Source organism: Mucilaginibacter galii (assembly GCF_014635825.1).
Lineage (GTDB): Bacteria > Bacteroidota > Bacteroidia > Sphingobacteriales > Sphingobacteriaceae > Mucilaginibacter > Mucilaginibacter galii.
Map to the genome: position 1 here is coordinate 230687 of NZ_BMDO01000008.1, position 48375 is coordinate 279061.

Sequence of the window (48375 nt, forward strand, 5' to 3'; positions counted from 1 at the left end):
TCTGAGTTGAAGCCGTATATTATAATCAAAATTCTTGCAATTTGTAACGCCAAGCACCGATGTCTAGCGGTCGCTAATGACTCTGCGTTGATATAATAACTTTTAATTTTCTATATATTCTATTAATGGATTCATACATAAGTATCTGCTAATTAGATTATTGATGGTTATTTAGGTAGGCTATCTTTAATATCGCTCTTCATACTATTTGCCGCAACCCACCTGGCTCTCCTACATTTGGGCATGGCTATGATCTAAACGTGGCCGAAAGTTTTTTACCAATTAAACCATTTTTAATGAAGAAGATTTACTTGTATAAGTATGGCCTTGCCATGCTGTTCCTGATGTGTGCAATACACTCTTTTGCACAAAACACTTTTACCGGAAAGGTGCTTGACGAAACTAAACAGCCCTTAGTGGGAGCAACGGTGCGTTCTAAAGAAGGTAGCCAGTCAACGGTTACTGATGTAAACGGGGTTTTCAAGCTCGTTAATGCTGCGGCAGGCCAGATAACTGTCACTATTACCTTTGTGGGGTATGATGTTACTGAACAGGTGTTGAGTCCGGGTATTAATGCCACCATTCAACTTAAGCCAAGTTCCCGTAATCTTAATGATGTGGTTGTCGTTGGATATGGAACAGCCCGTAAATCCGATCTTACCGGTTCAGTCTCTAATGTAACCAGTAAGGATTTAAACCCCGGGCCGATCACCAATCCTTTGCAACAATTAGAAGGCAAGGCCGCCGGCGTAGATATCACGCAGAGTGGCAGTGAACCAGGCACTGCCCCAACGGTACGCATACGTGGTATTACTTCATTGCAAGGTGGAAACGACCCGTTGGTGGTCGTGGATGGCGTTCAAGGCAATATGGATCTATTTAATCAGGTGCCCCCCAGCGAAATAGCGTCGGTAGACATCTTAAAAGATGCATCGGCCACGGCCATTTATGGTTCTCGCGGTGCACCGGGTGTAATCATCGTTACGACTAAGAAGTCCGCCGCAGGTAAAACTTCGGTAGAGTATACTGAAAATTCATCTCTCGATGTAATTGCCAAAAAACTACAGTTTTTAGATGCAGCGCAATGGACGCAAGAAGCCAATTCTTTAGGTGTGGATGTATCGGCTAATCATGGTTCCAATACCGACTGGTATAATTTGCTTACCCGCAATGGTTATACTCAAAACCATACGCTGGCATTTGGCGGCGGTGCCAACGGTTTCAATTATCGTGCATCTTTAACGGCTATTAACCAGAGTGGAACGGTTATCAATTCTAAATTCAGCAACTACATTGGCAGGATTACCGCAACACAAAAAGCGTTGGATGATAAGCTTACACTGACCATGAATTTGAACAGCGGTACGAATTACTATACCTATAGTCCGACCGGGGTAGGAAATGCTGCTTTTACCTCTAACCTGATCACACAGGCTTATGTGGCACGGCCGACCGACCCGGTGTATAATACGAATGGAAATTATTATGTAGACCCGAATGTCTTTCAATATAGTAACCCCTATGCAGTTGCACAAACGGTGAGTAACAACAACCAAATCAATAACCTTTTTGGCAGCCTGAGAGCTGACCTGGAGATCTATAAGGGATTATCCGTCGGTTGGTTTGGCAGTTGGCGTAAAATTGATTCAAATAACGGTTACTATGCACCCGCCGCTTCAACACTAACCAGTGCGGTAAGTTATAACGGCCAGGCACATATTAACAATGCACATACCGATGAGAAGTTAATGGATATCAATCTGGGCTACAAACGCGACTTTGGTGTTAATCACCTGGATGCTGTTTTGGTTTATGAGTGGCAGCAGCAAACCTACAATGGTAGTTATTCAGCAGCACGGGGCTTTATTAATGATATTGCAACTTATAATGCCTTACAGTTGGGCACCTTGGCAAATGCCCAAACAGGCGATGTATCGTCATATAAAAACGACAGGAGCCTGATCTCATTTTTAGGCCGGGTTAATTATAGTTATAACAACCGTTATCTGTTAACTGCCAGTTTCAGGCGCGATGGTTCAACCGTATTTGGCGCAAATAACAAATGGGGAAACTTCCCTTCTGCATCACTGGCCTGGCGGATAGATCAGGAAGATTTCATGAAAAGTCAGCGTCTATTCAGCAACCTTAAGTTTCGGGTGGGTTATGGTGTGACCGGTAATCAGCAAGGCTTATTTCCTCAAAACTCAATACCCTTAGTAGGGCAAAATCCTACCAGTCCAACGGTATATTTTGGAGGAGCACTGATATCCAACTATGCACCCAGCCAAAATGCTAATCCCGATTTAAAATGGGAAACTAAAAAGCAAACTAATATAGGTGTAGATTTCGGTTTTTTCGGCGACAGGTTAACCGGTACCGTGGATGCATTTACATCTAATACGGATAATTTGCTGTATAACTACACGGTTCCTTTAATCGGTCAATTTTTGACCAATAGCATTATTGCTAATGTGGGTAGTTTACAAAATCGCGGATTAGAGCTAACCTTAAGCTACGATGTGATCAGGGGTAAAGACACCAGGTTAACCCTTGCGGGTAACGGAACATTGTTGAAAAATAAAGTATTATCCTTAGGTGGTAATATACAAGGGTTTGATGTGGCTACCGACTACGTAAGCTTAGGCTCTAACGCATATTTACAGGTTGGAAAGCCGGTAGGATCCTATCGTATCCTCCAGCACCTGGGGAAAGATGCCAACAATGCAGAAACCTACGTGACGCAAAATGTAAATGGAGTTCCTGATCTGAGCGACCGTAGTGCAGATAGGGCAGATGCAGGACAATCGTTGCCCAAATATACATATGCATTTACCCCAAGCTTTACCTATAAAAACTTTGATGCCTCAATGGTTTGGCGTGGTTCGGGTGGTAATAAAATTTACAATGGGGTGCGTCAGCAATTTAGCATTCTGCAATACATCGGTAAATCAAACGTGCTGCAAAGTGCTATACCGCTGGGTATCGAATCGGCCCAATACAATTCAGACCTTTGGTTAGAAGATGGTGACTATGTAAGATGGCAAAACCTCTCCATAGGTTATAGGTTCAACCTGACCAAGGTTAAATATGTTAACGCCCTGCGTTTATCAGTGACCGGCCAAAACCTTGCTCTGATTACTAAATACAAAGGTCTTGACCCCGAATTGGTAGGCTCAAACCTATCGGGCGGCGACTACGGTATCTATCCACGTACCCGCACATTCTCCGTAGGGTTAAATGTTATTTTCAAATAATAATGATCATGAAAAAGATATTAACTGTCATTTTTATAGCAAGCCTTGCTGCCGTTAGCTGTACCAAGGTTGACGAAAATGTATACGACAAATACGAATCTAATGCATTTTATGCCACGCCCGCAGGGGCCGATAATGCATTGGCTACCGTTTACGGTAAAATTTCCGGCACATGGGGAAGCAATTTCGCCGGTCGCGACAACTGCTGGTATGATCTGAACAGCTTTGCAGCTGACGACCAGGTAATACCCCACCGCAATACCGGTGACTGGCAACTTGATTTTGCCCAGTTGTATACTCAAACCTACCAGCCAAGCCTCGGTCTCATCAATAACACGTGGAACTGGCTATATTCATCCGTTTACAGTGCTAACGTTGCCGTGGCTCAGCTTACTTCGGCAAATGCCGCCCCCTCTAAAATTGCGGAGGCAAAAGTTTTACGTGCATGGTTCTATTACCTGCTGATAGACGATTTTGGCGATGTGCCCTTTTATACGGATAATAACACTGATGCTTCTAAAATAGCGCAAACTAAGCGGGCAACCATTTATAATTTTATCGTATCGGAACTCAAAGCCAACGTTGACCTGCTCTCTGAAACCAAAGGAGGTGCTTATTACGGACGTTTCAATAAGTGGGCCGGCTATATGTTTATGGCGAAAGTTTACCTTAATGCGGGTGTTTATACCGGTACTCCTGCATGGCAGGAAGCGCTGGATGCTTGCAATAAGGTAGCCTCCGGTGGATTTACCTTGCACGCTGGTGGCGCTAATACAGCCAGCCCGCTGGGGTATTCTTACTTCGATCTCTTTGGTGATGTATGCCCTGATGATGAAACCATCTTTGCATTATACCTAAAAGAAAACATAGTCAGCGGTAATATTTACGGCATCAGAAGTTTAAACAGTGCCAATGGAAATGCGCTTATAGGCTACAATGGCTGGAACGGAACAATTATCCTCAACCAGTTTTACAGTAAATTTAGTGCGAATGATATTAGACGGCAACAGTTTTTGGTTGGACAGCAACCTAAAGGTGGCACGACTTATAACCCTGTTGTTTCGTCACTTATCTCCCCAGGTGCCGCGCCCGATGATGGAATCAGGGATATGAAATTTTTCCCGGCAGCACCGGTTGATGCCAGTGGTGCATCCAACGATTTTCCGATTTACCGCTTTGCAGATTTGCTTTTAATGCAGGCCGAATGTAATGTGCGTTTAGGTAACCCGTCGGCAGCTTTGCCTTTTATTAACCGGGTGAGAGCACGAGCCACACTGGCAGATTTAACTACAGTAACGTTGGATAACGTTTATGACGAGCGGGGATTTGAGCTGGTATTCGAAGGACATCGCCGCCAGGATATGATCAGATTTGGCCATTATCAAGACACACGTGAATTTGTAACTGCACCGATCCCTAAAACGCGCGAATTATTTCCAATTCCAGTAAATGCGCTTAATGCAAATCCTAACCTGAAACAAAACCCTGGCTATTAATCCTGATCATGATGAAAAAATTAATATACAGTTTATTTTTCCTAAGTATTCTTGTTAACACTGCCTGTAAAAAAGATGCGGTGCTAACCACGCTGCAGCCGGTGTCTTTCGGCTCATCGTTAACCGCTTCTGTTGCATCGGTGGCACTTACTACTGCTAACGATACCTCCTCGGTATTAACCATGTCGTGGCCGGCAGTAGTTTACCCGGTTAAAGCATCGGTAACTTACACGCTTCAGGTGGATGTACCGGCCGATACATTAGGCAGCAATGCCTGGGCGGGTGCAACCAGCATTGCTGTAGGCAAGGATGTTTTAAGTAGAGCTTACAAAGGAACCGACCTCAACGAGCTATCGATGAAGCTGGGCCTTACAGCCGGTACACCAGGAAAGTTGGTGTTTCGTGTACAGGCATATCAAGACCGGTATACTTATTCCAAAGCAGTTGTTGTAAATGTAACGCCGCATGCGTTGGTAGTTACCTATCCGCTACTCTACGTTCCTGGCGATTACCAGGGGTGGAACCCGGCAACGGCACCAACAGTGGCAGCAAGCGTGCTTCCCAAAGTTTACGAAGGTTATATCAACATACCTGCCGGTGGTAGCAACGAATTTAAGTTTACCAATGCCCGGGATTGGAACCACATCAATTATGGTTACGGTGGCAACGGAATGCTTACTACCGATGGTTTGGCGGCCGGCGTAAAAGTGCCAGGTGCCGGTTATTATGAGCTTTCGGCTAACTTGAATAACAATACCTGGACATACACTAAAACCACCTGGTCTATATTAGGTGATGCCACACCTGGGGGCTGGACTACTGATACCCAGTTAACCTATAATGTGGCCAACCAAGTTTGGACGGTAACTGCCGATATGTTATCAACCGGCTCATTCAAATTCAGGGCAAATAACGCGTGGGTAATTGATTTTGGTTTAGATGCCAATGGTAAGTTGGCCTACGCTGATAGTCCTGTTTATGGCTTCAATGCAGCTATTAACAATATCACAGTACCAACCAGTGGCAACTATACCATAACGCTTGATTTGCACGACCCAACCAATTATACCTACAAGCTTAAGAAAAACTAACTATCAGGCAGTGGAAGCACTGCCTGATTTACATAGAACAAATATGAAATTTTTAACAAAAAGCCACCTGATCAGGGTGTTGTTATTCTCGGCCATCACTGTTTTTAGCTTCTGCAAAAAAGACAATGATCAGGCTACTGATACATCATACCCACAATACGGTACGCCCTATGCCAGCGTACCTGAAACACAGGATGTTACGATTTACCAGGTGAACCTGAGAGCGTTTAGCAACGACGGCAATCTGAAAGGCGTAACCGCCCGTTTAGATTCTATCAAGGCCCTGGGCGTAAATGTAGTCTACTTATTACCGGTTTATCCGGTGGGTGTGGTAAAGTCGGCCGGTGGTTTGGGCTCGCCTTATTCGGTTAAAGATTTCAAGGCCGTGAATGCTGAATTTGGCAACATGGACGACCTGCGTGCCTTGGTGGATGCCGCTCATGCCAAAGGTATGGCCGTCATGATGGATTGGGTAGCCAATCATACCTCTTGGGACAATGCCTGGATTAATGAGCACAAAGACTGGTACCAGCAGGATGCTAAAGGCAACATCGTATCGCCATCAAACTATACCGATGTGGCGCAACTGAACTTTAACAACCAGGCTATGCGCAACGCTATGATTAATGCCATGAAATACTGGGTTTTTACAGCAAATATTGACGGCTACCGTTGTGATTTTGCAGACAATGTGCCTATGAACTTCTGGAAGCAAGCTATTGATGCACTGCGCGGAATAACCACACATAAATTAATTATGTTAGCCGAAGGCACGCGTACCGATCATTCGAAAGCGGGCTTTAATCTGGTTTACGGCATGAGTTATTACTCAACGCTTCAGAGTAAAGTGTTTGCCAATTCTGGTTCGGTAACCCAGTTGCAGGATGTAAATGTAACTGAGTCTGCCGCCTTGTTACCAGGCACACAACTATTGCGATACATCACCAACCACGATGTATACAGCAGCGATGGAAGCCCTATAAATATCTACGGAGGTAAGACCGGCTCCATGTCTGCATTCCTGGTAACTGCCTACATGAAAGGAGTACCCATGCTTTATACAGGGCAGGAGGTAGGCACCGTACGCGACCTGAATATTTTTTACCGCAATCCAGTGGACTGGGGAACTAACGCAGATATGAAAGCGGAGTATAAACAAATCCTCAATTTCAGGAAAAATAGTGATGCGGTAAAGAGCGGCCAACTCAGCCAATTTAGCAGTGATGATGTTGCTGCTTTCACTAAATATACTAATACACAGAAAGTTTTGGTTTTAGCCAACCTGCGCAACAAGGCGGTAACGTACACTATGCCATCTGCGCTAATGGCATCAGGATGGAAAAACGCGTTTACCAATGTTGCCGTTACGTTAAACACCCAGGTCTACCTGCAACCCTATCAGCACATGGTTTTAACTCGGTAATCAATAATAAACAGAAGAATAATTCAGGCCGATTTTTCAACCGTAATCATGAAAAAGTTTCGCATATGTACAGTTTGCCTTGCGCTTTGCTTAGTAAGCATAACAGGCATTTCTGCGCAAACAGCTATAAACCCACCTGAAACTGAAATCTCAAACGGTATCATCCATGCCCGGCTTTACCTGCCCGATCGGGTCAGTGGCTACAATCGCGGCCCCCGGTTTGATTGGGCAGGTATTATATATGATTTGAAGTACCAGGGTCACAGCTTTTTTGGAAAATGGCAGGATACTTATAGCCCCACCGCACATGATTCTGCCATGGGGCCGGCCGAAGTTTTTGATCCTTTAGGCTTTAATGAAGCGAAAGCAGGCCAGAAGTTTATCAAAATAGGTATAGGTGCGCTGGTTAAAGCCGATGATTCAGCCTATGACTTTATGAAATCGTATGACATTGCCAATTATGGCAAATGGAAAACCAAAGTTCAGGCTGACCATGTTCGGTTTGTTCAGGTGCTGAAAGAAGCTGAACATGCCTACAAATACCAGAAATGTGTGCAGCTCAAAAAAGGCGAGCCGGTGATGCTGATTACACATACCTTAAAAAATACCGGGAAGAAAAGTATTGAAACCGCTGTTTACGATCATAACTTTTTTGTAATTGATGGAAGTACTACAGGGCCCGGCTCGGTGGTTATTTTTCCTTTCAAGTTGAAAGAGAACGTAACTGGTATGAGCGACTATGTTAACCTTACCGGTAACCAGCTGCAGTTTACCAAAGAGTTGAGAAACAAGTTTGTTTCTTTTCCGGATCTAACACATGGCGAGAGATCGGTCTACGCTTTTAATGTCGAAAACCGGACAACCGGGGCAGGAGTAAAAATTACCGGCGATAAACCGATAACAAAGCTGGCCTTCTGGTCGTCCTTAAAAACATTTTGCCCCGAACCTTATATTAACATCAGCATCAAACCCGGACAAGAATTTAGCTGGACGCTTACTTATACTTACTACACTATTCCACATTAAACTGCATTTATACGCATCTTTTTTCTAAAATATTATGTTTAAATATACCCTGATCATAGCGTTTAGTTTTTTAGGTATTATACCACCACTTTATGCAAGTGTGACGTACCGCCACATTGCTGATAAAAGTAAACTGGTAAGCTACCCCTTACCGGCGGGTTTACAAGTCAGTGAAAACTATAAGGTTAAAATAAACAACACAATAGTAGCCACAGAGCAGGTGGGTAGCGGTGGCAGAGAAAACTTACATGCGGTTAATTTTTCGTGTGCCGGGCCGCAGGTTATTATCATTACTGCCTCGGCACCTATAACCAAATATGCCATCCGTCCAAAGAGTCGTAACATTAAGGCGCAAGTGAGGGGTAGAGTGCTTACTTTTACTATATCAGGTCCCCAAAAGTTGTATTTGGAGATAAACGATCTGCCCGATCTAGCCATTTTTGCCAACCCATTGGAAGCCAACGAGCCGGGAAAAGGGGATGAAGGTGTAATATATTACGGTCCCGGTGTGCATAATGAAGGGAAATTGATCCTTAAAAGCAATCAAACACTTTATATAGCGGGCGGCGCGGTGGTTAATGCCGATTTGCGCGGAAAAGACTTAAGCAATGTTAAAATACTGGGTAGAGGTATACTTAACGGAAACGTACGAATTGCAAACAGCGCCAGCATAACCGTAGATGGTGTATTTATCCGCAGTACCAACGGTTGGACCAATACGCTGATTGATTGCCAGCACACCATTTACAACAATGTAAAAGTCTTCAGTTACAAATCGGTGTGGGGGATAGATGGTATTGACCCGGTATCCTGTAAAGATTTTACCATTACCGATTGTTTTATTCGTACAAGAGATGATTGTATTTCCATTAAATCTATGCCTCGCTTTGGAAACGATACGGTGAAGAATATCAATACCGATTCTATCTACATAGCTAATTGTGTACTGGTTGGCTGGGCTCATGCCGATGGCGTTACCCTGGGCTTTGAACTGCAAGGTGGCCTCGTGCAAAACATTTTGGTTAAGAACTGTGATATACTGGCATCCGGCGGACAGGGCAGAACCGGAGGCCACTCCGGGTTTAGCATTGTGTGCGATGGCCCGTCGCTGGTTCAGAATATTCGTTTTGAAGATATCCGGGTAGAAAACAAGATGGAATACAAAAACCTGGAATTGATTGTGACCGAGGGCAGACGTTATGGAACCGCAGGCCCTGGTAATATTAAAGGCGTTTATCTGAAAAATGTCAGCTGGCAGAATGCGAACAAGCCATTTGTGATTGCCGGTGTGCCCGACAATTGGGTAGAGGGCGTTGTGTTTGACCATTGCACTTTAGGAGGAAAGCGGCTTTCCGGCTTCAAGGATGGCGACTTTCAGATGGAGTTTGCAAGAGAGGTAAAGTTCATTTCAGGAGACAGGAAATGATAGCTGCGTGCTGAATAGTGGATCATATAAATTCAATATAATTTTGATTAAGTTTTCAATTAGGTTCTAAATATTATGAAAAAAAGAATAGTGCTGTTGGTATGGTTAGTCATACTAGTTTGCCTTAGGTCACTTTATGTAAGCGGTCAAACCTTAGTCATGACCCAGTATGGAAAACCTTATACTGGCGTTCCGGATAAGCGTGATGTTACCATTTACCAGGTGAACTTGCGTGCGTTTAGCAAAGAGGGAAGTTTCCAAGGGGTTATAGCCCGGTTGGATTCTATCAAGGCATTAGGAATAAATGTAGTTTACTTAATGCCCATTCATCCTGTAGGCGTATTGAAAACGGCAAACTCACCCTATTGCGTAAAGGACTATAATGCGGTTAACAGCGAGTTTGGAACCTTGGATGACCTGCGTAAGCTGGTAAACGGTGCACATCAAAGAAAGATGGCTGTTTTGTTAGACTGGGTAGGTAACCATACCTCCTGGGACCATGCTTGGATTACTGCACATAAAGATTGGTACAAGCAGGATTCGACAGGAAAGATCATTAGCCCCAAGGGATGGAATGATGTGGCTCAGCTTAATTTTGATAATCTGGACATGCGCCAGGAAATGATCAAAGCAATGAAGTATTGGGTTTACGTCGCCAATATTGATGGTTTTAGATGTGATTATGCCGACGGTCCACCAGCAGATTTTTGGAAGCAGACGATTGATACACTAAGAGAAATTCCTGCCCATCATTTATTGATACTGGCCGAAGGTAAACGGCCAGCCAATTACCAGGCCGGTTTTGATTACAACTTTGGATTTACCTTTTTTGAAAATCTTGAAAGGGTTTATAAAAGAGGTAAGACCGTTAAGATAATAGATAGCCTAAACATTAAAAACTATGATGGTGCTACCGGCGACCAGCAAATTGTACGGTATTTGACTAACCATGATGTTAATGGTTCAAACGGATCGGCAGTTGAGATCTTTGGCGGGAAAAAAGGCTCGATGGCTGCCTTTGTGGTAGTGGCCTACATGAAAGGCGTGCCTATGATCTATAACGGACAAGAAGTAGGTTTGCCCTACCGGTTGGTATTCCCCTTTACTTCTGCAAAAGTGGACTGGACCCTTAACCCCGATGTAACCGCCGAATACAAAAAGATCATTGCTTTCCGAAACGCCAGCACAGCCATCAGGAGGGGTAAGTTAACCTCTTATACTACGGACGATGTATGTGCCTTTATTAAAGAAAACAGTGGTAAAAAAGTGTTGGTAATCTCTAATTTGAGAAATAAGAATATTGCTTTTAAGGTACCCGCTACCTTACTTGAAAACAGATGGAAAAATGCCTTTACCAATGCCAAAACCAGTTTAGCCGGCACTATCAATCTCGAACCCTATACTTATATCGTTTTAAAGAATTAGTTCAATCCTTGTGCATTTTCCCTATTTTAATTATATGAAAATCAGTAATTTATGTTTATTTATATTAACTTTAGTTACTATAAGGGTATCTAAAGTCAATGGACAATCAAGCCCTATTGTCAGTTTGGGCAGCATTAAACAAGCCGATATCAAAGGTCAGCAGGTTTTTATACAGACCGAAAACGGATTTGGCGAAATTTCAGTATATGCACCTAATATCATAAGGGTACGCCTGGATAATAGACCATTTGGTAAAGACATTTCGTTTGCCGTAATCGCTAAGCCTCAACAGGTAAAAGTCAGCATTGTACAAACCGGCACTGAAATAAAAATCACCACCGACTCGTTGGAAATGCGTGTTAATAAAAGTCCGTTCGCGGTAGCGGTTTACACACCCGATGGTAAACTGATCAATGAAGATGAAAAAGGCTTGCAAACCTCCTGGGCCGGCGAGGAAGTAACCAGCTATAAAAAAATGCAGGATGGCGAGCGCTTCATTGGTCTGGGCGAAAAAACCGGCAATCTGGACAGGGCGGGTAGCGGTTATACTAACTGGAATTCTGATACCTACGGTTACCATACCGATCAGGATCCTATTTACTCAACCATCCCTTTTTATATAGGCATTCACCATCAACTTAATTACGGTATTTTATTAGATAATACTTTTCAGTCCGACTTTAACTTTGGCGCCAGTAATAACCGATTTTCATCTTTTGGTGCTCGCGGCGGTGAAATGAATTACTATGTTGTTTACAATAAACGGCTGGCCGATATTATTACTTCATACACATGGCTTACCGGTCGTATGACTATGCCGCCACTCTGGAGCCTGGGCTACCAGCAAAACCGTTACAGCTATTATCCGGAAGCTGAAGTAATGCGCATTGCACAAACGCTGCGTGAAAAGCAGATCCCGGCCGACGGTATTACCCTTGATATTCATTATATGGACGCTTATAAACTGTTTACCTGGAATAAGTCACGTTTTCCAGATCCCAAAGGCATGACCGACCGTTTGAAAAAAATGGGGATTCATACCACGGTTATTGTGGATCCGGGTATTAAAGTAGAAAAAGGCTATGGTGCCTACGAGCGTGGTATGAAAGAAGATGTGTTCTTAAAATATGCCGATGGTCAACCTTATACCGGGCAGGTATGGCCGGGCTGGGTCCATTTCCCTGATTTTACAGGCGAAAAGGGACGGGCCTGGTGGCGTAACGAGATACAAACATTTGCTAACGACGGGGTTTCGGGTTTATGGAATGATATGAACGAAATTTCTACCTGGGGACAGAAGATGCCAAACAATATTTTGTATAATTACGACGGTAAAATTACTACGAATCAGGAAGGGCGCAATGTGTTTGGGATGCAAATGGCTCGGTCCAGCTATGAGGGCATGCGTGCTGCCTCAAATAAACGACCTTTTATATTAACCCGTTCGGGTTATGCCGGCTTGCAGCGCTATACAGCAATATGGACAGGTGACAACCGTTCTGAAGATGATCACATGCTTTTAGGTGTGCGTTTGATGAATAGTTTAGGGGTAAGTGGTGTGCCGTTCACAGGTATGGATATTGGTGGTTTTACAGGTGGCGCAAGCACGGCCTTATTTGCCCGGTGGATGCAGATAGGTGCCTTCATTCCATATTATCGTAACCATACCGCAATTAATACCCGTTCGGCCGAACCATGGGCTTATGGAGAAGAGGTGCTTGAAATTTGCCGTAATTACATCAGCTTAAGATACAAGTTACTGCCTTACCTGTATTCCACATTTTACGAAGCCACTCAAAACGGCTTGCCGGTAATGCGTACGATGGCAATTGATTATACACATGATCCCAGAGTGTACGATACGCAGTTTCAAAATCAATATTTTTTCGGTAAATCGTTACTAGTGGCGCCGTTCGAAAGTAATAAGGCAGTGGCCAAGGTTTATTTCCCTAAAGGAACCTGGTACGACATCTATACAGGTAACATTGAAACTGGAGATCAGGATAAGTTCGTCCCCTTATCCTTGAATAAATTACCTGTGTATGTCAAGGAAAGTAGTATCATCCCGATGCAGTCGCTGGTGCAAACAACCATGCAAAAGCCTACTGATACCCTTGTTGTCAATGTTTATAAAGGTAGTGTGAACAATTCATTTGTATATTACGAAGACGACGGTGAAACTTACGATTATGAAAAGGGAAATTACTATAAACGAACGATCAGTTATGAGCCTATTTCCAAAACTATATCTTTTGGAAAATCAGAAGGTACATTTCAATCAAACTTTAAGAAAATTAAACTGGTATTTCATGGTTTCGGTTTAATTAGCAGCGTAAAAATCGATGGGCAGACAACCGCCGTAAAAGACGAGTTCTTATCTTTACTTACGCCTGTTTCGAAGTTTGATCCTCAGGGCCAATCTAATCAAGCTGAAGGCTATTACGTTAAAACGGTGATTATCGAATCTAATAACAGTGTATTAAAAGTAACGTATAAGTAGTATGCGCAAACTTCATAGGATAAAACACGGAACTAATCTTTATTTATAAATCAGGAGCTGGGCAAAGAACAAGAGATGCTTCACTCCGTGGAGGAAAAATGGATTCGTGGCGAAATAGCAAAAGACACTTATGAGCGGTGGTATTCCACTTACAGCAGGAATATAGTAATGTTGAAAGGGTTCATTGAAAAGGCTCAAAAAAGCATGGATAAATCAACCGAGGTGCTGGAGCGCAATCTATCAATTGAAAGACATCAAAGCAATTTATGTTAGTGCCAATACTATTCAGAAGAGGGAATTCGTAAAGCAGGTGTTCGACAGCAATTTATACTATGAAAATGGCATCTATCGAACACCTACGATGATGCCAACCATGGCACGTAACTCATTGATAATGAAGAAAAAAGGTTTGCTTGATTTTCATAAAAAAAGGGATAACTTTTCAGTTATCCCTCACAGCGGAGAGTCAGGGACTACAATCGAACACCTTTTGCCGTTCTTAATGTTCTTGGATAGACTGACGATATAAGGTATGCTATTGATTAGCAATTATTTGCATAATATTTAGTAAGCCACAATATATTGAATTTCAAATGTACAGTGTGTTCTAATTGTTGAATTAATTCTTTGTGGGTCTGTATTTAGGCTTTTCAGTAGAGAGAAATATTGACATTATTTGCCCCCTGTCGAACACCTAAATCTTCGTCGATAGAAGCAGTAAATAAATAGCACGAGACGCCGATAATTTGTAGTTACTCATTATATAAAAAATGCATTAAGTTTTCGAGTTCATTTAGCTTTATTTTCCGTCTTCAAAATGCGCTGTGGGCCTGTTATACCACAAAAGGCTGAAGCTGATCTTTCTTCACGAAATCGATGGCGGCCTGCCCATGCTTTTGCGGATAGCAGCATACAGGCCATAGTAATATAAAAACAAGTGGTCTCCAAATTAAAGCTATCATGGGACATACCAGTTAGTAAGCAATACCAAGTACGGATTAATTATTAGTGCTTGATGATATTCAATAACTTAAAATATGTTTTTACTCATTTTACTGCGTACTCTACTCCTCAGACTTGTAATAGGTTATCGATGCACATACAGAAGAGAGGTATTAATTGCGATTAGGTATAGTTTTTGTCAGCACATTTCGATGCCGCTTTGAAGCGGAAGGAAAAATCATTTGATGTATTATTTATTTTTATCAACTCTTGTTTTAGCTACAGATGTTGCAGCTATCGTGGAAACTTTGTATAATTAACCACCATTTGAGGTGTGGTAAATCCGTTAACCGATCAAAATAGCAATTGGACAAATACCCGCAAAATAGTTTTGTGCAATTAACATTTGAATACCGATGAAAAGATTTTCAACCATTTGCCTATTGACTGTTGCTTTTTTTGGAGTAATTACCCTATTAACTGCGAAGGTTGAAACCCCTTTTGACGGAGACGACACCTATGGCTTTCCATTGACATTTTTTAAAAAGTTTGGAGGGATGACCTTTCCACATCCTTCAGTCGAAAGTGAAACCTACTATTTACCGCTCTTTGTTGATGTTTTAGTTACGTTCGTATTGGCGTTTGTTATTGGAAAAATCTATAGGAGATGCATAAAAATTGCGGACAAAAAAGAAGCTCATCACCATTGACGATATAAAAGAGATAAAGAATGAGGAAGTTAAATACTATAGTTTTATTTACTTTCTTTTTTATTATACAGTCTTGCGATACAAAGACGAAGCAGGGTAAACAAACGACAAAGAACATACCCGAGGATCAGGAATCAAATACTAAATCAAGCTTTACCAACAAGTTAAAAATTCCCATGCCTACCCATGAAATTGTTGACGAATTTTATGAAGCTATTTTTGCGAATGATAATACCAAAGTCCGGGAAATGCTCGAAACAAAATTTCCGGCTAATTATGAGCCAAATAATAAAATTTCGCCCTTAGGCGCTGTGATTGGTACATCCGACAACTTATACCTGGCAAGGTTACTGGTTGAAGGGGGGGCAAATATCAATGGAAAAGAAAACCCACCTGTTGTTTGTTGTTCAGAATACGGAAGGTTAGAGATTTTGAAATATTTAGTGGAGCGTAATGCCGATATCAAAAATAACGAAGCCTTCAATAAAGCGGGATTTCATCAGTTTTATGAATGTGGGAAGTTTCTGCTGCTGAATGGGGCAAATCAGGAAAAAGGAGATATCAGAGGTAAACTTTGGTTCTTTGAACAGGCGGTGACTAAATCAGACTACGATGTACTCCATGCGCTCCTCCTTACAGAAGACGAACTGAATAACAACAATTGTGATGGCGAGACAGCACTAATCATTGCAATAAAACAGAACAACATACAGATGGTCTCTTATCTAATATAGAAGGGTGCCGATAAAAATAAAAAGGAGACGTTTGACTGTGGAGATGATATCTATTACGGTAAAACACCACTCAAAATAGCTATGGAAAACGATTATAAAGACATTGTTCAATTGATCAATGCGTCTTAAGTCAATGATACGGAATACTACTACTGCTCGAAATTGATGATCCTGTTTATTGACTTACTTACATTAATGGTACTGACATCCAGAAGATCGAAATTTATTTTTCCTGTTTTTGTTATTCTGAATTTTGTTTACAGGTGAGTGGTGATTGAAAACTGAATACGGAGAACAGGTACCGATTTTTGGAATAGGAGAGCCCTCATCCGCTTTTATACTGGCGACTTATATTATTGATGAAGAAGCTACGTATGTAAAAACTAAAAATCCAAAAAGCTGTTAAATATCAGTTTATGATTTACATAGGTCTAACTAAATATATTATCTCGTTAGATGTATAAATAATAACCCAACTTAAAAAATGCGTACTTTAATTATACTCTTGGTTTTCGGATTAACATCCAAAACATTTGCACAGACAGGGAAAGTTTTCAAGGGAACTTTAAACAATTCAATTAAAATCACTCTCTATTTGAAGGATTTGGAGAAAGGAACAAATGCCGATCCTGTTATCGGCGCCTATAAATACGATAATCAAAAAGGATACCTTTTACTGAACGGTTATAGAAATACGCGCGGAAATATCATTTTAATCGAGCAATCCACACCAAATTTCTCGGGTATTTTTTTCGGATTATTATCCGTAAATCAGATTTCAGGCAAATGGACAAGTGCTAACCAGATGTTAAGTTATCCATTTAAAATTGTGGCTATAACAGCTGATAAAGCACAAATAAAACAATTTCAAGACGCAATTACTAACAAAGCGAATGAATTTAGAAATTACTAGTAAAAACCATAGACTGGATATTCTGACGCCATTGATCACCCTATTCTGAAATTACGATCAGTTGATTCCAAAACACTTTGACCAGATTAATCTCTTGATAGTCAATTGGATTTTGTTTTACTATCTACACAACCTGATGGTCTAAATCCTTCTTGCAGGTTAGTCATATCTATATTATTTATGCAGTATCCACATCCAAGCAAAGCCCATGAGGGTAAATACCAGCATTCCACTGCCTGCGGCCAATAAGCCTACGCCGATAAGATAGGGGTTATGGTATTGTTCTTTATCTTTTTTCATCATATTTAAAAAGGCACATAATGCCGCTGGTCAAACAAACAAGCAAGCAGTAAAACCGCTATATCCAATATTAGTAGTATCAGGATGGCGATGTCGGGGGTTTGCATCTTTTTTGGTAATAAAAAAACAGGCAGGCTTGCGCACTGCCTGTTTAATTGTTTGTGATAAGGAATTAGATACTATGAGCTAAGCGGATATTTTCGGCAAGCATCGGGTATGCAGGTCGCTCTATCGAAATCTCCTTTTTCAGTTCTTTCAATTTCCGGCTGAGGTACTGCACTTTTACTTGGCTGAATAATGCTTCATAAGCACTGATCTGCCCAGACAGTTCCTCCAGCAAGCGTTCATAGTTGCTGTGCATGTCTTCCAGTTCCCGGCGGTACTCCACAGTTTGCTGTATGCAGGCAAATTCCACTTGTTCCCTGCTTAGAAGTATTTCCATTTGAAGCAGGGCATCTATCAAATGCACATGCTTTGCCTTATTGATGCCCTGCATTGGTTACCTAAGCTTAAAAGCCAAATTCAATTTTATTCAATACGATAGGTGCCTGTAGTTGCCAATCTGGATCTGGCCCTTTACGTGTGCTATAATTTTGAATAAAGAAATTTGGTTTAGCAAGCCAGGCGTTTGCTTTTGCCTCATCAGAACCTGCTGCAATTAATTCTGCCTTTGTTGGTACAGTATAGGTGAAAGTATAGAATTCTCCGACTTTTTTATATTGCTCGGATGTCTTCAACAGCTTTTCTATCACATTTGGGATGGAATACGGATAAGCACCATCTGAGGGACTTCTTGGGAGTATACCAATCTGCAGGTGATCGACGGCCTCATTAAAAACATTAAGATTATAAATATCGTTACTTCCTGTGCCCATATCAGCCTGAACCAGTTTGTCCGCCTTGCTCCCTGCAAACGTAACCTTTATCGTTTTTACGCCTTGCAAGTTGGTATAGTCAGTCACAAATGTGGGGGAAGTAGTGCCTTGCTGTGATGCTTGAAAGATGTATACATAATCCCTGCTCGCGGTAGTGAAATTTCCGTCATATAAATTACCAGGATATTTGAAAATATTGCCCTGTGCCCAGTAGTGCCCAAATGCAGTCGTAAAATCGCCGTCACCTATATACTTTGGCGCGTCTGGATTCCAAGATGCAATGTTTTCAAAATTTTCTGTCAGTATCCGGGTGACAGCACCGATGGTTACATCATTAACTTTACGGATATCGATTCGCACAGTGCTGCCGCTGATGCGAACAATCCCTGTGAGCACACTTACACTTACTGGCAAACTACTACCGGCGAATGTTGCACCCGTTAGCACCTGTGTAGAAAGTTCACCAGATGCGTCCTTAACATTCAGCGTGCCGGTAAACTTTCCGTTTCCACCGGTCATTTCTGTTGCTGCAATTTTAACCAGTGTTCCGTTCAATGCTGCTTTGTTGGCCAGCACATTTGCAATAGTTGTTTCTTTTGCTGTAATGGTTCCGGTACCTGTTTTTTTAGCATTGGCGGCGGGGATGTTTTGTAACACCACTTCGCCGTCAACCTGTGCAAGTGTTTGGTTGGAAATTGTTACTTCTACTTCATCGTTAACTGCGAAGGTCTGTGCCGCATCAAACGTTACGACAATACCCGGCTTGTCGGAAGCTTCCTGCAAGATCACCGTTTTGCTATCGATGTTTTTTGCGCTCACATCCGATATAACGATACCCTTGATCTTTTTTGAATCCGGTACTTTTACAGATGCGCCGGTACTTAAAGCCTTAACTTCGGCAAAGGTCATCGATTTTACTTCTACCGGAGGAGTTGGTTCCGGATTGGTTTTGTCTTTTTTACAAGCTGCCATGCTGCACGTTATCATAAATGCTAGCAGGATGTGTTTAACTGTACTGTTCGTTTTCATTTTTTAGTTGTTTTTATTTTAATGTTGATCTGATTCTTGGGCAAAGGCATAGCCTGACTACCCTGTTTTGATAGTTATTTGTGTGTGAAATTTATTTGATTTTGTTTTAGCCCGGCCTGTTAGTAACTCCTCCTGATTACTGCATGCAGATTGTTATTTATGCTGATGGTTTCGTTTTTAACGCTTCCGTCCGCATTTTTACCGGTGACTACCTGCCGCTGCTGGTCGGTTCGGAAACCCGAGATCACTATGGTGTAATTTCTGCCAGCGTCAAACGGCACCCCGGTATCAAACTTGACACCATTGGCCGTATTACTTAGCGAAAAGCGAATTAAACCACCGGTGGCTAAATCATCTGTACCAAAATATTGGTAAGATGAATACTGCCCAAAGGTTAATTCTCCGGCTTGCGTACCGGCCAAATCTCCGTTGAGTTTTACCAGGTTGCAAGAGAGCGTTCCGGCATCAGCACTAAGGTGTATAAACCGGATGCCCGTTTTTCCGTCAACAGGTTTCCGATCATCCGGGGCCACCACCAGTTTATACTTTACATTGGATCCATCTGCTGCCATTGCATCGGCTACGTAAACTGCATTAAAACTTCTGCCACTGGTCTTTATAATTGTATCGAGCACAATTTTATTGTTTACATCAGTTAACATCAATCGGTGGTCGCCAGCTGCATAACGGGCATAGTTAATTCCCGCATTATTTGGTTGCGGATAGTCAAGGCCATTTAAATAACCAAAAGAGAAAAAAGGAAATGGATTACTTGTTTCTGAAGACACAGGCCTGGATTGTTCCTTAAACTGATCAACATACAATGCTATAGCCATTCGTCCTGGTCCGTATGCGGTTTCCATCACATCTGAGGCACTGTGAAAATTGATCGCAACGTCCTGCTCGTTGCCAGGCAGTACTTCGTTCACCTGTTTTTTACAGGCAGCTAACGATAGCATAATGCACGCACCATAAAGTGTTTTGTTCATTTTGCTGCGGCAACGATTATGTGTATTTTTAATTATTTTCATATCACTACTGTTTATTGTTCCTGAGTTTTAAGCAGGTAAGATTTGCCATTGCTCGTAGCGTATAAATTACCTTCCTCATCATAATTCAACAGTTCATCCCCGTTGCGAAAAGCATAGGTACCACTGCTTTGGTTAAAGGTGCCGGGAGCATAGGCATAAGTACGCTGATCGGCAAAATCAAAAACTACCCATTTTGGAAATCCAAATGTTTGAGCACCAGCCTGAAATAGTAAGACTTGCAAACGCCTGCCTGGTAGTGGCAAATAACCAAAAGTTTGATTAACGTCTCTGCCAGTTCCCATATTGAATTGCAGGCTTGAAAAAGGGCCCAGAACATTAAATTTCGAGCCTGTACCCGCACGGTCACTCGTGGTAAAATCGTTCAGTTTAACCCGTGCATCCAGATCATAAACTTCAATGATCGCAGTAAAATCCACCGATTCTTCCATTACATACAACAGCTTTTCATCTGGGCTGAAGCGAAGTGTTACCCCAGTATTGCTAAAGGGACTGCTTGTTCCTGGCATCCCGGCATAAGAAGTTCCGCCATATATGAGATTTTTGTAAAGGTATTTAATGTTGTCATCGGCTTTACTATAGCGTGCTATAGCATCCGGTAGAGTGCTGCCATTACTGCCATCGTTTATCCCAATGCCCAAATACACATTTCCCTTACTATCAGGATATATTTCGGATATGATCATTTTAACAGCATTCACCGATCCTTCATAAGGAGCAGCGATGGTTTGTGATTGGTTTAAAACCGTCAGTTGTTTACTGTTGAGGTCTATTTTTCCAAACACATAATTAGTCCCTGATGTACGCGCAGAAAAATATAGACTCTGACCCATCGGGTCTACTCCGCCCGCCTGAAACTTGGTTATCGCAGCGCCTCCCGGTATTAATGCACCCGAAAGGTCGTACAGAATAGTTTCCTGTCCGTTTTTATTAATCTGTCTCAAATCTTTATTCACCGCCGAGTAATAGTAAATATCGCCCTTACCATTTTGGCAGTTCAGAAATATGTTTTGACTGCCATTGTTAAAAGTCTTTAGCACCGTGCTTGTCAATTCATTATTAAAACTTCCGGTGCCTCCAGGTGTAAATACATCTATTGCCGCGCCTAAAGTTGTGTTATCACCACTGATGATTTTTACTTCTTTTGCTTTTCCGGTCATTTCATTGGTTATAATGATAAAAACCTGATCGAGAATATTGCCGAAACCATCTTTTATTTTTTCGATTTTCACTATTGGTGCAGGCTTACCGCCAATGGCAATCTGCAGCTTGTTTTCCGGGTAAAGCTTACCTGTAATCGCTAAGGTGTCGCCAACAATATAGGCTGGCTTATAGGTGAAATTTTTAGTGTTGTCAATTTGGGGCAATGCCTGTAATTTGTTATAGAAGTTGTCGGCCTTTTTACAGGCCTGGAAACTTAACATCACCATGGCACATGCCATAATCAGCTTATTCCTTAACTTGCAGTATGGTTTATATTTGTTCATTATTTTTTTATTAAAATCCATAAGTGAAGGTTAGCAGGAAAAAGCGGCCCGGTTTATAGTCACTGGATAGCAGATCACCCTCAAAGCGGGCAACTTTGGCCGTCCCGGGCAGCGGAGTTGGATAAGATACTGTTGCCTTTTCATATTTGTAAGTAAAATTTGCATCTTCAGCCATTTGTACCGAGTTGTTCAGCACATTTTGAATACTTAATTTGGCTTGCAGGCTCTTCACTATCCGCTGGCTTAGTGAAAAATCCAATTGTTTACGTGTTAATTCTATTAAGCTGGCCTGGTCACCGGGGTAGGCAGTGATTGGTCCGTTTGCTGCTGTCGCTGCTTTACCTACGGAAGCTGCATAAATCCGCGGGCCAATTTGGTTGTAGGTTATAGATAATTTGGTGCCTGCGCCTGCATTTTCGTAATACAAACCTACATTTGCAGAGTAAGGCGCTTGTCCCTGCAATTGACGATCAATGGCCGGATCATACAATCCACCAGAAACACCTTGATCTGTTTTTACACGTGTTGCCTTGCTGTAGATATAAGAACCGTTGGCTATGATAGATAGATCACGGAAGAATTTAAACGGTATAAAGTCGAGGTTTTTGCGGATGTCTATCTCCGCGCCATAAACTTTGGCCTTGTCGGCATTAATGAAACTAATTGTCGATGGACCGGAGAAAAATAAATCCCGGTAAATGATCCGTTCGATAGGGTTGGTGATCTGCTTATAAAATCCGCCCAGGCTAACAGATTCACCTTTGGCATTGGCGTTGGGGTACCACTCCATCCGCAAGTCGTAATTATTTACAGTTGCAAATACCAAATTTGAGTTACCACGCACCGTTTGGTTATTAATATAGTCCAATTCGCTGTAAGGGGAAAGTTCCCTAAACTCCGGGCGGTTGAGGGTTCTGCCATAGGCTGCACGGAATACAAAATCTGTATTGGGGCGGTAGCCAATATTTAGTGAGGGCAAAAATTCTGTTGATTTTAAGTCAGCTAACACAGGTGCGTTTACGCCGCCGATATTACCAAACTGTGGCGCAATGGCTCCCGCTACTTTTTGGCGATTGTATTCTACCCTAACACCGCCATATATATCCAACTTACCATTAAAAGGAAGCAAACTGGCGGCAAGGTAACCGCTGTTATTTTGCTCGGTTGCGGTATAAGCATCTGATCCGCTGGTACGGTCAAATACTTTAAGCCCTGTTTTATTGTCGCGCAGATATTCGGGGCTCCAAAGCTTGTCCAAATCCTGCTGGTGCCAAAACACAATGTTGTAATCCATATTTGGCACATTAGCACCAATATTTGCTGAAACAGCATCGGGATAATAGCCTGAACTGTTCAAGTCGCCTTCATTTACGGTATATACTCTGCGAAAAACAACCCGTTCCTTCCACTGTTGATAAGTACCTGCTTTCAGGGTAATCCACGGCTTTAGTTTATACGTGTAATCCGCTGACCCGTTGTAGACCTTTTCATTGTTACGGATCCAAACCCTGGAAAGGTGACCCAGATCTATTGCGTTTCCAGACCCTTCGCCAATTTCCTCACTGCGAAATACCGGAACCCAGCTTTGTTCGTAATTAGCGCCACTTGGAAATCTACCATCATTGCTTATGTTATTTTGCAAATGGATGGCGCGCTGATCGGGTATGTCCAGTTTACTATAGGTGTATCCTGTATTCCAGTCCAGGTTCTGCTTGCCTGCTTTTCCAAAATAATGGCTGCCACCTATGTTGCCGCTGTACAAAAAGCGTTGCGAGTAAGAAAGGACGATGTCGCGCAGCTTCCTGTTGGTTTCGTTGCCGGCTGTGTTTCTGGGTTCCTGCCATATGCCATCCATATAAAACTGGTTTGTTCTGGAATCGCGTAGAATAGTTGACGACTGACCCTGCTGTAACAGGAAGTTTTTAAAGTATAACTTACTGCTGTCCCTTAGACTGTAGGTGAAGTTTTGCAGCAAGCTTAATTGGGCCGTTTCAGTATTTTGACTTTCATTGCTGATTCGGGATACCGTAGTCCCACTTGTAAGTTCGGGCGTAGCCGGATAGGTAAGATTACCCTGTGTGCGGTCAATATCCAGGTGTAACGGCTCGTTTTTGTAGCTCAATGAACTGAGGACAGACAGCGTTCTGCCAGCAACCTTAAAACCATTATAGTAGTTGGCCGTTAGCTGCATGAGTGGTAAGGCCGTCTTTTTTCCATAGTTTAATATGTTAGAAAAATCCTGCGCATATTGTTTCTGGCTCAAGGTTGCCTTGGTAAAGTCACCAAATCCAGGTACGCTCGACGGCAATTTCCTTGTCCCGTCGTCAAATCCCAGGAAATCAAACTTACCGCCCTGGTAGGTCAGGAAGTTTTTGTTAAAGGTTGTATTCTCCCGGTAACCGGTTTGGAACTCAATATCGAAGTGCTTTACGTTCTTAGCATCTTTGGTAAAGATCTTTACCGCACCGCCGGTCATATCACCTAATAAGTCGGGAGCGGCAGATTTGTAAACCAAGATCCGGTCGATGATCCGGCTTGGGATCAGGTCTAACGAGAAGGCACGGCTGTATAGCTCTGTAGACGGCGCGATGTTGTTGTTTAAATACGTTAAGTTGTAACGTTCGTTCATCCCGCGGATAATGATAAACTTATCATCCCGGATAGTTACGCCTGCAATCTTACGCACCACCTCGGCCGCATTACGGTCGGCAGACTTGCTAATCTGCTCGGATGAAATACCGGAAACGACCGATTGTGAGTTTTTGATTTCAGCTACGACTTGCCTATCTGTTGTATGTGAAACAGGTGCGCGGACTTTGCGGGTACCGCTCACCACCACTTCGTTAAGCGCGTTGGAACCACGCATTTTTACGTCAAAGCTTTCCTCTTTGTCGCCTTTCACTTCCACCTGTACGGTTTCTGTGGTAAAGCTTATGTAAGTCACCTTCAAGGTATACTTACCGGCAGGAACATTGCTGAACTTGTAGTAGCCTTCGTTATCAGACTGCATGCCTTTGCGCAGTTCTACAATGTAAACGGATGCACCCGGGAGGGGCTGAGAACTCTCAAATTCAACAATCCGGCCTTTAAGGGTGCCGGGGCCTTGACCGGCGGATGCGTTTGGGCTTTTCAAATCAGGCATGATGATGACCTTGCCTTCAACAATTTTATAGTTGTGTCCGGTGTCTTTCAGTAACTGATCCAGTATGGTAGTTAATGGTTGTGCCGAAAATTTAGCTACCGGTGCTTTCTGTGCCATCAAGGATTTGGCGTTGTAAGCAAAGGGGATGTCGCTCTTTTCCTGAAGCCTTTTTATGGCAACGTCAAGTTGTTCTTCATTGAAAGCAATGGTTATTCGCGCAGTAGATTGTGCTTTAAGATGGTACGGCGTTAAGCTGAGGCATAAAAAAGTTACGATAATTATACCGCGTAACCCTCCCGTTCGGCCTTTGTATTGCAAAAAGCCGCGTTGTTGAAATTTGATCATTTGTATCTGGGTGTATGTTATTTTATAGTTACCTGATTACCTTTACGGGTGTATTGCATACCGTTCACTGAACTGATAATGTTCAGTACCGACTCCAATTTATCCTTCCTGCTGAATGTGAATGAGTAACTTCCGTCCAATACATCGGGATCTGCCGATTGGATATGAACAGCGTAATACTGGTCTATTACGTCGGCGAGTTCGTTGAAGGAAACAGACTGCAGCAAGATGTTACCGGACATCCACGCGGGCAGCGCTTCATTGTGGGTGGTAAGGGATAGCTTTTGACCGGAATATAAACCTGCATTCAATCCCGTGTTTTTGGTCAAGGTTGCCAGCAGCGTATGACCTGAAGTTATCTTAACTTTCCCGGTCATTACCCTGATCTGGTACAAACCACTTGACCGCAGCGTACGGATATTGAAGCTTGTTCCTACTACGCTGGTGTTGATTTTTTCGGAAGCGATGCGAAACGGCCGGCCGGGGTCTTTGGCTACTTTAAAAAACGCCTCACCACGAATCAGTTGGACCAGGCGGGAGGTGTCGGAAAATTTTGATGGATATTTAAATGACGATCCTGAATTCAGCCAGACATGTGAGCCGTCATTTAAAACAACTTCTCGGGTTTGGCCTGCAGGAACGGTAACAGACAGATAATTGATCTGTCCGGAGCGGCTACCCGGTCTATTAATAACATAAAGTAAACTTGCTGTTGCAATAAGTATTACCGCTGCAGCTGCCGACCAGTAACGGATGAGCGCAGGCTTGCCCGTCGGCCTTTCCGTACCAGCTTGGATATGTGCCCAAAGGTCGTCTTTAGCCCTTCGTCTTTCAAAAGGGGTTTTGAAACCGGCCTCTGCTTTATCCAGGTTGTCATACCAGTCGTTGATCTGTGACCTGTCATCGACGGAAACATTGCCGGAAAGATATTTTTTGAGTAGTGTAAATAAATTTTCGTCCATGAGTAAATCTTACTTCTACTCATACGGCAAAAAAAACACCTGATCGTCCCGACTGTTTTTACGAATTAATGTAATGGTAACATGCTTAATGTTTAATTAACATAATGAGCACCGGTAGCCAAAGGTCATATTTGGTAATTAACGATTCCCGCAACCGGCCTACACCTATTGAAAGCTGGTTTTTAACTGTCTTTTCAGCAATGGATAGTCGGAAAGCAATTTCAGAGATTGATAACCCTTCCTTGCGGGAGAGGTTTAAAATTTCTTTCATGCGCTCGGGCAGTGCATCTATCTCATCATCCAGGATCTGCTCAAGTTCCTTTGTTTCCATGGGTAAATGAGGCAGTACAGAGAGATTTTCGTCGTCTGTTACGTCCTCACCATCTACAAAGGCATATTTATTTGCAGCTACATAATGGTTAATGATCTTGTATTTAAGCGCAGCAAAAATGTAAGATCTAAAAGATCTTTTAAGATTGATCTTTGCTGCATTATTCCAGATGTAAATAAAAAGATCCTGTACAATGTCTTTTGCATCGTCTTCAGAGCCTGTTTTTTTCCAAACTAATGTATACGCTTCTTCCCAGTAATTATCGAACAAAGACTGGAAGGCCGCATGGTTACCTTGTTTTATTGAAGTAAACAGCTCTTCATCGACTGGTGCTAGCTTTTGCGACATTCATTTCAATCTAAAATCAACAAGTCGTTTGGCTTATGCCGAAACGATGGTTCAAAAGTAGAAAGTTTTTATTAACTAATCATTATGGTAAAGTTATGGACTCGGAGCCCAGTCTCTAGACGAAATTGATGCTCAAAGCCTAAGTAAAGTGCATTTGCAGATATACAAAGGCCTGATTTATATTACTGAAATTACTTATTACCAAGATTAAAATGTTGAACTTTGCATCAAAAACAATTTATCTGTGTATTTGTCTAATATAAGGGTCTGATGATCAGCGCTGTCTATTAACCTTCTAAAATTTATCGTTATGGCTTTCAAAGCAAGATTAAATTTTTCGGGCAAAGAGTACGATGTACTTAATTGCTGTTATGCCCTTAACCGCGATGTAGACTCAAAAGGACGCCCGTCCTCAGGTGTATATGGCGGCACCATTGACATTGAAGTAGAATCAACAGAAGATACCTCTGTGATCGAATTGATGGTAAACAATCAGTATAAACCGCTAACCGGCACCCTGCTGATTAAAAAATCAGAAGAAGATGCAAAAATGAAAGAGCTGACATTTGAGGACGCTTACATTGTAAAGTATTCTGAAGGTTTGAACATCATAGGCGATACCCCGATGAGCTACAAATTCACCATATCTGCGCGTAAGATAAGGCTGGGCAATGCAGAGCATGTGAATGACTGGCCGGGTGTTACTGCCTGATCGTTCCGGGTAAATTGGTAAATTAAGGAGAGGATATATTTCCGTTCAATAAAAAAACGAAAGGCGTATAATCTCTCATACATCTGTTAAAAAACAAGTCATCGTTTACCGAAATTACCATGGTGTTTACCATCTTTTCTTCATCATATAAAATTCATTTTCAGGCACTAATAAAATTCGTAATGTTAGCCCAGATTACCTCAATATTGATTTATTAGAGAGTGAACAGGTAATACAAACTCCTTTTCTGTACTATCTCACTTCTGTCCTTGATAAATAAACAAATTACTTTTAACGATCTAAGGAAAAGTTCGGTGAATTTGTAAAAATACCCTCCTTTGCCAGGCCTGTGGATGCGCCCTACATCTTAACATCATATAATTAGAAAGCTACCCCTGGCGTATCTATGACAATTGAAAGCGAAAAAACTGCCTGAAAGTATTGAAAACCGTATTACAAATTGAACTTTTATCCGCTACGATATAATGTCAAAATTACTAATTAAAATAAAAGAATTTGCAGCTCATGGCGGGCTTTCGGCGAAAAGGATCGGGGCCGCAGGACATGAAATGCTTACCAACAGAAAGTGGCAGGTTCGTGATTGCAAAAATTGAAAGACACATTAGCTATGGAAAGTATGCGTTATGGTCGGACATTTCATGGGGTGCCGGTTTAAAATTTGTAAATGACGTTACGCATATAGATGCTAACAATAGAGGCCTATGGCAAAAGCTTACGGTTTATCGTCCTATTTGGTTAACGACTTACAAAAATGAAGCTGCTATTAAAAAGCTATTTTAGATTATTGGGCATTGATTGGCTTTGCTCATTACTCCGACAACTTAATTGCTTTATACGGAATAAAAACACCTGATAAGTGGCTGTTTAATGATTTTGGACACGTATCTATCAAATATTCTCGGGATAACAACTATTATAGTTTTTTAAATACAAAAGAGCATGTACTTGGAGACATTATACAAACTATTCCTGGCAATGAAGCTATAAGCCATTATAACTACACGCAGCAAACGGGACAAACAAAGTTTATGATTAATTCGCCAAGTTCGCACGGATGCATTCACATAAAACCTGATGATGTGGATACAATGCTCTCTTCCGGCTATTTGAATAAAGGGCAGACGGTTGTTGTACACGCTTATAGCGAAGCGGTCATACCTGGAACCATTAAGCTTGACAGGTACACTTTAGGAGGTTACGAAGCTCACTTCTTTCCGGGATTGTTTAAAATCGGAATATATAAGGTTGCTTAGTCAACAGCAAATAATAGTATAACAAGACCATTTTATGCATCATTAAATTAAGAGATAGCCATTATGGAAAACAAATTAAAAGTAGACATCACTATCGAGGGTACCCCTATAAAGCACTTCTCTACATTTACACTTGATCAGCGTTTTAATGAGCACCACACATTCCAACTGAGTTTTAATCATGATCAGATTGAGAACACCAACAATATAACGCTTGAAAAATCAAAGGATTTTATTGGTAAAAACCTTACCGTGCAATTTGGTAGGGGTGAAGATTACGAACATCAGTTTACTGGGAAAATCACCAAAGTAGAAATAGCGCAAAGCCACGGTTTTCAGGGCGACATTATTATCAGTGGCTTTAGTCCGAGTGTATTGATTGACCGCGGCCCTGATCTAGGATCTTATTTGGCCAAAGATCTTAAAACAATATTACAAAAGGCTACTACCGATGCACCACAAAATGATCTAAGTTTTAATTTCAACCCCGCCTACACTTCTAGGATCGATTATATTATCCAATACCGGGAAAGTGATTTCGATTTTATTAATCGCCTTTCCGCCGAGTATCATGAATGGTTTTATTATGATGGTGTTAAACTTAATTTTGGCAAGCCTGTTAAGTTAGATGACGTAGCACTCGTCTATGGAAGAGACTTGCACAGTTTGCAATATGGTATGCAGATTGCGCCGCTTAATTACAGAAAATTCTCATACCATTCGCAGCAAGATGAATTGCTAAGTCACAACCTGCAGGGGGTAAATCAGGGTCACCAGACTTGTCGCATGCTATAGCTGCTTCCAACCAGGTTTATAGTAAAAAGTATAGTGAACCTTTGGATGTAAGGGTAAATTCGTAAAAGGAAATAGACACCTTTGTAAACGATGAACACAAGGCACTTATATCAGAATTAATATCCATTCTAGGTAGTGGCGATAATCCAAGGGTTAAATTGGGCTGTATTGTTAGTATTGGTACCAGCATGCGCGTTGACACAGGTTTCCAGGTACAGGATTTTGGTAAGTTCCTGGTAACATCGGTTTTACATCAGTTAGATGGCCTTGGGCATTATCATAATACTTTTCAGAGCGTGTCAGCTGATTCTGAAAAACTCCCGGTAAGGCACGTACATAAGCCATCGCCTGATATGCAGTTAGCCACCTTAGTTGATAATGACGACCCTCAAAAACAGGGGCGTATTAAAGTACAGTTTAAATCGCAGTGTACATCCAATGATCCAACAGAGTGGCTAAGAATTGTTAGCCCAAGCGCTGGTAACGATGATCAGGGTCAGAACAACCGTGGCTTTATGGCCATTCCCGAAATTAACGATCAAGTTTTAGTTGGTTTTGAACAAGGTAATATTGCCCGCCCGGTCATAATGGGTAGTGTTTACCATAGCAACAATGGCGATAGCCAGCAACAGGTAGGCAATCATTTAAAAAGTATAGGCACCAGAAGCGGACACATCATTGGATTCGATGACAGCCCGGGCATACAGGGCATTACTATAGCAGACAGGAAAGGTAATGTAATACTTATCAATACTTTTGATAATAGTATGGAAATTACCTCATTGGGCAATATGACATTAAATGCCAAAAATCTAAAGATCCGTGTTGAAGAAAATATGGATGTACTGGTAGGTCAAAATAAAAAGGAAATAGTTAAGGGGGATATGGAACAGCAATCACAAAACTTGAAGCACGATGTGATCGACAGCAGCACGCAAACCACAGGTAAAAAGTTTCAGCATTTATCTGGAGAAACCACAATTGCAACAACTCAGGGTAAAATGATACTAGACGGCACAGGAACAGTAGTTATTCAAAGCAAAGACCGTATTGATTATGGAGAATAGTGTAGCAATTTCTGGGTCTGTTGTAAAACGATCCTTACCCGGCAAACTCAATTATTATATTACAATTAGCAACGGCTTACGCACTATTGATGATGAAAGTATAATGAGAGTAGAAATGCCCTGCTCAGTTAGTATGACTAATGTTAAAGACGATGCAGATGTGTATGAACTTACCTTTGGTAGCCTAATTATTAATGGGCACGAGGACGGCGAATACGATCAGTGGGAATGGCTTTACGCTAAAATTTTCAGCATGAATAACGTGTTGTTAATCAAAACCGATACCACCGGTAAAATCACTAGGGTAGGCGAAAAAACGGAGATTGTAAAGCGTTGGAAAGAGGCACGCGCCGATATATTGGTAACTTTTGACGAAGAAGAGTCCGAGGCAATAGTAAGCACCATGGACAAAGAGTTTGAACAAAACTTGAAGCAGCTTTATCATAATGATACACTATTAAACTTTATATTCAATGATATCTACCATCAGTATAACCATGAGCCGGTAGCTACACCTAAAACGTTACTTAAACACTTTGGGCCGGTTGAAGTACCCATTATTGAATATAAAAACTTGATTGATGCTAACAGTAGCGCTAATACTTCAGTTGTTAGTATTAAAGCAACAATATTGCCCGATCAATTAGATCTGACAGCAGTAAACGATTACTTGGCAAAGGTTAACCATTTTGAGTCGGATGAGGATAGTGACTATACTTTTCATTACGAGGGCTTATACAAATTTACATACGGATGCGAAAGATAGTTATATCGAAGAGGCAGAACTAAAAATAAGCGGCAGTTTTGGCGAATACTTTGAGAAAGTAGGTAATTACCATATTAAACTACAGGCAAATGGGTAGGTTATATATTTTAGATCGGGCTTGTGTACTATGTTCATTAGGAACATCTCCTGGTAAGATAAAAGTTAATTCCCAACACAAACTATACATACAGGGGAAGCTTAAGGTTATAGATGCTGATAAATTAATTGAACCTAATTTTATCAGTTGTAAGCGCTCGCCTGACCAGCCTGCGTGTACGCCTAAATTAAAAAAATGGCAGCTTACCAGCCGTAAGGTGACCATGGGAGAAAAGAAGTTTGTAATGAACGATTCTACTATTGAGTGTACGTATGGTGGTTTAATAAAAATACAGGATTCATTGCAGCGCACGCAGGGCGCAGGCAGTAATAGCAAAATAATTGAGCAATTATCAGACACGGTGCCGCTGGTGCCCCATAAGCAACCTGCAAATAAATGGCAATAGTATAAAATAAAATTTATGCCAAACGGAACCTCAGGTACTATTAAGGTACGCCCGCAATTTTTAAATCCGCCGGCGCAAGGCAACATGCTTTTGAAACCGGAGTATAGAAGCAAGCCTCCGCTTTTGAGCCAGCCGCAACAAGACAATGTTCTTCTTACACCGGAGTATAGAAAAAAGCTGCAAAAGCAAACTCCGGTACAAAGCAGCACTTACGTCTATAATCCGTCGCGCAGATTTGTAGGAACTGGTGGCTTGTTGTTACAACCGCAAAAAGGTAGTCCTGATTTTAAAGGGCACATCATTTTTGTTAATGGCAATATCGGCAGCGCGCTGCACAGTACTGCAGGTGTAATTAACTCCCTGCGTGACAAGGTGCCTGAAGAAACACATACCGGCAAACGTGGCCAAAATGTAAATGAAGGCCAAAGTGGCGAAGGTAATTTGACCGATTCAGAAGATCGTTACTCTCAGAAGCAGGCTGATATCGACAAAAAGAAAAAAGGTTCATTATCGAATTATGCAGCAAAAGTGACAAGGTACACCATATCACCTAGTTTAATTACTAAAGATGTTCTTGATAGTGCATTCTCATATTCAAAATATGAACGGTTTATAGGATATTGGAATGTTGAATCTAACAATTATAAGTTTACAGAAACTTATGCTGATTATTTTGATGCCAAAGGTAGCCAGCATTTCATAAACGGTTCTCACGGTTTGCAGTCAAAAGCGCCTCACCGTATGCAACATGGCATTGCACAAGGTTATGCGTGGGCTCAAGCAAATTTATCCACCATTACCAAGGAGGGCTATGAAAAAAACAAGAAATTTGCCCCATGGATGCCACAACCCAAGGATGAGCCCATAACTGTAGTAATGCACAGCCAGGGTAATGCTATGGGTTTAGGCGTTGTAAGTGGTATTGGAAAGTATCTATCTGAGAAGGGATGGGATAAAATGGGCCTTAATTTGGTGATGCTTTCCGTCCATCAGAATATGGCTTTGAATAGCGCAACCTATGCTAATTACAAACGGGAGAAAATGGATATGCTTGCTCACGAATATGTCTTGAACAAGTTACCCGGAATATATTCTCAGGATAAATTGTTAACCCCGCAAGGCATTAATGAATTTGCCCCCTCTATATTTGGAAATTGGGATGGTGTCAAAAAACATAGCGTACAATTTACATTTGCGAATGACCGCTTGGACGTAGTTACCCGAATGGGGGATATACCGGGTATGCTGAATGCTTGCGGATCAGAGATCAAAACAGATGTAATGCCTTTCCATATTTCCAATGGCATAGCTCATATGCATGAGTACTTTTTGGACAATTTATTTGAAGTTAGCAAAGTTGATAAGGGAGTTGTAGTTGTTAATACTAAAAAAACGAAATCCTATCGCCACCTGGTTTCAAATTTTATGGCCAGGTATAAAGAATATCACCTCAAAGTAGCTTTTTACGCGCTAAATCCCAAAGAACGTTATTTCACAAGTTCAAACCCTTACGGCGGAAGTTCAACTACTGATTTTTTAGAACAGCATAAAAACAACCTGGTTTCGGCTTATGGAGAATTGTGGAACGTAGAGTTAAGCGTGCATGGCGCACCTGTTAGATGGGGCTTGCAAAAAAACATGTTAGGCCCTAATTGGACAAGCAAAAGCATTTTTGAACTGGTAAAAGAAAAAGGGAACAGTATATACTACAGAAAAGCTAACAAAGGGGCTCCGTTAGCAAATGTGGGTGATGTCTATCGTAAATAACAAGAGTGCCGGATCAAATGACAAAGTTTATTATTTTAAAGGATTTAAAAAGTAATCTAAGGGCTTTTGGAGCTTGGATTTTAAAAAGAATGGAGACGCGGCATCGGATATCTGTTTTCTTATTAACTGTACTATCCTTTTGTTCCTGCAACGGACAACTTGCTGACAAAAATTCCCGGTTTTTTGACAAAGACCAAGATATATATATAGCAGGTGACGAAAACAATACCGCCACTTACTGGAAAAATGGCGAGGCTGTTCGTTTGACCGACCTTAACAACTTTTCACATGCATCAGGTATAGCCGTTTTTGGCAATGATGTTTACGTATCGGGCTATAAAACAAATAATAAAGATGCTGTTTACGAGTCCGGTTCTTCTCAGCATACAGTAGTAACAGATTCTAAAAATAAGGTTCCCCAACGAAATGGCACCATAGCCGGTTACTGGAAAAATAAAAAATTTATGGATATAACGGATGGTACCGTTAATGCCGAAGCCTCTTCTATTGCAGTCATAGGTAATGATGTTTATGTGGCGGGCTACGAATGCGATGGGCAAAAGGCAGCGTCCGGATCGGATGATTTAAATAATGCGGTAGCCAAATATTGGAGAAATGGGCAACCGGTGGTTTTGACAGACGGCATTAATGTGGCAAGAGCTACATCTGTAGCAGTAAAAAATTCCGACGTGTATGTAGTCGGTTATGAGCAGTTGGGTCAGAATCAATCAAAAGAACTGCGTTATTGGAAAAACGGAAAACGAATCAATATCAAAATTGATAAGAACATAGGCCATGGCTCTGATTATTCTGAGGCATATTCAGTTTTCGTAGTTGGAAATGACGTTTACATTGCTGGAGCAGAATCAGGGCTGGCCACTTATTGGAAGAATGGCAACCCGGTTAAATTAATTGACCCAATAAAAAGTCAGCCCGGGCAAGTGGATAATATAATAGTATCAAAGGCAAGTTCAATAGTGGTTAACGGAACAGATGTTTATGTAGCAGGCACACAAGATACACTTGCCTCAATGAATACTGTTGCTAAATTTTGGAAAAATGGAAAGCCTCTTTCTTTAACGCACGCACCTGAGGATTTGAAAAGCAATGTATTTATTGCCTTAAGCGGTAAAAATGCTTGTTTGGCATATAGTTTAGCAGATAAATCAGATAAACGCACTGCAAGAATCTGGAAGCATGGCTTAACAAAGATTTTAAGTGACAAGGTAACTGAGGTTAACGCATTAGTCATTGTAAAACACTTATGATCAATTTGTACCCTAATTGATATAATAATCAGCTTCACGTATCCCGGCGTTCTCATATTGATTTTGTTTGAGCTTTCGCTGTTAATAAAACCATTCCAAATCCGGCGCAAATAAGAATAGCGATGATGTGGGGAAGCGCCTGTAAAACACTGGTGTAACTTTTGCTTAGTACGATAAGCATATCGTTGATTGGGATCATTGTTCCGGCAAGCAAGGTTATTCCCAACGCCCGCCTTTCCTTTAAAAGCACAAAAATGCAAATGATCAGCCCGGAGAAGATGTCTCTGATTCCTTTGATATAGTCAAAAGAATAGTCGCCATGATGGTTGAAATGTATGCCGAATGCGGCTGTTGCAGTCTCCGGAGCGAAAAAGAAGCGTGCACCGAGAAAGATCATTCCCAGGCCTAATACAAACGCGATCGTATAAGAAATTTTAGTTGTCATGATAATTTGTTTCAAATAATTAATGACACAAAATTATCAGGCCGGCGGCCGGCTTTAATGCACCTGGGTTAACAAATCAAATTCGGTTAAAAATTCTTTTACGTATTCGGCTCAGCGATTGCGGCTTTACGCCAACAAATGAGGCGATGTGATATTGGGAAATCCTTTGTTGCAGATCAGGGTGGTTTTTTAGAAACCCTTCATAACGCACTTCAGGGCTTTCCGTATAAAAGGAATTGATGTCTATCAGCATTTGCAGAAAAACCGCTTCCACTGCAATTCTGCCATAGCGTTCTCCTTCAAGAACTTTAGCATAGAGTATTTGCAGGTCACTGTATGATATTACAAAAACATGGCTGTCTTCCAAAGCTTGTATGATTTTTGAAGATTGCCTTTGCGGAAGGAAGCTTTCATAGTTGCTTACGTACTGATTTTCCTGAGAGAAGGCATATGTCTTTTCTTCACCATCGTGATTGATGTAGTATCTCATCAAACCTTTGGCAACAAACCCGACATGTTTGCAAATTTGACCGTCAGCTAAAAAGAAATCACCTTTTTTGTATGTTTTCTCTTTAAAAAGTGAGCTTATAATATCTTTTTCTTCGTGGCTTACCGTGATAAGCGATTGTATATTTGAAAGTAAGCTATCTATCATTGTATAATTTGCATTCTGCCATTTTATTTAATGGGAAGAAATTTTAAAGTATAAATTTTCTTTTGCAACTGCAAAGGAATAAGCAACCATTTGAATGGCAGATTAAATTTCTTTACGATTGTTTACGCATACTTAGCTTCACTTTTTCCCTGTGCTGTTCACCCCAGGCGCTAAGTTCGCCCAGAACATTTTTTAGAGTCCGGCTATAACCGGTCGCCTCGTAAATAATGCTCACCGGGGTAGTTGGGTACACTTTACGACTGATAAAATCATTTAACTCCAGGTCCTTGAGTTCTTTAGCTAAGACCTTGGCGGATATGCCGCTGAGTTCCTGCTGGATCTCGTTAAAACGTTTAGAGGATTGCACCAATGAAAGGATCAGGGCCAGTTTCCATTTACCATTCAGGACATAAAGCGCGTCGAGGACGTTTTTAAGAGAATTCGCGCATTCTACCTTGTTCGGAAGAGGTTCATTTTTAATGACTTTCATGGAGGTAAAGGTAAGCACTTACCCCAATGTAAGCGCTTACCTTTGGGTAACTACTCACTTTTTGCCAGTTGGTAACCCTAATTTTGCCGGTATGAAAAATATACTTTATTTGAAATCGAGCCTGCAGGGTGAAGCTTCCTACAGCAAAAAGCTGGGAGATGAGATCATTGAAAAAATAAAGATCAAATATCCAGGCAGCACGGTAGATGACCTGGACCTAGTTGAATCCGATATCCCGCATTTGAAGCCCCAAGTTTTAAAAGCGATGTTTTCCCTTGAGCCGGACCAGGCAGCTATTCAGCTATCGGATGCTTTGGTTAAACAATTATTCGCTGCGGATATCATTGTGATCGGTGCTCCGCTGATCAACTATACTATCCATAGTGCGCTCAAAGCCTGGATCGATCATATCACAAGGGCGGGGATCACTTTCGGCTATAGCGAAAACGGTCCTGTCGGCAAGGTCACCGGCAAAAAGGTTTATGTTGCCATGTCTTCCGGCGGTGTGTATTCAGAGGGCCCTGGTAAAGCCAATGATTTTGTGGCCCCTTACCTTAAAGCTTTCCTTGGCTTTTTAGGCATGACCGACTTAACGGTTTTCCGTGCCGAAGGATTAAAAGTACCGGGCATAAAGGAGCAGGCCATGGAGAAAGCTGTAAACAGTATATCGATCGACTGATGGAAACACTAAACAACTTCAAAAATTTCACAGATACGCTTGCCGTGCAAAGTGTGCGGATGCCTGTATTATTCACCTCGCACGGCAGCCCGATGGATATACCCTTGTCTAAAGAGGAGAAACCTTTTTGGAACAGTTTGTTTGAACTGGGAAAAAATCTGCAGCACAAATACGAAATCAAGGCCGCTCTGATCGTGTCGGCTCATTGGTGTACGCAGGGCACATTTGTCAACATCTCACCACAGCAGACACAGATCTACGACTATTACGGCTTTCCGGATGAATATTATCAGGTAAAATATCAGGCAGCGGGTGCGCCGGATATTGCAAGGGAGATCAAAAGGATCATTCCATTTGTAACAGAAACCCCTGAATGGGGGTTGGATCACGGTGCCTGGCCCATGCTGATGCACCTGTTTCCAAATGCTGATATCCCGGTTTTTCAAATGAGCATTGATTATCATGCTGCACCGGAGTATCACTTTCAACTGGGCAGGCAGCTCAAGTCGTTACGTGATAAAGGGGTCTTGATCATCGGCAGCGGGTCGCTGATCCATAATTTAAGCTTGGTCAGGCAACGTTTCGCGACCGGCGATATGACCCCTTTTGGCTGGGAGGCCGAATATGATCACTGGATCAAAAAGGAAATTGACCAGCGTAACTTCGACAGCATTATCAATTACGGCACCAGCCACGCTTTGGGTAAGCTGGCTGCACCCACACCGGATCATTTTGTGCCCGTGCTATACAGTCTTGGCCTTATGGCCAACAAGGATGAGGTTAGGCATTTTTATGAAGGTGCTGCCAAACTGCCGGCTTTCAGCGAACGCAGTTTTATAATGGAAGGCAATTAAAATCTCAAATATTGGAATCACGAGGGACGATAGGCTCGAACCATTATTTTTGCGATACACCCAGTTTAGGAGAGGAGAGGGAGAGTTCGGAACCGAAGCTGTAACATATTGACCTTAAGCCTATATCGTTATTTAAAATATGCGAACTCCATGAATGGTGTGCCTGATTTTTTTTAGCATGTTATTGCGTTTAATAGTTTTCGCAAATGCTTAATTTCTGATACAGATGTGTTGATGAGCATAAGTTGCTAGTGGATAATACCTTGAGAAACATCTAGGGATATTCAATTACATTGACTGAGTTTTCTAAATTATTGTTCTGAAACCTTTCTTGTGGTTGGCTAAATCAAGTCGGGTATTTAACCGATAAATCTAAAACTATAGGTGGACCCTTAGAATGCACGTTTATGAGTCAGTTTTGTATCCTGCCACCGATAGTTTTTTCAAGTGAAAGGCTACATTGTCCCGCTGCACTTTGGCATAATGCTCTTCAGTAGTAGACACTTTGCTATGACCAAGCAGGTAGGTGGCAATTTCTACAGGCACATCATTGTTCAGTAATACGGTTGAAGCGAACGTTTTCTCGCTACATGGTGGGTCAGATGCTTGTCAATCCCGGCTTCAATAGCCAACTCCTTTAGATAAGCATTGAGTTTTTGGTTGGAGATCATCGGCAGTAATGAACCTGATTTACCTGGATAGCCACGCGACCTTAAGATCTCCAGGGCGACCGGTAGGAGTAAGACCGAGAACCGTCGTTTAGTTTTCTGCCTGATCATTTCGATCCAAAGCATTCCCTGATCAGCCATCACCAAATGCTCATGCCTGAGTTGCATTAGTTCATGATAAGCAAGTCCTGTATAGCAAGAAAAGAGTTTCCTGGGAATGGCAAGGAATGGTTACGATGGGCAGAAATGAAAGCTGATTGGTATGACCCCAACATCGAATCGTACGATGAATTACTGGCCGATGTCGATAGGAATACGCTAGATCAAATTACTTAAAGAATCAGGTATGATCTGCAGGAACATAATGCTTATCTTTGTTTTTTGGCCAGCAGCAGGTCTTAGCGAAGCGCTAATTTTCGTTGCTGTTTAGCTTAATTATTTCATCAATTGGATAATAATGACCAGTGAAGTCGGTCGATGAGGATAATATACGAGTACCAATTCTAGTTTAAATAGGATTTAAGAAATTGAAAAGTCGCTTCGTAATTCAGTTTGTGATCGCTACTTTAAAATGGCGAAAAACTGGCCACTTTATCTACGACCTATTCTTGATGTCTTCACTTTTCCGTGTTGAATAGCATTGCCTATGCACCACTCGATCGTAAGTGCTTTAACTGCGCGCGGAGCGAAGGAAATCATATTTACTCAAGTTTTCGACAGGACCAATAGAAACTGCGGCAACTCGTCTTAACAGTAATTATTCATGCGTGACCTGTTAACACCGATCTCTACAACGGATAGTGTCCGCAAAATAAAATCTAACCCTTTTTAGCCGCACAGGTACGCTTGTTTATTTGCTTGCCAAACTGATTGTCGAAAACAACACCTAATTTGGTAACAAAATGTTTTATCCATGTAACTTTGCGGATCGAGCCACTTGCTATGTCACTTTATCATTTTACGCGATTAGATACTTTCCTGAACTATATCCTGCCTTCGGGGACATTAATGTCTAACAGTCTCGCTCTGATGAACGACCCGCGGGAGGCCCATGACTGGACCTTCGGCAGTACCAACGTGCCTTATGAAAAATTATTCCCGGCTTATTATTCGGATCAAACGCATATTGATTGTCAGTTCAGGTTCGGTAAAATGGTGAAAGACAGGTTTCAGGTCATTTGTTTCTCAGGCGCACAACGGAAGGGCTGGGATAACGAAATGATGTGGGCCCATTACGCGGACCGGCAGACAGGGGTCTGTCTGGAGTTCGATGAAGAAGCGTTGAAGCGCTCGATTGACGAAAATTTTCCGGGGACACGCTTTGAGATTCAAGATGTGAATTATGAGCAGCAGATCAGAAACCGCGATGCTTGGGTTTACTGGGATGAAAGCGTACCTCAAGAGCAAAATTTGACTAACTTTTTAGAACAGCTGAGCCGAAAGGTGACTTTTTATAAATCTCACTTTTGGGAGAAAGAGGACGAAAAACGCCTGTTGTTTCTTAACCACACCAATCGCCTGTTCGTACCGATCCTTAGTGCTTTGAAAGCGGTACATATTGGCTTGAATATTCCTAAGAAGGAACACGAGGCCATATTTCAGGCAGTTAAGGAGAAGGGTATTAAGTTATATGTCATGGTTTATCAAAGTAACCGCTATGAACGCTGGAACCTAAGTAAAAAAGAGGAGCAATGGTGGACGTCTAAAGATTGAAGCAGCAGGGGGGAACTAACCTGCTTTCCCTACTCATTACGAGCTACCTCTGATAGATTCCTGTTGTTGTCAATTTCTGATTTCCTTAGTTATCAGCGACTCAGGGCCGTTATTGTTATGATTAACATGGCGAACAGGAATGTAATAGGATATTTCACAGGCTTTTAGCGCCAAGGATTAATTTTTCGCTTTCAAACACGTTACTTTGCGTGCATGTTCAGGCCTTTACCTTTTCGATATGCCCTCGTGCTGCTGTTTTTGATGGGGGCATGCAAGAGAACGGATCCAAAAGACACTGCGTTTTATTACTGGAAAACCACATTTGACTTAAGCGCCAAGCAAAAAACGCTCCTGCGAAAAACTAATACCAAGGCAATCTACATCCGCTACTTTGATGTGAAATGGAATGACCTGCACAAACGTTCTTATCCTGAGGCGGTGGTGCGCTTCGATCAAGGCGCATGTCCGCTTCCGGTCATCCCCGTAATTTATATCACCAACAAGACCTTTGAGAAAATGCCAAAGAACGGTATTGACAGCTTGGCTTTCAATTGTGTGAAGCTTGTCACGCAACTATCTTCGCAACAAAAATTCAGACCCGTGAAACTACAGGTTGACTGCGATTGGACGTTGAAGACCCGGGATGCTTATTTCACCTTCCTGGCTGCCATCAAAAAAAGATCGAAATGTACTTTGGAAGCAACCATTAGACTCCACCAGATCAAATACGCGCACCTTACAGGCGTGCCGCCGGTAGATCGGGGCGTGTTGATGTTTTACAACATGGGAAAGCTGAATGCCAATTTGAAACAAACCAACTCTATCTATAACGGCGAGGACGCCGGGCACTACCTCCGTCATCTCAAGGCATACCCACTATCACTTGACGTAGCTTTACCTATATTTTCATGGGCGATTCAGATTCGCAACGGGCGAATGATCCAGGTGTACCAAAAGCTAGATCGTATGAATCTGGAAAATTTAAATTTCGAGAAGCTGGCTGTGACGGAGAATGCGTTCCGTGCGAAAAAAAGTTTTTATCTACTAGGAATCTATATCAAACAAAATGATATTTTTAAGGTGGAAGAGACCAATGCACAGTCACTTGAAAAGGCCGCCAGCCAATTAGCAAAAAATCTACCCGAGGACTCGAAAAGAACCATCATTTATTATGAACTGGCCAATATTGATACGACAATTTTTAGAGCAGAAACCATTCGCCAGGTTTCTGCTTGTTTTTAGCATTTGCACCATTTGCCTTACCGGTGTTATATGGGCATGTTCGGATTCTGGCGAGACAGAGTACTCGGTTTTTGCGCCGGAGTACTTTGTGAATGAAAAATATTCTCCGTTTTTCTATGCCAGTGATGTGGTCTATTACAGTGTCGGCTACGCAGAAAGCAGTAACACCCAATTCAACTCGATCGTTTTTGTTGAATGGGATACCTATTTTAAGCAGAGCGTCCCCTCAACTAATTTGAAATACCTGCTTTTTATATCAGGCGTGAACAGTATCGATTCGGTTGACCACTATGTTAACGGTCTATCACAATCGATCCCTAAAGGCTTTACTGATACCGCTAGAAGTTCGCTTACGGGTAAAAAAGCAAAGCAATTCTTCGATTATCTTAAACTGGCACGGGAATGTGAGAGCTATGCTGTTAATGATGATTGGAGTTCATGGGATACGGTGCGGCGTCATTATGCGAATGCTGATCTGGAACCGAGATTGTTGACCGCTTTCCATAGTGCTAAGGACAGGTTCATCAAAGAACGCCTCTGGTTCCAATTAGTCAGATACTATTTCTTCAGCGGGGATGCAGATAACAGCGACCTTGTGGTGAAGATCTTTGATCAGTACAAAAATAATTTCCCACATGACCTGATGTGGTACCGGTCGCTGGGCTATGTAGCCGGGCATTATTATGCGGCGAAAGATTTCGCGCGGGCCAATTACCTGTACAGCTTGTGTTATGAATTTAGTAATAACCTGAAGATACCAAGTTTTTGGAGCTTTCATCCGCAGGAGGAAGCGGATTGGGAACAAACCTTAAAACTAGCGCGGACCAAAGCAGAGCAGGTAACCTTGTGGCAAATGCTGGGTGCTCAGCAGGATGCGGGCAGGGCGATACGGGCGATCGCACAGATAGACCCGTCTTCCGAAAAACTTGACCTGTTGCTGAGCCGGCTGATTAATAGCCGGGAAAGTGTCACCCAACCAAGCGACTATTATGGCAATCCCGATACGGTCCTGCAAAGTGATGACCTCGATAAAAAGGTTGTGGAGGAGCTGGCTCAGAAAGGCAATACAGCCCGTCCGTACTTCTGGAATCTTGCAGCTGGCTATCTGAATTATCTTGATAGTAACTATACGGCTGCTGCTGAATTTTATGCGAAGGCTAAAAGAGAATTCCCAGGGAACGACACTTTGGTCGTTGCTCAAAGTAAAGTCCTCGATATCTTGCTACAGGTCGGAACCCTGAAAAAAATCGATGGCAGCGTCGAAAGCCGGTTGATAGCGCCTTTGAATTGGCTTGCTGACCTCGTTGCACAACGCTCAAAAGTTGAAAACCTGCGATTTGCCAATGCCGTAGAAGATTGTACCGCTCGCCTCTCGCGGTTATACCTTGAGCAGGGCGACCCGGTCAAAGCGGTATGTTTTAAAAGCAATACCGGAAGTGAGGTGTACCAGAACAGTGTCAGAACTGATGCCTTGATCGCACTCTTGAAGAAAACCGATCCCACACCGTTCGAGAAAGTAATGCTTCGTTATTATCCTTATTCGTTAAATGACCTTTACTATCACCAGGCATTAAGGTTAGTCTATTTACAACAACCTAACGCGGCACTCCATTTTTTGGAAAAACGCTCTGCTAAGGATACTCCGCTTTATGGAAACCCATTTAATAGCCGGCTGATTGATTGTCATGACTGTGATCATGCTGAGCCACAGAAGCAAAAATTTACGCCGCTGAAGTTTGTGCAAACACTGGCCAATATACAAGCTGAAATTGGTAGGGGCAAGCAGGTATATCGAAACGCATTTCTTGCCGCAAATGCTTTCTATAACATTACTTATTATGGCAATGCTAGGCTGTTTTATGAATTCGACATTGCCACAGGTAGCTCTTATGGATATGTCGATCCGGACTCTTTGGATCATCAATACTATTCGATGTCTGCTGCCTTGAAATATTATAAGTTGGCTTTGAAATATGCAACAGGTGAGGAGCAGAAGGCCCGCTGTACTCTTATGCTGGCGAAATGCGCACAAAACGAGATCTTTAATTTGGCCGACTACGACGAGGTAAGACCAGCGATACTCATGGATATTGCGGTTGACAACGCTGCGCTTAAGCGATATTATGGCTACTTCGATGAACTGAAGGTAAAGTACAGCCAGTCGGCTTATTATAAGGACATCATTAAAGAATGTGGTTATTTCCGGATGTATCTAAAACAAGATAAGCCGCTGGAAAGGGGAAAAAAAAATGAAATGCATTGATGAAAAGGTCTATAATGCGTTCTCAGCTGTATCTGCCTCCTGCAGGATGACGCTTTAATTGCTGAAGGTAACTCCCTCCGGGTTCTTTGCGTGTCGGGATCGCACTAAAAGGTTGGCTAATTTAGTAAGCTGAACCATTGTTATGTTGAACTTGCTGCTCTTTCCTAAATCATGAGTATTTGGCCACTTGCAGCGATTTAATAGCAAAAACTCCTGCTGCTAAACATGCCCGAGCCACTCGAAATCAGGCATAAGATACCTACGGATGAGAAAGTAAAAGACCTTTACCAAATGCTCATCAGCTCAGGTCATTTTGATGACCACGAACTCGGGGGCGCTCAGTTTAAATTTTTAAGCGGTATTGCTGACAGTTAACAACCAGAATGCTTAGACTGGCTAACTACCGGCTCCCCAAAAATGGGGTTCGCGATGAATTACGGTTCCCATATCGATCTTGAAAGATTAATCGAACAATTATACCAAAGGCACATTGACTACGTCGTTGCCCAGGATGATAGAAAGGCGCAGTTCTTGAGATACTTGGAATTTTTGATACAGAGAGAATCAACGGTCGCATTTCGCATACGAGAAGCGATTTATTGACTGGTAGTTTCTTTGATCGACATGCACCAGGCGAATGATTGTTTGTGATTAGGATCATTGCCGGAGGGCAAAAATGAATAGCAGCTTCATCAATCAAGCTCTCGGTCATCTTGTACCAATCCAGGGTAGCTGAGAAATATCGATGGTATCCTCCTTTTTTTCACTGTAAATCTTCAGGAAAAGGACGATGTCTTCTTATTTTGCTCGTATCTCGCTTATTCAAAGTGACAAAATAAAACCTCACAAATCAATCCATTATTGGGATACTTAAACTAATGAAGTCAAAATCGTGGTTGCCTTGTGCCAAAAACAAATTACTTACCCAAAAGACGCGGATTGCAGCTTTTGGGTTAAAGTATCCGTGCATACTCCAGGCATTAGCTATCTTAGTTTTTAGTCAGGGCTTTATACAATTTTTTCATTTTTTTTGCATCCCTCTCCAGTTTATCGACAAGGTCATGTATGTCGCTCGATTTCAATTCCTGGATTTTCGCAGTAATCTCTTTGCTTATCTCAGGCAATGGCCTGACGAAGTTGTCGGCGTTATAAAACTCAACACCTGAAAAAAGCTTCGTCAGGTGATCTTTACTTTTGTTTTGGATCCTGAGATGTTCGTCCTGTTGTTCAGAGGCGGCGCTAACCGCCTCTGACACCAATCGGTTGTAATAATCAAAATGAATTATGTGATCTGCAATCTCCAGCGTTACAATATTAAAGTCCATAAATATTCATGTAATAGGCTTCAAAGATAGATAAACTATAGTTACTGATAACATACTGGCCTTAACCGACCGAAAGTTTACAGATATCTACATTGGACTTTTTGGCTGGAGAACATCGTTAACAGATGATGTTGGTATAATCTTTTGTTAGGGTCGATAAGTGCGCAGCAAGCTTATCAGATTTTAGACCTCATTTTAAAAACTAAGCTTAGAGGGATTGATGTAAGCGATTAAATAGTTCTGCTTATACAGGTGTGCGATCACTTTTGACGGCCGGATGTAATCAACTTAAGCATCTTATGAAAAATTTCGCTGTTTTGGTAAGTGCCTGTAAAATTCTCCGCTCCTGGTCCATAGGCAAAAACCGGCACATTGACGCTGGTATGGTCGTTCGTGCTAAAGCCGCCCAAAACCATGCCCTGTGCAGTTGAAGCATCCAGCAAGGTCAGGCCACCGGTTTCATGGTCGGCGGTAATGATGACCAGCGTTTCACCATCCTGATCCGCAAACTTTAAGGCTTCGGCAATGGTCCGGTCAAAGTCATGCAGTTCGGTTACCACATAAGGCAGGTCATTGGCATGTCCGCCATAATCAATCTGAGCACCTTCCGCCATAATAAAGAAGCCTTTTTTGTTAGATGATAGCAATCGCAAAGTTTGCAGCAGCGACTGGCGCAACATATCACCCCGGCCATCCTTTATTGGCCGGGTATCGGCATCGGGTAACAATACCAGTTGCTTGCCGTCTTTGCCATTTTCAAGTTCATCAAGAGAGGTGTTTACCTTAAATTGCTTCGCTTTCAACTGATTCATCAACGCTTTATCTGGATTATTGAAAAAGCTTTTTTGATTCGAGCCGATCAATATTTCAACCTTGCTTTGTAATAGGTTGGCCGCAATAGCAGTCGATGATGAACGCTCGGTATTATGGGAATAAAATGCAGCAGGGGTAGCATCTGTAATATCGCCGCTACTGATGATACCGCTCTTAATACCGTAATGCGACAAGGTATCCGGAAGATTTTTAAGGGGTCTGCCTTGGGCATCTACTCCAATGTAGCGATTATTGGTTTTCTCTCCACTGGCCATAGCCGTTGCACCAGCGGCCGAATCAGTATTGTCGGAATTTGAGGCACGGGTTTGCGAAAAGCCGATATAACGGCATTGCAGCATGTTTAACTGCCCGTGGTTAGCCGTAAGGCCGGCCTGAATTTGTGCGGTGCCCATGCCGTCACCAATTAACAGGATTATGTTTTTTACTTTCCTGTTTCCACCGTCGGATTTATAAGTAGGCTGATAAACCGGGTAAGGTTTAGGGTTGATGAATTCAAGCTTTTTGCGATTTACAAAAAAATCATGAACCTGCTGCGGATGATCGGTATTGATCCAGTCGATACCCAGCTTTTCCAGTTGTATCCAGGTGTTCGGGCTATCCTGTGTGGCCCAAAATCTAAAGGGTTTATGCTGCGCATGGGCAGCATTAATAAGCGTTTTTAACTTTAGCGAATCGGCCGATGTAGGCGTGCCTTTACCATTCCAAACCGTATAGCTGCTTAATTCATCACTGATCATAGCAATTTGCTTTAGCTCACTTGCGCTGTAAACAATATTCGGGCGACCGTCGTAATAAATATAGTCAGGGTACTTACCAAAATTAGTGGGGGCAGGCATACTGCCACTCAATACCAGCTTTACCGTGTGCTTATTGGCAGGATCATTGAAAATAGCCTTAAATGGTGCCAGTTCTTTAATAAGGGCTGGTATTACATGCTCATGGTCTTCCTTGATGTCAACTACCAGTTGCAATGTATAGGAGGTATCGGCATATGGCCGGTTGCCGTTCTTTTTAAAAAAGGCGACCAGTGGCTTTAGATACAGGTCGGTAAGTGTGCGGTCTTCAGTAATTTCCTTACGCTCGTGTGCCACGTACAGCTTGCCGTTCAGCAAAAATACATCGGCTTCTATAGATCCGGCTCCGGCATAATAAGCCTGCAAAAAAGGAATATTTTGCTTATAATCATTATGACTGTGTGACCGGTTGGCGGTAATGGTTTGCGCACCTACTGTTGTTGTAAGCAAGCAAAAGGCCAGTGCTACCAAGGTGTATTTGTTTTTCAAGGCTTTCATTTTAAAAAAAGTAAAAAGGTAGCGGGTTGAAGAATGTTTGCAACCCGCTGCCTGTAATGTTTTACCAGCCGGCGTTTTGCTTAATAATGCCGCTGCTTCTGTCAATTTCCTTTTGCGGTACGGCCCAAACATGATGAACTGCCGGATTGAAGGTACGTGCAGGCCATATTATACTGCCGCTAAAGCCATGTAGTGGTTGCGCATAAGCCGCCTGCGCATCGCCCCAGCGCACCAAATCGCGGTGACGGTCGGCCCATTCACCGGCCAGTTCGCAACGGCGTTCTTTTTTCAAGTTGGCCATGGTTGCGTTTTGCAAAGGTTGCGATAAACCGGCCCTGCGTCTAACCATATTTATTTCAGCATCTGCGTTTTTACCCTGCATTAAAGCTGCTTCGGCTTTTATAAGCAGTATTTCGGCATAGCGTAATAGCGGTACGTTTAGATCAGTGGTAGGGTGGTCACCATTGGAGCTAATGTGCGTGCCTACCGGGTTTGCGTAGCTGAAAGGTTCCATATATTTGTTAAACTGATAACCCGAAAGGCTGTTAACCGAGCTGTAAACCGTTTCGGTTCCAAAATACATAAATTTATCACCAGGTTTTAAAATGGTAACCTCGCGGCGAACATCTCCTGTTTCAAATGCATCATACAATTCTTTGGTGGGCTGATAGTATCCCCAACCATTGTACTTACCCCAGCCCTTGTTTTCGAGCATTACACCTGGTAACATGGTGCCCCAGCCACTTGAACCTTTAGCCGTACCAACAGCCGACCAGATATACTCTGTGCTATAGTTGTTTGCCGCTTTAAATACATCGGCATAATTAGGAAGTAATGTTGATATTCCGGGGATGTTGACCACCTAATTCCGTGGCAAAGTGACCAGGCGATTAGCTGGCGAACGATAGCAGCGAGAGCTGTAAAAGCGTTTTCAAAGTTAGTTATTAAAAGTGGT

General features: G+C 42.2%; 41 protein-coding genes (1 of these 41 running past the window's edge). 27 read left to right on the forward strand and 14 right to left on the reverse strand.

The genetic code is table 11. The features are described 5' to 3' along the window. The 12 genes from susR to IEV61_RS15000 form a co-directional block, all read left to right on the forward strand. A protein-coding gene (gene susR, locus IEV61_RS14945; RefSeq protein ID WP_188417837.1) for a SusR family glycan utilization regulator crosses the window boundary here: on the forward strand, positions 1–10 show its end. 1637 nt of this gene lie to the left of the window's left edge; the window shows 10 of its 1647 coding nt (coding positions 1638–1647); its start codon lies beyond the left edge, outside the window; it ends in the stop codon at positions 8–10. Between the two features lie 286 nt (positions 11–296). Next, complete coding sequence (locus IEV61_RS14950) at positions 297–3254, forward strand: SusC/RagA family TonB-linked outer membrane protein (protein WP_188417838.1); 2958 nt, start codon at positions 297–299, stop codon at positions 3252–3254. A gap of 8 nt (positions 3255–3262) precedes the next feature. Next, on the forward strand, positions 3263–4750 hold the full coding sequence (locus tag IEV61_RS14955) for a RagB/SusD family nutrient uptake outer membrane protein (protein WP_229747163.1): 1488 nt from the start codon (positions 3263–3265) through the stop codon (positions 4748–4750). A gap of 8 nt (positions 4751–4758) precedes the next feature. Beyond that, positions 4759–5841: a SusE domain-containing protein gene (locus IEV61_RS14960; RefSeq protein WP_188417840.1), complete on the forward strand. Its 1083-nt coding sequence runs from the start codon at positions 4759–4761 to the stop codon at positions 5839–5841. A 43-nt stretch (positions 5842–5884) separates the two neighbouring features. Then, positions 5885–7264, forward strand: a complete 1380-nt coding sequence (locus IEV61_RS14965; protein ID WP_188417841.1) for an alpha-amylase family glycosyl hydrolase — start codon at positions 5885–5887, stop codon at positions 7262–7264. Positions 7265–7312: 48 nt separating this feature from the next. After that, complete coding sequence (locus tag IEV61_RS14970) at positions 7313–8290, forward strand: hypothetical protein (RefSeq protein WP_188417842.1); 978 nt, start codon at positions 7313–7315, stop codon at positions 8288–8290. Between the two features lie 34 nt (positions 8291–8324). Further along, positions 8325–9716 (forward strand): glycosyl hydrolase family 28 protein, encoded by a 1392-nt coding sequence (locus IEV61_RS14975; RefSeq protein ID WP_188417843.1) that lies wholly within the window; start codon positions 8325–8327, stop codon positions 9714–9716. A 75-nt stretch (positions 9717–9791) separates the two neighbouring features. Further along, positions 9792–11141, forward strand: coding sequence for an alpha-amylase family glycosyl hydrolase (locus IEV61_RS14980; protein WP_188417844.1), 1350 nt, complete (start codon positions 9792–9794; stop codon positions 11139–11141). 34 nt (positions 11142–11175) lie between these two features. Then, positions 11176–13641: a glycoside hydrolase family 31 protein gene (locus IEV61_RS14985; protein ID WP_188417845.1), complete on the forward strand. Its 2466-nt coding sequence runs from the start codon at positions 11176–11178 to the stop codon at positions 13639–13641. 1358 nt (positions 13642–14999) lie between these two features. Next, positions 15000–15293, forward strand: coding sequence for a hypothetical protein (locus tag IEV61_RS14990; RefSeq protein WP_188417846.1), 294 nt, complete (start codon positions 15000–15002; stop codon positions 15291–15293). 20 nt (positions 15294–15313) lie between these two features. Continuing rightward, positions 15314–16027, forward strand: a complete 714-nt coding sequence (locus IEV61_RS14995) for an ankyrin repeat domain-containing protein (protein ID WP_188417847.1) — start codon at positions 15314–15316, stop codon at positions 16025–16027. A gap of 484 nt (positions 16028–16511) precedes the next feature. Next, positions 16512–16940, forward strand: a complete 429-nt coding sequence (locus tag IEV61_RS15000) for a hypothetical protein (protein WP_188417848.1) — start codon at positions 16512–16514, stop codon at positions 16938–16940. 174 nt (positions 16941–17114) lie between these two features. Here the strand turns inward: IEV61_RS15000 and IEV61_RS20705 are convergent, their stop codons facing one another. The 8 genes from IEV61_RS20705 to IEV61_RS15040 all read right to left on the reverse strand — a co-directional run bounded on the left by IEV61_RS20705 (position 17115) and on the right by IEV61_RS15040 (position 26808). Continuing rightward, positions 17115–17243: a hypothetical protein gene (locus IEV61_RS20705; RefSeq protein WP_262890607.1), complete on the reverse strand. Its 129-nt coding sequence runs from the start codon at positions 17241–17243 to the stop codon at positions 17115–17117. A gap of 169 nt (positions 17244–17412) precedes the next feature. After that, positions 17413–17736: a hypothetical protein gene (locus IEV61_RS15010; protein WP_188417849.1), complete on the reverse strand. Its 324-nt coding sequence runs from the start codon at positions 17734–17736 to the stop codon at positions 17413–17415. Positions 17737–17749: 13 nt separating this feature from the next. Next, on the reverse strand, positions 17750–19144 hold the full coding sequence (locus IEV61_RS15015) for a DUF5689 domain-containing protein (RefSeq protein ID WP_188417850.1): 1395 nt from the start codon (positions 19142–19144) through the stop codon (positions 17750–17752). A 119-nt stretch (positions 19145–19263) separates the two neighbouring features. Then, positions 19264–20175 (reverse strand): DUF4397 domain-containing protein, encoded by a 912-nt coding sequence (locus IEV61_RS15020; protein WP_188417851.1) that lies wholly within the window; start codon positions 20173–20175, stop codon positions 19264–19266. Positions 20176–20186: 11 nt separating this feature from the next. Next, entirely contained in the window at positions 20187–21680 is a 1494-nt protein-coding gene (locus IEV61_RS15025; RefSeq protein ID WP_188417852.1) for a hypothetical protein, read from the reverse strand. A 10-nt stretch (positions 21681–21690) separates the two neighbouring features. Then, positions 21691–25167: a TonB-dependent receptor gene (locus IEV61_RS15030; protein ID WP_188417853.1), complete on the reverse strand. Its 3477-nt coding sequence runs from the start codon at positions 25165–25167 to the stop codon at positions 21691–21693. 17 nt (positions 25168–25184) lie between these two features. Further along, entirely contained in the window at positions 25185–26129 is a 945-nt protein-coding gene (locus tag IEV61_RS15035) for a FecR family protein (protein ID WP_188417854.1), read from the reverse strand. 85 nt (positions 26130–26214) lie between these two features. Next, complete coding sequence (locus IEV61_RS15040; protein WP_188417855.1) at positions 26215–26808, reverse strand: RNA polymerase sigma factor; 594 nt, start codon at positions 26806–26808, stop codon at positions 26215–26217. 310 nt (positions 26809–27118) lie between these two features. Between IEV61_RS15040 and tssD the strand changes: the two genes are divergently transcribed. From tssD to IEV61_RS15085, 9 genes are all read left to right on the forward strand, one after another. Then, positions 27119–27520: a type VI secretion system tube protein TssD gene (gene tssD, locus IEV61_RS15045; RefSeq protein ID WP_188417856.1), complete on the forward strand. Its 402-nt coding sequence runs from the start codon at positions 27119–27121 to the stop codon at positions 27518–27520. Between the two features lie 525 nt (positions 27521–28045). Continuing rightward, the gene (locus tag IEV61_RS15050; RefSeq protein ID WP_188417857.1) at positions 28046–28321 is read left to right on the forward strand and encodes a hypothetical protein; all 276 of its coding nucleotides are present in this window, start codon (positions 28046–28048) and stop codon (positions 28319–28321) included. Between the two features lie 11 nt (positions 28322–28332). Beyond that, entirely contained in the window at positions 28333–28794 is a 462-nt protein-coding gene (locus IEV61_RS15055) for a hypothetical protein (RefSeq protein ID WP_188417858.1), read from the forward strand. 63 nt (positions 28795–28857) lie between these two features. Further along, positions 28858–29589, forward strand: a complete 732-nt coding sequence (locus IEV61_RS15060; protein WP_188417859.1) for a contractile injection system protein, VgrG/Pvc8 family — start codon at positions 28858–28860, stop codon at positions 29587–29589. A 188-nt stretch (positions 29590–29777) separates the two neighbouring features. After that, positions 29778–30656, forward strand: coding sequence for a phage baseplate assembly protein V (locus tag IEV61_RS15065; protein WP_188417860.1), 879 nt, complete (start codon positions 29778–29780; stop codon positions 30654–30656). A 133-nt stretch (positions 30657–30789) separates the two neighbouring features. Next, entirely contained in the window at positions 30790–31422 is a 633-nt protein-coding gene (locus tag IEV61_RS15070; protein ID WP_188417861.1) for a hypothetical protein, read from the forward strand. 89 nt (positions 31423–31511) lie between these two features. Next, positions 31512–31925: a PAAR-like protein gene (locus IEV61_RS15075; RefSeq protein WP_188417862.1), complete on the forward strand. Its 414-nt coding sequence runs from the start codon at positions 31512–31514 to the stop codon at positions 31923–31925. Positions 31926–31940: 15 nt separating this feature from the next. After that, on the forward strand, positions 31941–33692 hold the full coding sequence (locus tag IEV61_RS15080; RefSeq protein WP_188417863.1) for a hypothetical protein: 1752 nt from the start codon (positions 31941–31943) through the stop codon (positions 33690–33692). A 17-nt stretch (positions 33693–33709) separates the two neighbouring features. Continuing rightward, on the forward strand, positions 33710–34960 hold the full coding sequence (locus IEV61_RS15085; RefSeq protein ID WP_188417864.1) for a hypothetical protein: 1251 nt from the start codon (positions 33710–33712) through the stop codon (positions 34958–34960). Positions 34961–35012: 52 nt separating this feature from the next. Here the strand turns inward: IEV61_RS15085 and IEV61_RS15090 are convergent, their stop codons facing one another. The 3 genes from IEV61_RS15090 to IEV61_RS15100 all read right to left on the reverse strand — a co-directional run bounded on the left by IEV61_RS15090 (position 35013) and on the right by IEV61_RS15100 (position 36550). Then, complete coding sequence (locus IEV61_RS15090) at positions 35013–35405, reverse strand: DUF4267 domain-containing protein (protein WP_188417865.1); 393 nt, start codon at positions 35403–35405, stop codon at positions 35013–35015. Positions 35406–35481: 76 nt separating this feature from the next. Then, on the reverse strand, positions 35482–36060 hold the full coding sequence (locus IEV61_RS15095; protein ID WP_188417866.1) for a Crp/Fnr family transcriptional regulator: 579 nt from the start codon (positions 36058–36060) through the stop codon (positions 35482–35484). 112 nt (positions 36061–36172) lie between these two features. Continuing rightward, positions 36173–36550, reverse strand: a complete 378-nt coding sequence (locus IEV61_RS15100; protein WP_188417867.1) for a winged helix-turn-helix transcriptional regulator — start codon at positions 36548–36550, stop codon at positions 36173–36175. Between IEV61_RS15100 and IEV61_RS15105 the strand changes: the two genes are divergently transcribed. The 6 genes from IEV61_RS15105 to IEV61_RS15130 all read left to right on the forward strand — a co-directional run bounded on the left by IEV61_RS15105 (position 36549) and on the right by IEV61_RS15130 (position 44344). Then, positions 36549–37229 (forward strand): FMN-dependent NADH-azoreductase, encoded by a 681-nt coding sequence (locus IEV61_RS15105; RefSeq protein ID WP_229747164.1) that lies wholly within the window; start codon positions 36549–36551, stop codon positions 37227–37229. The genes IEV61_RS15100 and IEV61_RS15105 overlap by 2 nt on opposite strands. Next, positions 37229–38083 (forward strand): dioxygenase family protein, encoded by an 855-nt coding sequence (locus IEV61_RS15110; RefSeq protein WP_188417868.1) that lies wholly within the window; start codon positions 37229–37231, stop codon positions 38081–38083. Before IEV61_RS15105 ends, IEV61_RS15110 begins: the two co-directional genes overlap by 1 nt. Before the next feature lie 1697 nt (positions 38084–39780). Then, positions 39781–40464, forward strand: coding sequence for a DUF2971 domain-containing protein (locus tag IEV61_RS15115; RefSeq protein WP_188417869.1), 684 nt, complete (start codon positions 39781–39783; stop codon positions 40462–40464). 213 nt (positions 40465–40677) lie between these two features. After that, positions 40678–41706: a hypothetical protein gene (locus IEV61_RS15120; protein ID WP_188417870.1), complete on the forward strand. Its 1029-nt coding sequence runs from the start codon at positions 40678–40680 to the stop codon at positions 41704–41706. Continuing rightward, on the forward strand, positions 41636–43969 hold the full coding sequence (locus tag IEV61_RS15125; RefSeq protein ID WP_188417871.1) for a hypothetical protein: 2334 nt from the start codon (positions 41636–41638) through the stop codon (positions 43967–43969). Before IEV61_RS15120 ends, IEV61_RS15125 begins: the two co-directional genes overlap by 71 nt. A 225-nt stretch (positions 43970–44194) precedes the next feature. Continuing rightward, the gene (locus IEV61_RS15130; RefSeq protein WP_188417872.1) at positions 44195–44344 is read left to right on the forward strand and encodes a hypothetical protein; all 150 of its coding nucleotides are present in this window, start codon (positions 44195–44197) and stop codon (positions 44342–44344) included. 614 nt (positions 44345–44958) lie between these two features. Here the strand turns inward: IEV61_RS15130 and IEV61_RS15135 are convergent. From IEV61_RS15135 to IEV61_RS15145, 3 genes are all read right to left on the reverse strand, one after another. Then, a complete protein-coding gene (locus tag IEV61_RS15135) occupies positions 44959–45294 on the reverse strand; it encodes a hypothetical protein (protein ID WP_188417873.1) in 336 nt (111 codons plus the stop codon). A 260-nt stretch (positions 45295–45554) separates the two neighbouring features. Beyond that, positions 45555–47420, reverse strand: a complete 1866-nt coding sequence (locus IEV61_RS15140; RefSeq protein ID WP_188417874.1) for an alkaline phosphatase — start codon at positions 47418–47420, stop codon at positions 45555–45557. A 61-nt stretch (positions 47421–47481) separates the two neighbouring features. After that, entirely contained in the window at positions 47482–48282 is an 801-nt protein-coding gene (locus IEV61_RS15145) for a RagB/SusD family nutrient uptake outer membrane protein (RefSeq protein ID WP_188417875.1), read from the reverse strand. Between the last annotated feature and the right edge of the window lie 93 nt (positions 48283–48375).

Coding starts and splice junctions, on each gene's coding strand:
- IEV61_RS14950 (WP_188417838.1), top strand. CDS start 297: ATGAAGAAGATTTACTTGTATAAGTATGGCCTTGCCATGCTGTTCCTG.
- IEV61_RS14955 (WP_229747163.1), top strand. CDS start 3,263: ATGAAAAAGATATTAACTGTCATTTTTATAGCAAGCCTTGCTGCCGTT.
- IEV61_RS14960 (WP_188417840.1), top strand. CDS start 4,759: ATGATGAAAAAATTAATATACAGTTTATTTTTCCTAAGTATTCTTGTT.
- IEV61_RS14965 (WP_188417841.1), top strand. CDS start 5,885: ATGAAATTTTTAACAAAAAGCCACCTGATCAGGGTGTTGTTATTCTCG.
- IEV61_RS14970 (WP_188417842.1), top strand. CDS start 7,313: ATGAAAAAGTTTCGCATATGTACAGTTTGCCTTGCGCTTTGCTTAGTA.
- IEV61_RS14975 (WP_188417843.1), top strand. CDS start 8,325: ATGTTTAAATATACCCTGATCATAGCGTTTAGTTTTTTAGGTATTATA.
- IEV61_RS14980 (WP_188417844.1), top strand. CDS start 9,792: ATGAAAAAAAGAATAGTGCTGTTGGTATGGTTAGTCATACTAGTTTGC.
- IEV61_RS14985 (WP_188417845.1), top strand. CDS start 11,176: ATGAAAATCAGTAATTTATGTTTATTTATATTAACTTTAGTTACTATA.
- IEV61_RS14990 (WP_188417846.1), top strand. CDS start 15,000: ATGAAAAGATTTTCAACCATTTGCCTATTGACTGTTGCTTTTTTTGGA.
- IEV61_RS14995 (WP_188417847.1), top strand. CDS start 15,314: ATGAGGAAGTTAAATACTATAGTTTTATTTACTTTCTTTTTTATTATA.
- IEV61_RS15000 (WP_188417848.1), top strand. CDS start 16,512: ATGCGTACTTTAATTATACTCTTGGTTTTCGGATTAACATCCAAAACA.
- IEV61_RS20705 (WP_262890607.1), bottom strand. CDS start 17,243: ATGATGAAAAAAGATAAAGAACAATACCATAACCCCTATCTTATCGGC.
- IEV61_RS15010 (WP_188417849.1), bottom strand. CDS start 17,736: ATGCAGGGCATCAATAAGGCAAAGCATGTGCATTTGATAGATGCCCTG.
- IEV61_RS15015 (WP_188417850.1), bottom strand. CDS start 19,144: ATGAAAACGAACAGTACAGTTAAACACATCCTGCTAGCATTTATGATA.
- IEV61_RS15020 (WP_188417851.1), bottom strand. CDS start 20,175: ATGAAAATAATTAAAAATACACATAATCGTTGCCGCAGCAAAATGAAC.
- IEV61_RS15025 (WP_188417852.1), bottom strand. CDS start 21,680: ATGAACAAATATAAACCATACTGCAAGTTAAGGAATAAGCTGATTATG.
- IEV61_RS15030 (WP_188417853.1), bottom strand. CDS start 25,167: ATGATCAAATTTCAACAACGCGGCTTTTTGCAATACAAAGGCCGAACG.
- IEV61_RS15035 (WP_188417854.1), bottom strand. CDS start 26,129: ATGGACGAAAATTTATTTACACTACTCAAAAAATATCTTTCCGGCAAT.
- IEV61_RS15040 (WP_188417855.1), bottom strand. CDS start 26,808: ATGTCGCAAAAGCTAGCACCAGTCGATGAAGAGCTGTTTACTTCAATA.
- tssD (WP_188417856.1), top strand. CDS start 27,119: ATGGCTTTCAAAGCAAGATTAAATTTTTCGGGCAAAGAGTACGATGTA.
- IEV61_RS15050 (WP_188417857.1), top strand. CDS start 28,046: ATGGCGGGCTTTCGGCGAAAAGGATCGGGGCCGCAGGACATGAAATGC.
- IEV61_RS15060 (WP_188417859.1), top strand. CDS start 28,858: ATGGAAAACAAATTAAAAGTAGACATCACTATCGAGGGTACCCCTATA.
- IEV61_RS15065 (WP_188417860.1), top strand. CDS start 29,778: ATGCGCGTTGACACAGGTTTCCAGGTACAGGATTTTGGTAAGTTCCTG.
- IEV61_RS15070 (WP_188417861.1), top strand. CDS start 30,790: ATGACTAATGTTAAAGACGATGCAGATGTGTATGAACTTACCTTTGGT.
- IEV61_RS15075 (WP_188417862.1), top strand. CDS start 31,512: ATGGGTAGGTTATATATTTTAGATCGGGCTTGTGTACTATGTTCATTA.
- IEV61_RS15080 (WP_188417863.1), top strand. CDS start 31,941: ATGCCAAACGGAACCTCAGGTACTATTAAGGTACGCCCGCAATTTTTA.
- IEV61_RS15085 (WP_188417864.1), top strand. CDS start 33,710: ATGACAAAGTTTATTATTTTAAAGGATTTAAAAAGTAATCTAAGGGCT.
- IEV61_RS15090 (WP_188417865.1), bottom strand. CDS start 35,405: ATGACAACTAAAATTTCTTATACGATCGCGTTTGTATTAGGCCTGGGA.
- IEV61_RS15095 (WP_188417866.1), bottom strand. CDS start 36,060: ATGATAGATAGCTTACTTTCAAATATACAATCGCTTATCACGGTAAGC.
- IEV61_RS15105 (WP_229747164.1), top strand. CDS start 36,549: ATGGAGGTAAAGGTAAGCACTTACCCCAATGTAAGCGCTTACCTTTGG.
- IEV61_RS15100 (WP_188417867.1), bottom strand. CDS start 36,550: ATGAAAGTCATTAAAAATGAACCTCTTCCGAACAAGGTAGAATGCGCG.
- IEV61_RS15110 (WP_188417868.1), top strand. CDS start 37,229: ATGGAAACACTAAACAACTTCAAAAATTTCACAGATACGCTTGCCGTG.
- IEV61_RS15115 (WP_188417869.1), top strand. CDS start 39,781: ATGAACGACCCGCGGGAGGCCCATGACTGGACCTTCGGCAGTACCAAC.
- IEV61_RS15120 (WP_188417870.1), top strand. CDS start 40,678: ATGTTCAGGCCTTTACCTTTTCGATATGCCCTCGTGCTGCTGTTTTTG.
- IEV61_RS15125 (WP_188417871.1), top strand. CDS start 41,636: ATGAACTGGCCAATATTGATACGACAATTTTTAGAGCAGAAACCATTC.
- IEV61_RS15130 (WP_188417872.1), top strand. CDS start 44,195: ATGCCCGAGCCACTCGAAATCAGGCATAAGATACCTACGGATGAGAAA.
- IEV61_RS15135 (WP_188417873.1), bottom strand. CDS start 45,294: ATGGACTTTAATATTGTAACGCTGGAGATTGCAGATCACATAATTCAT.
- IEV61_RS15140 (WP_188417874.1), bottom strand. CDS start 47,420: ATGAAAGCCTTGAAAAACAAATACACCTTGGTAGCACTGGCCTTTTGC.